Annotated in this window: 35 protein-coding genes and 1 tRNA gene; 12 read left to right on the top strand and 24 right to left on the bottom strand. The window is 72.0% G+C overall.

All coding sequences use genetic code 11. The annotated features are described in order from the left end of the window. Positions 1-340: 340 nt before the first annotated feature. A complete protein-coding gene (locus tag ACFW9D_RS19125; RefSeq protein ID WP_384623305.1) occupies positions 341-1645 on the top strand; it encodes an MFS transporter in 1305 nt (434 codons plus the stop codon). A gap of 81 nt (positions 1646-1726) precedes the next feature. Here the strand turns inward: ACFW9D_RS19125 and ACFW9D_RS19120 are convergent. Continuing rightward, a tRNA-Tyr gene (locus tag ACFW9D_RS19120) sits at positions 1727-1808 on the bottom strand. Positions 1809-2043: 235 nt separating this feature from the next. Here ACFW9D_RS19120 and ACFW9D_RS19115 point away from each other — a divergent pair. Further along, positions 2044-2532 carry a YajQ family cyclic di-GMP-binding protein gene (locus ACFW9D_RS19115; RefSeq protein WP_188337413.1) on the top strand — a complete coding sequence of 163 codons (489 nt, stop codon included), beginning with the start codon at positions 2044-2046 and terminating at the stop codon, positions 2530-2532. 91 nt (positions 2533-2623) lie between these two features. Here ACFW9D_RS19115 and ACFW9D_RS19110 read toward each other — a convergent pair whose 3' ends face one another. From ACFW9D_RS19110 to ACFW9D_RS19045, 14 genes are all read right to left on the bottom strand, one after another. Next, positions 2624-2896: a GlsB/YeaQ/YmgE family stress response membrane protein gene (locus ACFW9D_RS19110; RefSeq protein ID WP_188337414.1), complete on the bottom strand. Its 273-nt coding sequence runs from the start codon at positions 2894-2896 to the stop codon at positions 2624-2626. 88 nt (positions 2897-2984) lie between these two features. Then, the gene (locus ACFW9D_RS19105) at positions 2985-3377 is read right to left on the bottom strand and encodes a YccF domain-containing protein (RefSeq protein ID WP_188337415.1); all 393 of its coding nucleotides are present in this window, start codon (positions 3375-3377) and stop codon (positions 2985-2987) included. Then, on the bottom strand, positions 3374-4237 hold the full coding sequence (gene htpX, locus ACFW9D_RS19100; RefSeq protein ID WP_188337416.1) for a zinc metalloprotease HtpX: 864 nt from the start codon (positions 4235-4237) through the stop codon (positions 3374-3376). The genes ACFW9D_RS19105 and htpX overlap by 4 nt, the downstream gene beginning before the upstream one ends. A gap of 189 nt (positions 4238-4426) precedes the next feature. Beyond that, entirely contained in the window at positions 4427-4885 is a 459-nt protein-coding gene (locus ACFW9D_RS19095; protein ID WP_188337417.1) for an MscL family protein, read from the bottom strand. A gap of 63 nt (positions 4886-4948) precedes the next feature. Continuing rightward, positions 4949-6484, bottom strand: a complete 1536-nt coding sequence (locus tag ACFW9D_RS19090) for an NADH-quinone oxidoreductase subunit N (protein WP_384623303.1) — start codon at positions 6482-6484, stop codon at positions 4949-4951. Further along, a complete protein-coding gene (locus ACFW9D_RS19085) occupies positions 6481-8055 on the bottom strand; it encodes a NuoM family protein (protein WP_384623302.1) in 1575 nt (524 codons plus the stop codon). The genes ACFW9D_RS19090 and ACFW9D_RS19085 overlap by 4 nt, the downstream gene beginning before the upstream one ends. 6 nt (positions 8056-8061) lie before the next feature. Beyond that, complete coding sequence (locus ACFW9D_RS19080) at positions 8062-10077, bottom strand: NADH-quinone oxidoreductase subunit L (RefSeq protein WP_384623300.1); 2016 nt, start codon at positions 10075-10077, stop codon at positions 8062-8064. Then, on the bottom strand, positions 10074-10475 hold the full coding sequence (nuoK, locus tag ACFW9D_RS19075; protein WP_384623298.1) for an NADH-quinone oxidoreductase subunit NuoK: 402 nt from the start codon (positions 10473-10475) through the stop codon (positions 10074-10076). Before nuoK ends, ACFW9D_RS19080 begins: the two co-directional genes overlap by 4 nt. Continuing rightward, positions 10475-11077, bottom strand: coding sequence for an NADH-quinone oxidoreductase subunit J (locus ACFW9D_RS19070; protein WP_384623297.1), 603 nt, complete (start codon positions 11075-11077; stop codon positions 10475-10477). Before ACFW9D_RS19070 ends, nuoK begins: the two co-directional genes overlap by 1 nt. Further along, positions 11074-11682: a NuoI/complex I 23 kDa subunit family protein gene (locus ACFW9D_RS19065; RefSeq protein WP_384623295.1), complete on the bottom strand. Its 609-nt coding sequence runs from the start codon at positions 11680-11682 to the stop codon at positions 11074-11076. The genes ACFW9D_RS19070 and ACFW9D_RS19065 overlap by 4 nt, the downstream gene beginning before the upstream one ends. Next, positions 11682-12650 carry a complex I subunit 1 family protein gene (locus ACFW9D_RS19060; protein WP_188337423.1) on the bottom strand — a complete coding sequence of 323 codons (969 nt, stop codon included), beginning with the start codon at positions 12648-12650 and terminating at the stop codon, positions 11682-11684. The genes ACFW9D_RS19065 and ACFW9D_RS19060 overlap by 1 nt, the downstream gene beginning before the upstream one ends. Continuing rightward, a complete protein-coding gene (locus tag ACFW9D_RS19055; RefSeq protein WP_384623293.1) occupies positions 12647-13966 on the bottom strand; it encodes an NADH-quinone oxidoreductase subunit C in 1320 nt (439 codons plus the stop codon). The genes ACFW9D_RS19060 and ACFW9D_RS19055 overlap by 4 nt, the downstream gene beginning before the upstream one ends. Further along, on the bottom strand, positions 13963-14574 hold the full coding sequence (locus ACFW9D_RS19050) for an NADH-quinone oxidoreductase subunit B (RefSeq protein ID WP_188337425.1): 612 nt from the start codon (positions 14572-14574) through the stop codon (positions 13963-13965). Before ACFW9D_RS19050 ends, ACFW9D_RS19055 begins: the two co-directional genes overlap by 4 nt. Then, positions 14565-14948 carry an NADH-quinone oxidoreductase subunit A gene (locus ACFW9D_RS19045; protein ID WP_188337426.1) on the bottom strand — a complete coding sequence of 128 codons (384 nt, stop codon included), beginning with the start codon at positions 14946-14948 and terminating at the stop codon, positions 14565-14567. The genes ACFW9D_RS19050 and ACFW9D_RS19045 overlap by 10 nt, the downstream gene beginning before the upstream one ends. 246 nt (positions 14949-15194) lie before the next feature. Between ACFW9D_RS19045 and ACFW9D_RS19040 the strand changes: the two genes are divergently transcribed. The 6 genes from ACFW9D_RS19040 to rarD all read left to right on the top strand — a co-directional run bounded on the left by ACFW9D_RS19040 (position 15195) and on the right by rarD (position 24121). After that, positions 15195-16406 carry a sensor histidine kinase gene (locus ACFW9D_RS19040; protein ID WP_384623291.1) on the top strand — a complete coding sequence of 404 codons (1212 nt, stop codon included), beginning with the start codon at positions 15195-15197 and terminating at the stop codon, positions 16404-16406. A 135-nt stretch (positions 16407-16541) separates the two neighbouring features. Then, a complete protein-coding gene (locus ACFW9D_RS19035; RefSeq protein ID WP_384623289.1) occupies positions 16542-17927 on the top strand; it encodes a sensor histidine kinase in 1386 nt (461 codons plus the stop codon). A gap of 1011 nt (positions 17928-18938) precedes the next feature. Continuing rightward, positions 18939-19598 (top strand): response regulator transcription factor, encoded by a 660-nt coding sequence (locus ACFW9D_RS19030; RefSeq protein ID WP_317453317.1) that lies wholly within the window; start codon positions 18939-18941, stop codon positions 19596-19598. A 405-nt stretch (positions 19599-20003) separates the two neighbouring features. Further along, positions 20004-21950: a 2-oxoacid:acceptor oxidoreductase subunit alpha gene (locus ACFW9D_RS19025; protein ID WP_384623287.1), complete on the top strand. Its 1947-nt coding sequence runs from the start codon at positions 20004-20006 to the stop codon at positions 21948-21950. Then, on the top strand, positions 21943-22995 hold the full coding sequence (locus ACFW9D_RS19020) for a 2-oxoacid:ferredoxin oxidoreductase subunit beta (RefSeq protein WP_188337431.1): 1053 nt from the start codon (positions 21943-21945) through the stop codon (positions 22993-22995). Before ACFW9D_RS19025 ends, ACFW9D_RS19020 begins: the two co-directional genes overlap by 8 nt. A 202-nt stretch (positions 22996-23197) precedes the next feature. Continuing rightward, positions 23198-24121, top strand: coding sequence for an EamA family transporter RarD (gene rarD / locus ACFW9D_RS19015; RefSeq protein WP_384623306.1), 924 nt, complete (start codon positions 23198-23200; stop codon positions 24119-24121). Between the two features lie 28 nt (positions 24122-24149). Here rarD and ACFW9D_RS19010 read toward each other — a convergent pair whose 3' ends face one another. Further along, complete coding sequence (locus ACFW9D_RS19010; protein ID WP_384623285.1) at positions 24150-25520, bottom strand: PQQ-binding-like beta-propeller repeat protein; 1371 nt, start codon at positions 25518-25520, stop codon at positions 24150-24152. A gap of 195 nt (positions 25521-25715) precedes the next feature. On the opposite strand from ACFW9D_RS19010, the gene ACFW9D_RS19005 reads away from it, so the two are divergent. Next, entirely contained in the window at positions 25716-26165 is a 450-nt protein-coding gene (locus ACFW9D_RS19005) for a VOC family protein (protein ID WP_384623283.1), read from the top strand. A 156-nt stretch (positions 26166-26321) separates the two neighbouring features. Then, entirely contained in the window at positions 26322-26909 is a 588-nt protein-coding gene (locus ACFW9D_RS19000) for a flavodoxin family protein (protein WP_188337434.1), read from the top strand. Here the strand turns inward: ACFW9D_RS19000 and ACFW9D_RS18995 are convergent, their stop codons facing one another. From ACFW9D_RS18995 to ACFW9D_RS18980, 4 genes are all read right to left on the bottom strand, one after another. Continuing rightward, positions 26910-27800 (bottom strand): ABC transporter permease, encoded by an 891-nt coding sequence (locus ACFW9D_RS18995; RefSeq protein ID WP_384623281.1) that lies wholly within the window; start codon positions 27798-27800, stop codon positions 26910-26912. Further along, positions 27787-28746: an ABC transporter ATP-binding protein gene (locus ACFW9D_RS18990; RefSeq protein WP_384623279.1), complete on the bottom strand. Its 960-nt coding sequence runs from the start codon at positions 28744-28746 to the stop codon at positions 27787-27789. The genes ACFW9D_RS18995 and ACFW9D_RS18990 overlap by 14 nt, the downstream gene beginning before the upstream one ends. A gap of 87 nt (positions 28747-28833) precedes the next feature. Beyond that, a complete protein-coding gene (locus ACFW9D_RS18985) occupies positions 28834-30117 on the bottom strand; it encodes an outer membrane lipoprotein carrier protein LolA (protein ID WP_384623277.1) in 1284 nt (427 codons plus the stop codon). Positions 30118-30353: 236 nt separating this feature from the next. Then, positions 30354-31364: a polyprenyl synthetase family protein gene (locus ACFW9D_RS18980; protein WP_188337438.1), complete on the bottom strand. Its 1011-nt coding sequence runs from the start codon at positions 31362-31364 to the stop codon at positions 30354-30356. Between the two features lie 215 nt (positions 31365-31579). Between ACFW9D_RS18980 and ACFW9D_RS18975 the strand changes: the two genes are divergently transcribed. Beyond that, positions 31580-33619, top strand: coding sequence for a CocE/NonD family hydrolase (locus ACFW9D_RS18975; RefSeq protein ID WP_384623276.1), 2040 nt, complete (start codon positions 31580-31582; stop codon positions 33617-33619). A 236-nt stretch (positions 33620-33855) separates the two neighbouring features. On the opposite strand, the gene ACFW9D_RS18970 is transcribed toward ACFW9D_RS18975, so the two are convergent. The 4 genes from ACFW9D_RS18970 to ACFW9D_RS18955 form a co-directional block, all read right to left on the bottom strand. Further along, complete coding sequence (locus ACFW9D_RS18970) at positions 33856-34662, bottom strand: HAD family hydrolase (protein WP_384623274.1); 807 nt, start codon at positions 34660-34662, stop codon at positions 33856-33858. Between the two features lie 65 nt (positions 34663-34727). After that, entirely contained in the window at positions 34728-35180 is a 453-nt protein-coding gene (locus ACFW9D_RS18965) for a hypothetical protein (protein WP_384623272.1), read from the bottom strand. Between the two features lie 17 nt (positions 35181-35197). Beyond that, entirely contained in the window at positions 35198-35659 is a 462-nt protein-coding gene (locus ACFW9D_RS18960; RefSeq protein ID WP_188337442.1) for a hypothetical protein, read from the bottom strand. Positions 35660-35707: 48 nt separating this feature from the next. After that, positions 35708-40447, bottom strand: coding sequence for a DUF6531 domain-containing protein (locus ACFW9D_RS18955; RefSeq protein WP_384623270.1), 4740 nt, complete (start codon positions 40445-40447; stop codon positions 35708-35710). A 373-nt stretch (positions 40448-40820) separates the two neighbouring features. On the opposite strand from ACFW9D_RS18955, the gene fahA reads away from it, so the two are divergent. After that, positions 40821-42080: a fumarylacetoacetase gene (gene fahA, locus ACFW9D_RS18950; RefSeq protein WP_384623268.1), complete on the top strand. Its 1260-nt coding sequence runs from the start codon at positions 40821-40823 to the stop codon at positions 42078-42080. Positions 42081-42229: the final 149 nt, after the last annotated feature.

Below are 42229 nucleotides of genomic sequence, written 5' to 3'. Positions count from 1 at the left end.
CGCCCACCCCCTGGTCGCCGAGCGGCACCACGCGGAGCTCCTGACACCGGCGTGACGCGGCTCAGGCGCCGGCGCGGCCCGTCACCAGCCGCCCCGGGGGGGGGGCGCCGCGCCCCGGGCGCCGCGCGGGGCGCGCCGCGCCCCCCCCCCCCCGCGTCCCGCTCGGGCACCGACCTGACCATGACTCCCGCTCACCCTTCCTTCGTCCGTGACGCTCGCGTTCCGCTCGTCGGAACCATCTTGCGCCATGCGGTGAGTTCCCGATAGGAACTAACCCTAAGGAGTGAGTTCCCAAAAGGAACTCACACACGCGCAAGCCGACCCACGGGGGATGCACCACATGAGCGAGGCGAAGACCGAGCAGGCCACGGAGCCCGAGGGCAGAGCCGGGGCCGAGGCCCCGAGCCCGGCCCCGGCGACAACCCCGCCGGCTCCCCCGGCCTCCTCGTCGGGCGTCTTCTGGCGCTACTGGACCGCCGCCACCATCAGCAACGGCGGCACCGCCGTCACCGCGCTCGCCCTCCCCCTGGTCGCCCTCACCGTGCTGCACGTCTCGGCGTTCGAGGCGGCGCTCCTGGCCGCCGCCGGGCAGGTCTCGTGGCTGCTGCTGAGCCTGCCCGCGGGCGTGATCGCCCAGCGGGTCCCGCTGCGCCGCCTCCAGGTCGCCCTGGACCTCGTCCGGTTCACGGCGCTCGGATCGCTGCCGCTCGCCTGGTGGCTCGGCCATCTGACGTACGCGCACCTGCTGGGCGCGGCGCTGGTCACGGGCGCGGCGACGGTGCTGTTCGACATCGGCAACTCGACGTTCCTGCCCGCCGTCGTGCCGACCGAGCAGCTCGCCGCGCGCAACAGCCTGATGTCCGGCACCCACGCCGTCACGGACACCGGCGGCCCGTCCATCGGCGGCCTCCTCGTGCAGGCGACGGGCCCGGTGGGCGCGCTCGTCGTGGACGCGGGCAGCTACTTCGCCTCGGCCGTCCTGCTGCGCACCCTGCCCGAGCGCAGGCCCGTCGCCCCGCCGCCGGGCGCGAGCGCGCTGCGCCTGATGCGCGAGGGCCTGCGGTACGTGCTGCGGCACCCGGTGATGGGCCCCTGCATGTTCTGGGCGACGGCCGCGAACTTCCTCAACGCGGCCCTCCTCGCCCTCACCCCGCTCTACCTGGTGCGCGAGGCCGGGCTCAACTCCGCCCAGCTCGGCCTGGTCCTCGCCATGGACGGCGTCGGGGCGCTCGCCGGCTCCGCGGTCGCCGTACGGGTGACCCGGCGCCTGGGCACCGCGCGGGGCGTCATCGTGGCCGACCTGGCGGGCGGCGCGCTGCTGCTCCTCGCCCCGCTGACCACGTCGGCGTCCGACGCCTTCTGGTTCGGGCTCGCCATGGCGGGCTTCTCCTTCGGCAGCGCGATCGGCTCCATCACGACCCGCACCTACCGCCAGACCCAGTCGCCGCCCGAGCTGCTCTCCCGGGTCATGGCCACGGTCCGCTTCGTCTCCTGGGGCGCCCTGCCGCTCGGCGCCCTCACCGCGGGCCTGCTCGCCACGCTGGCGGGCACGCACGCGGCGCTGTGGGCGGTCTGCGCGGCGGCCCTGCTCCCCGGCCTCTACCTGCTCGCCTGCCCGGTGGGCCGGAACCGCGATCTGACCTGATCCGGCCGCGTCCGGGGCCCACCCGGGCCCCGGACATGAAGAAGCCCCCTCCGGAATCCGGAGGGGGCTTCACCCAACCTGTGGCGGCGCCAGGATTCGAACCTGGGAAGGCTGAGCCGGCAGATTTACAGTCTGCTCCCTTTGGCCGCTCGGGCACACCGCCTTGGGTTCGCTGCCACGGACCCCGCTTTTCGGCGGTGCTCCCTGGCAACGACGTAAACAATACCTGATGTACGGGGGTGCTTCGCCACCCGATTGATCGTCGGTCGCACCCGGCACGGTGGCTAGGCTTTGTACCGGCGCGGAGCCCCGGTGCGCGCCCCGACCGGAGCGCGGCCGGATCCCCGGTCCCGTCGCCGATCAGTTCCCCGATACCCCGATACAAGGAGCCACAGGACATGGCCGACTCCAGTTTCGACATCGTCTCGAAGGTCGAGCGGCAGGAGGTCGACAACGCCCTCAACCAGGCCGGCAAGGAAATCTCGCAGCGCTACGACTTCAAGAACGTGGGCGCGTCCATCTCCTGGTCCGGCGAGAAGATCCTGATGGAGGCCAACTCCGAGGAGCGGGTCAAGGCCATCCTCGACGTCTTCCAGTCCAAGCTGATCAAGCGCGGCATCTCCCTGAAGGCGCTCGACGCCGGTGAGCCGCAGCTGTCCGGCAAGGAGTACAAGATCTTCGCCTCCATCGAGGAGGGCATCTCCCAGGAGAACGCCAAGAAGGTCGCCAAGATCATCCGTGACGAGGGCCCCAAGGGCGTCAAGGCGCAGGTGCAGGGCGACGAGCTGCGGGTCAGCTCCAAGAGCCGTGACGACCTCCAGGCCGTGCAGGCGCTGCTCAAGGGCCAGGACTTCGACTTCGCCCTCCAGTTCGTGAACTACCGGTAGGCGACGCGTACCTGAGTACACATGTGCGGAGGCGGTGCCCCGGCCTCGGGGGCACCGCCTCCGCACGTGACGGGTGGCTCGCGGCGCTCGCTCAGCGGCGGGCGCGGGAGTCGCCGAAGAAGATGCGGTAGACGATCAGCAGGACCAGGGCGCCGCCGATCGCGGAGACCCAGGTCGCGGTGTCGAAGAACTCCGTGGTGATCGGCCGGTCGAGCCAACGGGCCGATATCCAGCCGCCGATGAAGGATCCCGCGACGCCGATCAGTGTCGTGCCGACGAGGCCGCCCGGGTCGCGGCCGGGGAGCAGGATCTTGGCCGCGAGACCCGCGAGCAGACCCAGAACGATCCAACCGATGATGCCCATGCCGTGTGACGCCCCTCTGGTGTGCGGTGTGAACTACCTGCTCACTCCTGCCCTGAAGGACGTGGAAAACTCCCTCCGCGGTTGCGGATCAGCGGGACGCGAACGGCATGTCCGTGCGGACGATCTCGCGGCCCAGGGGCATCAACGACACCGGGATCATCTTGAAGTTGGCGATGCCGAACGGGATGCCGATGATCGTCAGGCACAGGGCGAGGCCCGTGAAGATGTGGGCGAGCGCCAGCCACCAGCCCGCCAGAATCAGCCACAGCACGTTGCCGACGCACGAGGGTGCGCCCGCGTCGCGCCGCTCCACCGTCGTGTACCCGAAGGGCCACAGGGCGTAGATGCCGATTCTGAAGGCGGCCAGGCCGAAGGGGATGCCGATGATCGTGATGCACAGGAGGAGTCCGGCGCCCAGGTAGCCGAGGAACAGCCAGAAGCCGCTCAGGACCAGCCAGATCACGTTCAGGATCGTCTTCACCGCTGTGGACCTGCCATCTGCTCGAGTCGGGCGATGCGCTCCGCCATGGGCGGATGCGTGGAGAACATCTTCGACATTCCCTGCCCGGGGCGGAAGGGATTCGCGATCATCATGTGGCTCGCCGTCTCGATGCGCGGCTCGGGGGGCAGCGGCAGCTGCTTCGTACCGGCGTCGAGCTTGCGCAGCGCGCTGGCCAGGGCCAGCGGGTCGCCGGTCAGCTGGGCGCCCGAGGCGTCGGCCTCGTACTCGCGCGAACGGCTGATGGCGAGCTGGATGAGGGACGCGGCGATCGGGCCCAGGATCATGATCAGGAGCATCCCGAGGAGGCCGGGGCCGTCGTCGTCGTTCGAGCGGCCCACGGGGATGAGCCACGCGAAGTTCACCAGGAACATGATCACGGAGGCGAGGGCTCCGGCGACCGAGGAGATCAGGATGTCCCGGTTGTAGACGTGGCTGAGCTCGTGGCCGATGACGCCGCGCAGCTCGCGCTCGTCCAGGATGCGCAGGATCCCCTCCGTGCAGCACACCGCCGCGTTCCGCGGATTGCGGCCGGTCGCGAACGCGTTCGGCGCCTCGGTCGGTGAGATGTACAGGCGCGGCATCGGCTGGCGGGCCTGGGTGGAGAGCTCGCGGACCATCCGGTAGAGCCCGGGGGCCTCGAACTCGCTGACGGGGCGGGCCCGCATCGCGCGCAGGGCCAGCTTGTCGCTGTTCCAGTACGCGTACGCGTTCGTCCCGATCGCCACGACGAGTCCGACGATGAGTCCCGTCCGGCCGAAGAAGCTGCCGATGACGAGGATGAGGGCGGAGAGGCCCCCGAGGAGTACGGCGGTCCTCAGCCCGTTGTGCCGGCGGTGCACGGTACGTCCTCCTGAATGGTGCGGCAGGGGAACCCACTGCTTGCTTGTCTGCTGCTTCCACTGGGCCCGCGGGCCGGTGCGGCCCTGTCGTGCCTGTCACGGTCCAGTGGACCCTCCCGTACCGGTCAACGCCAGACGAGAGGGGTGAGTTCCCTTGTGCGCGCGGGGGACGCGTGTGGGCCGTACGGGTCAGCGCTGCTCGGGGACGAGGCCCGCGAGCTCGAGCGCCTCGGGGTCGGGCTTGATCTCGCTGGTGCAGTGCGCGCAGCGGGTGGCGACGCCGGGGATCTGGCTGTAGCAGCGCGGGCAGTCGCGCAGGGCGGCCTTGATGTCGACGGGCTTGCCGCGGTCCAGGCGGGCCTGGAGCTTCATCATCGGGACGACGACGAGGAAGTAGAGCACGGCCGCGGTGATGAAGAAGGCGATGGCGGCGCTCACGAACTTGCCGTACGGGAACTCGGTGCCGTCGACGACGAAGTGCGCCTTGCTGAAGTCGCCGGTCGAGCGGGTGGCGAGGCCGATGAGGGGCGCGATGAACGCCGTGCTGAAGCCGGTGACCACCGCGGTGAAGGCGGAACCGACGGCGAGGCCGATGGCCATCGACACGATGTTCCCGCGGAGGATGAAGTCCTTGAAGCCGGTCAGCACGGCGTCTCTCCTTGATGTGGCGTCTCGGGGTGTGCGGCACGGCGTGTGCCGCTACGAGGGTGCCTAGAACAGGCCCGTCGAAGCAAAACGCAGGACCAGCTGGGGCGCTCCGGAGAGGGCGACGCCGATGACGGCGGTGACGGCGATCGCGGCGGTCAGGGGGGCCGAGCCGCGGTGCGGGGCGGTCTCGCCCTCGGGGGCCCGGAAGAGGGCCGCAGTCCACTGGAGGTAGTAGTAGAGCGCCACGACGACGTTCACGGCCATGACGACGGCGAGCCAGCCGAGGCCGGCGTCGACGGCCGCCGAGAAGACGGTGACCTTCGCGAAGAGGCCGATGACCCCCGGCGGCAGTCCGGCCAGGCACAGCAGGAAGAAGCCCAGGACGAGCGCGGCGAGCGGGCGCGAGGCGTACAGGCCCCGGTAGTCCGAGAGACGGTTCAGGGGCCGTGTGCGGGCCACGAGGGCGGCCACGGCGAAGGCGCCGAGGTTCACGGCCGCGTACATGAGGGCGTAGGCGAGCGTGGAGCCGATCGACTTCTGGGGGTCGTCGGAGTAGGCGGCCGCGGCGATCGGCACCAGGAGGTAGCCGGCCTGACCGACGGACGACCAGGCGAGCAGGCGGACGGCGCTGTACGCGCGCGTGGCCTGCTGGCGCAGCGCGGCGACGTTGCCGACGGTCATGGTGAGGGCGGCGAGCGCGGCGAGGGCCGGGCCCCACACGTCGGCGTACGAGGGGAACGCGACGACGGTGACGAGGATGAGGCCGGTGAAGCCGACGGCCTTGCCGATGACCGACAGGTAGGCGGCGACCGGCAGCGGTGCGCCTACGTAGGTGTCGGGCACCCAGAAGTGGAACGGTACGGCGGCGGTCTTGAAGGCGAAGCCCACGAGGGTGAGCGCGACGCCCGCCTGGGCGAGGGTGTCGAGCTGACCGTCCACGTGGGTGAGCTGGGTGGCGATCCGCGTGAGGTGCAGGCTGCCGGTGCTCGCGTAGACGAAGCTCACGCCGAGGAGGGTGACGGCGGTCGCTGTGACCGAGGAGAGGAAGAACTTCAGGGCGGCGTCGGCCGAGCGCCGCTCGCCGCGCTTGAGGCCCACGAGGGCGAAGGCGGGCAGCGAGGCCACTTCCAGGGCGACGACGAGGGTGGCGAGGTCGCGGGAGGCGGGCAGGAGGGCGGCGCCGGCGGCGGAGGACAGCAGCAGGAACCAGAACTCGCCGTCGGGAAGCGGTTCGCCGGTCTTCCGCGCGTCCTTCAGGGTGTTGACGGACAGCAGGGCCGTGACCAGGGCGCCGGCGAGGACGAGGAACTGGACGACCAGGGTGAACTGGTCGGCCGTGTAACTACAGGCGTCGTAGCCCGCGTCCTTGAGGCAGAACGTGGAGCGGTCGTCGCCAAGAATCGGGATCAGCGTGAGCGCGGCAGCGGCGAGCCCGGCGACGGAAATCCAGCCGAGGAGCTGCTTGTGGCGTTCGGCGACGAACAGGTCGGCGACCAGCACGATCAGGCCGACGATCGCCGTGAGCGTGGGCGGCGCGATCGCGAGCCAGTCGACGGACTGGACGAGGGAGGCCACGGAGGGCGCGGCGACGGCGGTCACTTGAGGCCTCCAGCGAGGAGCTTCTGCACGGCCGGGTCGGTGAGGCCGAGCAGCGCGGCGGGCCACAGGCCCGCGAGGACGGTGAGGGCGGCGAGCGGGGTCCAGGCGGCGAACTCGTAGCCGTGCACGTCGGCGAGGGCCGGGGTCTCGTGGCCGCGCGGGCCCATGCAGACGCGGCGGACGACGATCAGCATGTAGGCGGCGGTGAGCAGGGTGCCGAACGCGGCGATCGACATGAACACGAGGAACGCGGGGCGGCTGAGCCCGTCGGCCGGTTCGAAGGCGCCGAACAGGGCGAGCATCTCGCCCCAGAATCCGGCGAGTCCGGGCAGTCCGAGCGAGGCGACGGCGGCGAACGCGAGGAGGCCGCCGAGGCGGGGAGCCCGGCCGTAGAGGGCCATGCCGCCCTGCTCGGCGAGGGTGTCGAGGTCGCTGGTGCCGGCCCGGTCCTTGAGCGCGCCGACGAGGAAGAAGAGGAGGCCGGTGATGAGGCCGTGGGCGATGTTGGCGAACAGGGCGCCGTTCACTCCGGTCGGGGTCATCGTCGCGATGCCGAGCAGCACGAAGCCCATGTGGCCGACGGAGGAGTACGCGATGAGGCGCTTGAGGTCGCCCTTCGCGCCCTGCCTGGCCAGGTTCAGGCAGGCCAGGGATCCGTAGACGATGCCGATGACGGCGAGCGCGGCGAGGTACGGCGCGAAGGTCCGCATTCCGTCGGGCGCGACGGGCAGCAGGATCCGGACGAACCCGTACGTGCCCATCTTGAGCAGGACGCCGGCGAGGAGCACCGAGCCGACGGTCGGGGCAGCGGTGTGGGCGTCCGGCAGCCAGCTGTGCAGCGGCCACATCGGGGTCTTCACTGCGAGCCCGATCCCGATCGCCAGAACGGCGATGACCTGCACGGACGTGGTCAGCCCCCGGCCGTTGTCAGTGGCGAGTGCCACCATGTCGAACGTGCCCGCCTTAACGCCGATAAGGAGGAGCCCGAGGAGCATCACGACCGAGCCGAGGAGCGTGAAGAGGATGAACTTCCAGGCGGCCGCCTGCCGTCCGGCACCGCCCCAGCGCGCGATGAGGAAGTACATCGGGATGAGGACCATCTCGAACGCGAGGAAGAACAGGATCAGGTCGAGCACGGCGAAGGTCGCCAGCGTGCCCGATTCCAGAACGAGGACGAGCGCGACGAAGGCCTTCGGGGACGGGCCCGAGGGCATCTTGAAGTAGGAGTACAGCGCGCACAGGAAGGTGAGCAGCGCCGTGAGCACGAGAAGGGGGAGGGAGATGCCGTCGACGCCGAGGTGGATCCGGATGCCGAGCGCCGGGATCCAGCTGATGTCCGTCGTGGCCTGCATCTTCGACGGATGGTCGTGGTCGAAGCCGAGCGCGAGGACGATCGCGGCGAGAAGGATCACGCCGGTCACGGTCACGCCGTGGCGGAGCACGGCCTGGTCGGGGGTCTTCCCCTTCAGCCCGGGCGGGGCCGGGAGGAGAGCGGCGGCCGCGCCGAGGAGCGGGCCGACGACGATCAGTGCGAGAAGAAGCTGCATCACGGATTCGCTGATATCGATCACGGCTGCTCACGCTCCGGCGGTGGCGACGAGGACGACGGCGACCACCAGGACGACGGTGCCTGCGAGCAGGGCGCTGAGGTAGGTCTGCACGTTGCCGGTCTGGGCGCGGCGCACGGCCCAGCCGAGTGCCTTGGGGGTCTCGGCCGCTCCGCGTACGTACGTGTCGACGACGGCCCGGTCGAGGAACGCGACCAGGGAGGCGGCGGCCCGGACGGGACGGACGAAGAGGGCGGTGTACACGGCGTCGAGGTGGAAGCCGGTGGCCGCGTGGCGGTGCAGCGGGCCCAGCAGGAGCCGTCCGGGGTCGGCCGGGTCGGGGGCCGCGGCGATGTCGCCGTAGGCCGCGGCGTGGCTCGCGATGGCCTCCGCCTCGACGAGGCCGCCGTCGCCGGTCTCGGTGTCGATCGCGACGGCGCCGAGCGGCGGGCGGGCGGCCATTGCGGTGGTGTGCCGCCAGGCCGCGTACGTGACCAGGCCGCCGACGAGGGCGACTCCGGTGCCGAGCACCGAGGTCGTCAGGGTCGGGGCGAGCGAGCGGCCGTCGAACCAGTCGGGCAGCACTGCCGTGGCCAGACCGAAAGCGAGGGAGGGGATGGCGAGGACCCACAGCACGAGGTTCATGACGACCGGCTGGCGTCCGTGGTCGGGGGCCGGGGCGCCGCGCCCGTTGAAGGCCAGCAGCCACAGACGGGTCGCGTAGGCGGCGGTGAGCAGCGCGGTGACCAGGCCGGCGATCAGGACGATCCAGCCGGCGGCGGCCGGGACGCCGTGCTCGTGTCCGGTGGCGGTGTGCTCGGCGGCGCCGAGGACGGCCTCCTTGGAGAAGAAGCCGCTGAACGGCGGGATCGCGGCGAGCGCGAGCAGCGCCACGGTCATCGTCCAGAAGGCGTCGGGCACGCGGTCGCGCAGGCCGCCCATGCGGGACATGGCGGCCAGGGAGTTGGTGCCGGCGGCGTGGATGATCACGCCCGCCGCGAGGAACAGCAGCGCCTTGAAGGCGCCGTGGGACAGGAGGTGGAAGACGGCGGCGCCGCGGTCGCCGACGGCGAGGGCGCCGGTCATGTAGCCGAGCTGACCGACCGTCGAGTACGCGAGGACGCGCTTGATGTCGTCCTGGGCGAGCGCGGCGAGGGCGGAGCCGGCCATGGTCACGGCGGCCATGACGGCCAGCACGATCAGCGCGGCCTGTGAGGCGGCGAAGACCGGGAGGAGACGGGCGACGAAGTAGACACCGGCGGCGACCATCGTCGCGGCGTGGATGAGCGCGGAGACGGGCGTGGGGCCCGCCATCGCGTCGGGCAGCCAGGTGTGCAGCGGGAACTGCGCGGACTTGCCCGCCACACCGGCGAGGAGCAGCAGCGCGATCAGGGTCGGGTGGTCGAGGCCGCCCGCGGTCGTGACCTGGCCCAGGACCGTCGTGATGCGGAACGAGCCGGCGTCCGCGGCGAGCGCGAACAGGCCGATCAGGAAGGGGACGTCACCGAGCTTCGTGACGAGGAAGGCTTTCAGGGAGGCGGCGCGCGCCTCGGGGGTCTCCCAGTAGTGGCCGACGAGGAAGTACGAGCAGATGCCCATGACTTCCCAGCCGACGAGCAGCACGATCAGGTCGCCCGTGTAGACGACGAGGAGCATCGCGGAGGTGAAGAGGGAGACGAGCGCGGCGTACGAGGGGTAGCGCGGGTCGTCGCGCAGGTATCCGGTCGAGTAGAGCTGGACGCAGGTCGCGACGAGTCCGACGAGGACGGCGACGAGGGCGGCGAAGCCGTCGATGTGCAGGGCGAGTTCGATCGGCACGGAGCCGGTCGGGGTGAGCTCGGTGTGCGCGTCGAGGGCCGCGGTGTGGTTGCCGGTGCCGCCGCCCTGCCGGACGGCGACGAGCACGGCCAGGACCAGGGCGGTCACGGTCGGCAGCACGGCCAGGGGGCGGACGAAGCCGGGGGCGGTGCGGCCGAGGAGCAGGCCGGCGGCGGCGCCGAGGAACGGCAGGAGGGGGACGAGGACGGCGAGGGTCGTGGTGGTCACGCGGTGGCCTCGGCCTTCTCGTCGGCGGCGCCGCTCGCGCCCGCGGCGGATTCGGGGGCGGCGGGGGCGTCGGGTTCGTCGTCCGGGTCGCGCGGCTCGGCGGAGTCGCGGAGCCGGTCGATGTCCGAGGTGCCGCGGGCCCGGTACACGGCCAGGACGATCGCGAGGCCGATGCCGATCTCGGCGGCGGCCACGGCGATGGTGAACAGGGTGAGCGCCTGGCCGGCGTGCAGGGTGTCGCGGAGCCAGACGTCGAAGGCGACGAGGTTGAGGTTGACGGCGTTGAGCATCAGCTCGACGGACATCAGGACCAGGATCGCGTTGCGGCGGGCCAGTACGCCGTACAGGCCCGTGCAGAAGAGGAGGGACGCCAGGACGGCGGGATAGGCGAGGTGCATCAGCGGTTGCCCTCCCGTGCGGCGGGGGTGGTGGCCCGCTCGGCCGCGTTCTTCCTGCGGGACAGGACGATCGCGCCGACGAGGGCGGCGAGGAGCAGGACGGAGAGCGCCTCGAAGGGCAGCACCCAGTGCCGGAACAGGACGGACCCGGTCACCGCCGTGTCGCCCTGCACGGTGTCGAGGTCGATCCACGTCGTGCGGAAGGCGTCGACGACGACCCAGACCAGGGCGGCGGCGGAGACGAGCGCGACGCCCAGGGCGACCGGGCGGTTCGGGCCGTCCGCGTCCGGCGAGCGGCCGATGGGCGCCCGCGTCAGCATCAGTCCGAACAGGAGGAGGACGACGACGGAACCGACGTAGATGAGGACCTGCACCCACGCGATGAACTCGGCGGTGAGCAGGAGGTACTCGACGGCGAGGCCGCCCAGGGTGACGATCAGCCACAGGGCCGCGTGCACGAGCTGCTTCGTGGTGACGGTGACGATCGCGGCGCCGAAGGTGACCAGGCCGACGAGCAGGAACGCGATCTCGACGCCGGTCGGGGACAGGAACCCGGTCGCGCTCGCGGTCGCGGCTGCGGAGTGCGCGGCTGCGGTGATCATGCGGGCTCCTTTCCGGGTCCGTCGGTGGGCTGGTCGGGGGCGGCCTGTTCGGTGGCTGCCTGTTCGGCGGCCGCCTGCTGGGCCGCGGCGAGTTTCTCGGCCGTCTTGCGGGCCGCCGCGATCTCCTTGGGCTCCTCGGCGGCCGGGTCGAGCGCGGGCGGGGCCGGCACCGTCCACATCCACTCGCGGAGCTTGTCCCGCTCGTGGGTGAGCTCGCGGATGTCCGTCTCGGCGTACTCGAACTCCGGCGACCAGAACAGCGCGTCGAAGGGACACACCTCGATGCAGATGCCGCAGTACATGCAGAGGGAGAAGTCGATGGCGAACCGGTCGAGGACGTTGCGGCTGCGTTCGCGGCCGCCCGGGGCGGCCGGCGGCACCGTCTCCTTGTGGGAGTCGATGTAGATGCACCAGTCGGGGCACTCACGGGCGCAGAGCATGCAGACCGTGCAGTTCTCCTCGAACAGGCCGATCACGCCGCGCGTGCGGGGCGGGAGTTCGGGCTGGACGTCCGGGTACTGCGCGGTGACGGTCTTGCGCGTCATCGTGCGCAGGGTGACGGCGAGGCCCTTGGCCAGGCCGGCTCCCGGGAACTTCGCGGACATCAGCTGATCGCCACCTTCACGATTCCGGTGAGCGCGATCTGCGCCAGGGCGAGCGGGACGAGGAGCGTCCAGGACAGCTTCTGGAGCTGGTCCTCACGCAGGCGGGGGTAGGTGACGCGCAGCCAGATCACGACGAAGGCCAGGATCGCGGTCTTGAGCAGGGTCCAGACCCAGCCGAGCCCGTCCGCGCCCCAGGGACCGTGCCAGCCGCCCAGGAAGAGGACGGTGGTCAGGCCGCACAGGACGACGATGCCCGCGTACTCGGCGAGCAGGAACAGGGCGAAGCGCAGGCCCGTGTACTCGGTGTACGCGCCGAAGATGATCTCGGAGTCGGCGACCGGCATGTCGAAGGGCGGGCGCTGCAGTTCGGCGAGGCCCGCGACGAAGAAGACGAGCGCGCCGACGATCTGCCAGGGCAGCCACCACCACTCGAACGCGTCGAGGATGCCGGGCAGCGACACCGTGCCCGCCGCCATCGCGACCGACGCGGCGGCGAGCAGCATCGGGAGTTCGTACGCGAGGAGCTGGGCGGCGGTGCGCAGACCGCCGAGGAGGGAGAACTTGTTGGCGCTGGCCCAGCCCGCCATCAGCGAGCCGAGCACGCCGACGCCCATCACCGCGAGCACGAAGAAGATGCCCGCGTCGACGACCTGGCCGACCGCGCCGTCGGCGGGGCCGACCGGGATCGCGAGCAGGACGAGGAGGTACGGGAGCAGGGCGACGGCGGGGGCGAGCTGGAAGACGCGGCGGTCGGCCTCGGCCGGGACCACGTCCTCCTTCTGCGCGAACTTGACGCCGTCGGCGACCAGCTGGGCCCAGCCGTGGAAGCCGCCCGCGTACATCGGGCCCAGGCGGCCCTGCATGTGGGCCATGACCTTGTGCTCGGTCTGGCCCACGACCAGGGGGAGCACGAGGAAGGCCACGAAGACGACGACGAGCCGCAGGGCTACGTCGAGCGCGTCGTTCACCGTGTACCTCCTTCGGGGCGCTCGGGATTCTCGGGGCTGTCGGGGGTCCCGGGGCCTTCGGGGGCGCCGGGGCCTTCAGGGCCTTCGGGGGTGCCGGGGCCTTCAGGGCCTTCGGGGGTGCCGGGGCCTTCAGAACCTTCCGGGCTGTCGGCCCGGGTCCGATCGGGCTCGGGCTCAGCCACGGGGGCGGGCTCGGCCTCGGCCTCAGGCTCGGGCGCGGGCCCGGACTCGGCCTCAGGCGCGGACACGGGCCCGGACGCGGACTCGGCCTCAGGCGCGGGCTCGGCCTCAGGCTCGCCGGGCGTTTTCGGCGCGGCCGGGGGCGCCGGGGGCGTCGGTTCGTCGAAGGCCGGGCGGGCGTGGTGCCAGGGGGCGTCGCTCGGGCGGGACTTGGCGGGGGCAGGTGCCGGTGTCCCGGACTCGGCGGCGCCGGGCGTGCCGTCCGATGAAGGGGCCTCCGGCGCCGGAGTGCCGCCTTGCCCACCCTCCCCCGAGCTCTCGGCACCCTCGGTGCTCCGGGCCGGAGCCGGGCGCTGCGAAGCCGAGCCCTCGCTCGCCGAGCGCGTACGCCGCGCAGGGCGAGGGGCCGCCTCGGCACCCTCCGCACCGGCACCCACGGCGCCCGGAGCCGCCGTCTGGCTCGCCGAGCCCTCGCTCGCGGAGCGGGCGCGGCGGGCCGGGCGTTCTCCGGCGGCACCCGCGCCGGCGGCGCGGCCCGCGCCCCGGGCCGGGCGGGCCGGCGCGGGCGGGAGCTGGCCCTTCATGGGGCCCCAGTCGTTGGGGTCGGGCACGCCGGGCGGGAGCATCTGACGGCGCTTGGGGCCCCCGTGCTCGGACTCCCCCGGCTCCTTCGCTCCCGGCCACGCCTTCGCGACGCGCGCCGCGAGCACGAAGTCCTTGCGCAGCGGGTGCCCCTCGAAACCGTCGGGCAGCAGCAGCGGGACGAGGTGCGGGTGGCCGGTGAAGTCGACGCCGAACATCTCGTGCGTCTCGCGCTCGTGCCAGGCGGCCCCGGCGTACACGCCGACGGCGGACGGCAGCACCGGCGCCGCGTGCGGCACGGTCGTGCGCAGCAGCAGACGCCGTACGGAACCGGGGGCGACGGCCGCGACGTGGGCGCAGACGCGGAAGCCGGTCTCCGGTTCGTCGACCGCGCTCAGCCAGTCGAAATAGGTGCAGCCCAGGGTCGTGCGGGCCGTCTCCAGGGCGGTGAGCCAGGTGTCGGCGGGGACGTCGACCGTGAGCAGGTCGTACGCCTCCTCGACGGTGGCGTCGGCGCCGAAGAGCTCCTCGACGGGGCTCGGCAGCCAGCTCATCGGTCACCCCCGGACGGCGCGGGCGGCTGGACGAGACCGCTGCTCAGCGCGGCGGCGGAGGGCCGCCCGGCCGCGGCGTCGGCGGACGCGTAGCGCTCGCCGAGCGACTCCCGGGCGATCTTCTCCTGGAGCTTGAGGATGCCCTGGAGCAGCGCCTCGGGCCGGGGCGGGCAGCCGGGCACGTACACGTCGACGGGGATGATCTGGTCGACGCCCTTGGTCACCGAGTACGAGTCCCAGTACGGGCCGCCGCAGTTGGAGCAGGCGCCGAAGGAGATGACGTACTTCGGCTCGGGCATCTGCTCGTACAGGCGCTTCACGGCCGGGGCCATCTTGTCGGTCACGGTCCCCGAGACGACCATCAGGTCGGCCTGGCGCGGGCCCGGGGCGAACGGGATGACGCCGAGCCGGATGAAGTCGTGCCGGGCCATGGACGCGGCGATGAACTCGATGGCGCAGCAGGCGAGTCCGAAGTTGAAGACCCAGAGCGAGTAGCGGCGGCCCCAGTTGAGGACCACCTTCATCGGTTCGGGGGCGAGCCGCGACAGCACGCCGAGACGCTTCGGCTCCGGAAGGTCCACGGGTTCGGATGCGGGGGTCACGTCCACGTCAGGACGCCCTTCTTGTATGCGTACAGCAGGCCCACGGCCAGGAAGCCGAGGAAGATGAACATCTCGACGAGGGTCGTCGCGCCGTATCCCGGTGCGGCGAAGACGGTCGCCCAGGGGAACAGGAAGATCGAGTCGACCGCGAAGATCACGTACAGGAACGCGTACACGTAGTACCGGACCTGGGTGTGGGCCCAGCCGTCGCCGACCGGGTCGACGCCGCACTCGTAGGTGAGGAGTTTCTCCGGGGTCGGCGCCACCGGCCGCAGCAGGCGGCCCGCGCCGAAGGCGACGGCGACGAACAGCACGCCGACGACGGCGAGCAGTCCGACCACCGAGTACGACCGGAAGTAGTCCACCGCGATGACGGTCACGTCTCAGCGCCCCTCGCGTGTTCGTTGTGTTGGCTTCGCTGTGCTGGTTTCGTCGTGTTCGTCGTGTTCGACGATCTGTACGGACGATCTGTACGCACGGGAGTCTAGGGCCTGTTAAAGGGAGGGTAAGCAGCCTGGTCCGAGGCGCGGACACGGGTCCACCGCGCGAGGTGGGGTTATCCCCCGTTCGTCCCGGGCGGTCCGCCTCATGGCGTCCGGTCACGCGCGCAGGGCACCCTTTCGGCTATGACCGAGCCACTTGTCCCCCCAGTCGACACCCCCGGCGCCCCGCCGGCGCTGCCCCCGGCGCGCTTCGCGTACGACGGGCACACGTGGAAAGAGATCGCGTTCCTGCTGAGCAGCTTCCCGCTGGCCGTGTTCGGCTTCGTGTACGCGGTGACGATGCTGGCGCTCGGCGCCGGTCTCACCGTCACCGTGATCGGGCTGCCGCTGATCGCGGCCGGGCTGCGGGGCGCGCGGATGCTGGGGCGGGCGGAGCGGGCGCGGGCCCGGGCGCTGCTCGGGGTGCGGGTGGAGGAGCCGAGTCCGCTCCCGGTGCGGCGCGCGGGCGGCTTCTTCGGCTGGCTGTGGAACGGCCTGAAGGACCCGGTGGGCTGGCGCAGCGTCCTGTACGAGGTGATCCGGCTGCCCTGGGGCGTGCTGACGTTCGCGGTGACGCTGGTGGGACTGTTCGTGCTGTGGCCAGTGCTGCCGTTCATCGCGCGGGGCCTGACCAACGCGGACCGGGCGATGGTGCGTGCTCTGCTCTCCCCCTCGGACGAGCTGGAGCGGCGCATCGCCGAACTGGAGTCCGACCGCGGGGTCGTCGTGGACACCGCCGCCGCCGACCTGCGGCGCATCGAACGGGACCTGCACGACGGGGCGCAGGCGCGGCTCGTCAACCTGGCGATGGGGCTCGGCCTGGCCAAGGAGAAGCTGGCGGAGGGGCAGGTCGACGACACCGTCGCCGCGATGGTCGACGAGGCGCACGGCGAGGTGAAACTGGCGCTCCAGGAGCTGCGCGACCTGGCCCGCGGGATCCATCCGGCGGTGCTGACCGACCGGGGCCTCGACGCCGCCCTCTCCTCCGTGGCCTCGCGCTGCACGGTGCCGGTGAAGGTGACCGTCGAACTGCCGGCCCGGCCCGCCGAGGCGATCGAGGGCATCGCGTACTTCACCGTCTCCGAGCTGCTCCAGAACATCAGCAAGCACAGCGGGGCGGCCCAGGCCTCGGTCGACGTGTGGCGGACCGAGGAGCGGCTGCTCATCCAGGTACGCGACGACGGGCGCGGCGGCGCGTCCGTCGACAAGGGCACGGGGATGGCCGGGCTCGCGGAGCGGCTCGGGGCGGTCGACGGGCTGTTCGTCGTGGACTCGCCGGAGGGCGCGGGCACGACGGTGACGGCGGAGCTGCCGTGGCGGGACCGGGAACCGGGCCCGGTCGCGCGCCAGAGGTAGGGAAAACCCCCGGCCGCAGACGCCGACCCGCCGGATGGTCCGGGACGCGGCCGGCCGGGAGGCTGGAGCACAGGGCAGAACGGGAGCCGAGCGGGTTCGCCGAACGCGACGGAACGACAGAAACGGATGACGTCCATGGCCACGCAGCAGTACGGACACCGGGGCGAGTACTCGTACGCGTACGACGAGCGCGACGACCACGAGCGCCGGGGCGGCGGGGGCGGGCCGCGGCGCGGGCTCGGGCGGCTGCCGGCCGGGCTGCGGGCGCCGATCGAGGGGCGGGCCTGGCGCGAGTTCGCCTACGTGCTGCTCAGCCTGCCGATCGCGATCGCCGGGTTCGTGTGGGCCGTGACCATGGTGTCGCTGGGCGCGGGCCTGCTCATCACGTTCATCGGGGTGCCGGTCCTCGCGGGCGCGCTCGCCGGGGCGCGCGGGTTCGGAGCGCTCGAACGGGTCCGGGCCCGGACCCTGCTCGGGGTCACGGTCGGCTCGCCCGAGCCGGTGCGGCCCCGCAAGAACGGGCCGATGGGGTGGATCGGGGCCGTCCTCAAGAGCGGGGTCTCCTGGCGGAGCCTGCTGTACGGGGTGCTGCACCTGCCGTGGGCGGTCTTCTCCTTCGGGGTGGCCGTGGCGTTCTGGACGACCGGCTGGACCCTGCTCACGTACCCCCTGTGGCAGTGGGTCTTCCCCATGTACGGCGGCCAGGGCGGCATCCAGCTCTACGGCGACGAGGCCCACTCCGTCTACCTGGACAACCCCTTCGAGATCACCGTCACCGCGCTGATCGGACTCGCCGTGACCCTCGTGACGCCCTGGGTGATCCGGGCGCTGACGACGGTCGACCGGCTGGCGGTCGTCGGGCTGCTCGGCCCGTCGCGGCTCCAGAACCGCGTCGTGGAACTGGAGTCCGACCGTGGAGTCGTCGTCGACACCGCCGCCGCCGACCTGCGGCGCATCGAACGGGACCTGCACGACGGGGCGCAGGCGCGGCTCGTCGGGCTCGCCATGGATCTCGGGCTCGCGAAGGAGAAGCTCGCGGAGGACCCGGAGGCGGCGGCGCGGATGGTCTCCGACGCGCACGGCGAGGTGAAGACGGCGCTCCAGGAACTCCGTGACCTGGCCCGCGGCATCCACCCGGCGGTGCTCACCGACCGGGGCCTCGACGCCGCCCTCTCCTCCGTCGCCTCGCGCTGCACCGTGCCGGTGACGGTCGAGGTCGACCTCGCGGAGCGGCCCGCGCCGGCGATCGAGGGCATCGCGTACTTCACCGTCTCCGAGCTGCTCCAGAACATCAGCAAGCACAGCCGGGCCACGCGGGCGTCGGTGGACGTGTGGCGGGCCGGGGGGCGGCTCATGCTCCAGGTGTACGACAACGGGGTCGGCGGGGCGGAGGCCTCCGGCGGGAGCGGGCTGGCCGGGCTCCGTGACCGCATCGAGGCGGTCGACGGAATCCTCCTGGTGAACTCGGCCCCCGGCGGTCCGACCCGTGTCACGGCGGAGCTGCCTTGGCGCCGAGCGTGAGCCTTGCGGCGGCGGGGGGGACGTCTGCGTGTGGCCACCCCATCGCCGCCCGGCGCCCGCTCGATTTTGGGCGGGTTTGGGGGCGGGCGGTGGTGCTTGGGGGTGCCGGGCCGGGCAGGGCAGGGGTGCTTGCGGGTGGGAGTGCCGGGCCGGGGGCGTCTTAGGACGGCACCCCGGCTCCGGGGATGTACCAGGTCGCGTCGACCTAGCCTTGGGCAGTCTGCCGCCTGGGGCGGCACGGGTGGGCAAGGCGGCACCCAGGTGCCGGGTGCGCGAATCGGTCGGCTTCAGCTACGGGCGTCAGCGCCGTAGGGGCTGAGCATCGTCGCCGACTGCTGCGCCGTCGTGGCTGGTCGCGCAGTTCCCCGCGCCCCTGAAGACACGCTCCGCGTGCCCCAGGGGCCGTCGGTCGCACCCCGCGACGGAGCGTGCCCGCGGCGAAGCCGTACGTCGATACAGCCCCGCCCCGCGATGGACCCGTACCGCGTAACCGGGGGACGTACTGCCTGAGGCCCGGCGCGGGCCGACGTCCCCGGAGGGGGCGGGAGGGTGGGAGAAGGGGGCGGGCAATAGGGCCGCGTGGACGGGCAGGGCGGCGGGGTCCCGTAGAAGCGGCGAAGGGCCCGGGACCCGTCAGCCGGCTCGGAGCGGCGCCGGCCCCGTCAGCCGACTCACCCCAGCCCGGGACCCGTCAGCCGGTTCACCCCAGCACGGAACCCTCGGCGCCGGCCCCGTCAGCCGGCTCACCCCAGCCCGGGACCCGTCAGCCGGTACACCCCAGCGCGGGAGCCTCGGCGCGGGCCCCGTCAGTCGGCTCGGATCGGCGGCGGACCGGGGGGCCGGCTCGCATCCGTACCGGCCCGGTCGGGTCGCCCCCCGCTCCCAGGAAGCCGGGTCACCCCACCCGCCCCGGGCCAAATGTCGCGGTGGGCCACGCCGGGGCGTAGGGGCTGTAATGCTGGACCCCGTCAGGGACGACAGGCGGGGGGACAGAGAATCGTGGAGGTCAGGGTGCGAGTGGTCATCGCCGAGGATTCAGTGCTGCTCAGGGAGGGCCTGACCCGGCTGCTGACCGACCGCGGGCACGAGGTCGTCGCGGGCGTCGGCGACGGTGAGGCCCTGGTCAAGACGATCACCGAGCTGGGTGACCAGGACCAGCTCCCCGACGTGGTGGTCGCGGACGTCCGGATGCCCCCGACGCACACGGACGAGGGCGTCCGCGCCGCCGTCCAGCTGCGCGGCCGCTTCCCGGGCCTGGGCGTCCTGGTCCTCTCCCAGTACGTGGAGGAGCAGTACGCGACGGAGCTGCTGGCGGGTTCCAGCCACGGTGTGGGCTACCTGCTCAAGGACCGGGTGGCCGAGGTCAGGGAGTTCGTGGACGCGGTGGTGCGGGTGGCGCAGGGCGGCACGGCCCTGGACCCCGAGGTGGTCGCGCAGCTGCTGGGCCGCAGCCGCAAGCAGGACGTCCTCGCGAACCTCACCCCGCGTGAGCGCGAGGTCCTGGGCCTGATGGCGGAGGGCCGGACGAACTCGGCGATCGCCCGCCAGCTCGTCGTGAGCGACGGCGCGGTCGAGAAGCACGTGAGCAACATCTTCCTGAAGCTGGGGCTGTCGCCGAGTGACGGGGATCACCGTCGCGTTCTGGCCGTCCTCACCTACCTGAACTCGTAAGCACCTGACACTCTGTCAGATAGCGGCACGACGACGAGATTCACCCGTGCGCCGGTCGGACACACCGGTACGCCGACCCGGCGCACCGGTGCGCCGCCGGTGCACCGACCCGTGCCGCACGGCACAAAAGCGACACCGCGTGACACCGCACGGCACCGCACACAGCACACCGCACGACACCGGAACCAGAACCAAAGGACGCGCGGCCTGCGTCTTCCAGTAGGGCGCGAGCGGGACCCCAGGGGGCGGACGGACCATGGCGAACCGGGACGAGACGACGTCTCAATATGCGGTCCATGCGGCGATCGCTCAGAGGAAGGTGACCCTTACAGACGTAGGGTGGACCTTGGGAAGGCCGGTGGGACGGCCCAGCCCGCACAGCCGCCTCGAGGGAGGTCCAGTTCAGTGACCAGCCAGGTCAGTAGCACCGCCGAGCAGGCCGACGGGGCCGACAGCGCGGTCGTCGGAGAACAGCGCACACACGCGGGGGCACCGGGCAAGGACGTGCGGCGCGTGGACCGGGTCATCATCCGGTTCGCGGGCGACTCCGGTGACGGCATGCAGCTCACCGGCGACCGTTTCACATCGGAGACGGCGTCGTTCGGCAATGATCTTTCGACTCTGCCGAACTTCCCGGCGGAGATCAGGGCGCCCGCAGGCACGCTGCCGGGCGTTTCGTCGTTCCAGCTGCATTTCGCTGACCACGACATCCTGACGCCGGGTGATGCGCCGAACGTTCTGGTGGCGATGAACCCGGCGGCGCTGAAGGCGAACATCGCCGATGTGCCGCGGGGCGCGGAACTCATCGTGAACACGGACGAGTTCACCAAGCGGGCGATGGCGAAGGTCGGTTACGAGGCCAGTCCGCTGGAGGACGGTTCACTGGACGCGTATCACGTGCATCCGGTGCCGCTCACGACGCTCACCGTGGAGGCCCTGAAGGAGTTCGACCTCTCGCGCAAGGAGGCCGAGCGCTCCAAGAACATGTTCGCGCTGGGCCTGCTGTCGTGGATGTACCACCGGCCCACCGAGGGCACGGAGAAGTTCCTCAAGGCCAAGTTCGGCCGCAAGCCCGAGATCATGAAGGCGAACCTGGCCGCGTTCCACGCCGGCTGGAACTTCGGTGAGACCACCGAGGACTTCGCGGTCTCCTACGAGGTCGCGCCGGCCTCCACCGCGTTCCCGACGGGCACGTACCGCAACATCTCCGGGAACCTGGCCCTTTCGTACGGCCTGATCGCAGCCTCGACCCAGGCCGATCTGCCGCTCTACCTGGGCTCGTACCCGATCACGCCGGCCTCGGACATCCTGCACGAGCTGTCCAGGCACAAGAACTTCGGCGTGCGCACCTTCCAGGCCGAGGACGAGATCGCCGGCATCGGCGCCGCACTCGGCGCGGCCTTCGGCGGCAGCCTCGCCGTCACCACCACCTCCGGCCCCGGCGTGGCACTCAAGTCCGAGACCATCGGCCTGGCCGTGTCGCTCGAACTGCCCCTGATCGTCGTCGACATCCAGCGCGGCGGCCCCTCCACCGGCCTGCCCACCAAGACCGAACAGGCCGACCTCCTCCAGGCCATGTACGGCCGCAACGGCGAAGCACCCGTACCGATCGTCGCTCCCCGCACACCCGCCGACTGCTTCGACGCGGCCCTGGAAGCGGCCCGGATCGCCGTCACCTACCGCACCCCCGTCTTCCTCCTGTCCGACGGCTACCTCGCCAACGGCTCGGAACCCTGGCGGATCCCCGAGGTCGACGAACTCCCCGATCTGCGCACCCGGTTCGCCCAGGGCCCCAACCACACCCTGGACGACGGCACCGAGGTCTTCTGGCCCTACAAGCGCGACCCCCAGACCCTCGCCCGCCCCTGGGCCGTCCCCGGCACCCCCGGCCTCGAACACCGCATCGGCGGCATCGAGAAGCAGGACGGCACCGGCAACATCTCCTACGACCCGGCCAACCACGACCTCATGGTCCGCACCCGCCAGGCCAAGATCGACGGAATCCAGGTGCCCGACCTCGAGGTCGACGACCCCACCGGCGACGCCGACACCCTCGTCCTCGGCTGGGGCTCCACCTACGGCCCCATCACCGCCGCCGTCCGCCGCCTGCGCACCGCCGGCGACACCATCGCCCAGGCCCACCTGCGCCACCTCAACCCCTTCCCCGCCAACCTCGGCGAGGTGCTGAAGCGCTACGACAAGGTGGTGATCCCGGAGATGAACCTGGGACAGCTCGCCACCCTCGTCCGGGCGAAGTACCTGGTCGACGCCCACAGCTACAACCAGGTCAACGGCATGCCGTTCAAGGCGGAGCAGCTCGCCACGGCTCTCAAGGAGACCATCGATGACTGAGTCACTCCTGAACCTGGTGCCCAAGGCCGAGGCCAAGCAGTCCATGAAGGACTTCAAGTCCGACCAGGAGGTGCGCTGGTGCCCGGGATGCGGTGACTACGCGATCCTCGCGGCCGTCCAGGGCTTCATGCCCGAACTCGGCCTCGCCAAGGAGAACATCGTCTTCGTCTCCGGCATCGGCTGCTCCTCCCGCTTCCCGTACTACATGAACACGTACGGCATGCACTCCATCCACGGCCGCGCCCCCGCCATCGCCACCGGCCTCGCCTCCTCACGGCGTGACCTCAGCGTCTGGGTCGTCACCGGCGACGGCGACGCCCTCTCCATCGGCGGCAACCACCTCATCCACGCCCTGCGCCGCAACGTCAACCTCAAGATCCTCCTCTTCAACAACCGGATCTACGGACTCACCAAGGGCCAGTACTCCCCCACCTCCGAGGTCGGGAAGATCACGAAGTCGACGCCGATGGGCTCGCTCGACGCGCCCTTCAACCCGGTGTCCCTCGCCATCGGCGCGGAGGCCTCGTTCGTGGCCCGGACCGTGGACTCGGACCGCAAGCACCTCACGTCGGTGCTGCGCGAGGCGGCCGAGCACCCCGGCACGGCGCTGGTGGAGATCTACCAGAACTGCAACATCTTCAACGACGGCGCCTTCGAGGTCCTCAAGGACAAGGAGCAGGCCGAGGAGGCCGTGATCCGGCTGGAGCACGGGCAGCCGATCACCTTCGGGGCCGACGGGGCGAAGGGCGTCGTGCGCGACCAGGCCACCGGCGACCTGAAGGTCGTGCCGGTCACCGACGCGAACCGGGCGGACATCCTGGTCCACGACGCGCAGGCCGCGTCGCCGACCACCGCCTTCGCCCTGTCCCGGCTGGCCGACCCGGACACCCTGCACCACACGCCGATCGGCGTGTTCCGCAACGTCCGCCGGCCCGTCTACGACGTCCAGATGTCCGAGCAGCTGGACACCGCCGTCGAGAGAGACGGCAAGGGCGACCTGGCCGCGCTCCTCGCGGGCGGCGACACCTGGACCGTCGTCGGCTGACCTCCGAGAACGTCCGTCAGGACCGTATGGCGATACGGGCATGACATGGACCGCCCCGCGGCGCTACCTTGCTTGATGGCCGCCGCGGGGCTGCCGTGTGTCTTGAGGAGGGTCCGTGGAGGACGGGGCGGCAGGGGCTGCGGCGCAGCAGGCGAGGAACGAGAGCCGCATCGGCCTCGTCAACGGATTCGCGGCGTACGGGATGTGGGGCCTCGTGCCCCTGTTCTGGCCGCTGCTCAAGCCCGCCGGGGCGATCGAGATCCTGGCCCACCGGATGGTGTGGTCGCTGGTCGTCGTCGCCGTCGCGCTGCTCTTCGTGCGCAAGTGGGGCTGGCTGCGGGAGCTGCTGCGGCAGCCGAAGCGGCTCGGGCTCGTCACGATCGCCGCGGCCGTGATCACCGTGAACTGGGGCTTCTACATCTGGGCCGTCAACGCGGGCCATGTCGTCGAGGCCTCGCTCGGCTACTTCATCAACCCGCTGGTCTCGATCGCGCTCGGAGTCCTGCTCCTCAAGGAGCGGCTGCGGCCCGCGCAGTGGGCGGCCGTCGGCACGGGCGTCCTCGCGGTGCTCGTCCTGGCGATCGGCTACGGGCGGCCGCCGTGGATCTCGCTGATCCTCGCGTTCTCGTTCGGCACGTACGGACTCGTGAAGAAGAAGGTGAACCTGGGCGGTCTGGAGTCGCTGGCCGCCGAGACCGCCGTGCAGTTCCTGCCCGCGCTCGGCTATCTGCTCTGGCTGACCGCCCAGGGCGGCTCCACGTTCACCGCGGAGGGCCCGGGGCACGCGGCGCTGCTCGCGTCGACCGGCCTGGTGACGGCGATCCCGCTGGTGTGCTTCGGCGCGGCCGCGATCCGCGTCCCGCTGTCCACCCTCGGCCTGCTCCAGTACCTGGCCCCGGTCTTCCAGTTCCTGCTCGGCATCGCCTACTTCCACGAGGAGATGCCGGTCGAGCGCTGGGCCGGGTTCGGCCTGGTCTGGGTCGCCCTGATCGTGCTGACCTGGGACGCCCTGCGCACCGCCCGCGCGGGCCGCACGGAGCTGGCCCGCGCGGCCCGGGCCGCCGCGGCCGCCGCGCCCTCCGGTTCCGGGAAGAGCGCGGCCGACGAGGCGGTCGGGACGGTCTAGGCACCCGGCGCCGGTCAGGTGCCGGTGGTCACCAGCGCTCGTAGGCGGTGAACGGGGCGCCGCCGCCCTGGCTCGCCGTGATGAGCCGACCGTCGTGCGCGTACATCCCGCCCACGGGACCCGGCACCTCGTCCCGGAAGTGGCGTTCGTCGAGCTCTTCGCCGTCGTCGGGGTCGAGCTCGACCACAGTGGTGATCGCCTCCGCCTGGGTGGACCACTCGTTCAGGACCGTCACCCGTCCGTCGAGCACCGCCAGTGCCGGGGCCGGGTTGTCCATCTCCTCCGACCAGACCTGTTCGCCGGTCTTGAGGTCGAAGGCGACGACGATGTCGTGGTTGCCCTTCTGCCAGTAGCCGGACAGCGCGTAGAGCCGGTCGCCGGCGACCGCCGTCTGCATCCGGTCGCCCGCGTTGATCACGCCCTTGTCGCGCGAGGCGTCGATGACGGGGCCCGGGCGTCCGTTCGCGTCGAACGGGACGAACACACCGGCCTCGCTCGCCGACGGGTTGCTGGTCGCCGGATTGTCCGGGGCCGCGCCGACCGAGAGCACCAGCGGGTCGACCGATTCGATGCCGACCGCCGTCTTCGGGTCGAGCGGACGCCGGTCGTCGATCGGCGCGTTCCACGCCAGAGCGCCGGTCGCGCGGTCGAACGCCGCCACGGTCAGCTCGGACACCTCCCGCTTGTCCCGTCCGCCCGCGTCGCAGGAGAGGACCGCGAAGACGCGCTTCTCGCCCAAGGAGACGCTCTGCGGCCCGCACCGGTCGGGCAGCTCGGCCGTCCAGCGGAGCTCGCCGGTGCGCAGGTCCAGGCCGCGGAGCGTCACGTCGTCGCTCTTGCCGTTCTGCCGCACCGGGTTGCCCTGCGCGTCGGGCTCCGGGCGGCGCCGGTCCTGGGCGACCACGGCGAGGTCACCGCGCGCGTCCAGGGTCGGGGCGCTCCCCGGAACCGCGTCGCCGAACGCGTCCTTCGCGGGCTTCGCCTCTTCCTTCCACAGCTCCCGGCCGTCCTTGGCGTCCAGCGCCAGGATCGTCGTACAGCCGGCTCCGGGCAGCCCGGCGACGTCGCCGCCGGCCGCGCCCCGGGCGACCAGGACGGCCCCCGTGCCCGCGTGCTCCGCGGTGCCGCAGATCTCGCCCCGGCCCGGCGGCACGTACTCCCAGAGCTTCTTGCCGTCCTGGCCCGCGGCGATCCCGTACCCGGTGACCGCGTCGTCCTTGCTGCGGACGGCGACGTCACCGACGACCCAGTTGTCGTCCGCCGTGCCGGCCTCCCCCGCCCGGTCCTTCTGCGCCGACCAGGACCGCACCATGGCGTCCCCCGGCAGATAGCCCTCGTTCGACATGAACCAGGCGGCGATCGATCCGATCCCGCCCAGAACGACGGCCAGTGTCACCACTGGCCCTATCCATCGTCTTCCCGACATCACGCGCCCCCCAAGGCTGTACATGTCCCAAGCCCCCGTGCGGCGTCACCCCCCTGGCGTCCGCCGCCGCCCGCCGGCCCCCCGGCCGTTCGAGCGAAGATCATCGTAAGTGAGCCGATGCTCCGACGCGTCCTGGTTCTGTCCTAATGCCGCTCTATAACTGGTCACATGACCTATGACTGGAAGCTCGTCGTCGACGCCGCCGACCCGCACGCCCAGGCCGAGTTCTGGGCCGCCGCCCTCGGCTACGAGATCGAGGACAACGCGGCGCTGATCGGAAAGCTGCTCGGGTTCGGGGCGCTCGACGAGGGCGACACGGTGGAGCGCTGGGGGCGCCGCGCGTTCCGCGACCTGGTGGCCGTACGGCACCCGGAGGACCGGGTGGACGAGGAGAGCGGCACCGGGCTCGGGCGGCGGATCCTCTTCCAGCGCGTCCCGGAGGCGAAGTCCGGCAAGAACCGGCTGCACATCGACCTGCACGTGGGCGCCGAGCGGAGGGCCGCCGAGGTCGAGCGGCTGACCGGGCTCGGGGCGCGCACCGTCGGCGAGTTCAAGGAGAAGGGCGGCTCGTGGGTGGCGATGACCGACCCGGAGGGGAACGAGTTCGACGTGCAGTGAGGCGGCCGCCCCTGGCCTCGGCTCGGGCTCGGGCTCGGGATCGGCTCGACATCGACTCGGGATCGACTCGCGCTCGGGCTCGGACTCCCCAAAGTTTCATGCATCTGCATATACTGCGTATGCATGTACTGACCGTTCCGCGTCCCAGGGGGAGCCATGTCCGACCGCAATTTCCTGTTCGTGCTCGGCAGCAGCCGTTCCGGCGGCAACTCCGAGATCCTCGCCCGCAAGGCGGCCGAGCAGCTGCCGCCGAGCACCGGACAGACCTGGATCGACCTCTCCGAGCACCGGCTGCCCGAGTTCGAGGACCTGCGGCACGACAGCGACCATGTGCGGCCGCGCGACGGCGCGGCCGCCCTGCTGCTCGACGCCACGCTCGCCGCGACCGACCTCGTGATCGTCTCGCCGCTGTACTGGTACTCGGTCTCCACGCTCACCAAGCGCTACCTCGACCACTGGTCGGGCTGGCTGCGCACTCCCGGCGTCGACTTCAAGGACACGCTCGGCGGGCGCACCCTGTGGGGCGTGACCGCGCTCGCCCACACCGAGGAGGTCGTCGCCGACCCGCTCGTCGGCACGCTGAACCACTCGGCGGCCTACCTCGGCATGCGCTTCGGCGGCGTCCTGCTCGGCAACGGCAGCAAGCCCGGCGACGTCCTCACCGACACCGCCGCGCTCACCCGCGCCAAGACCTTCTTCGCCCAGGACGCTCCGCTCGCGCGGTACCCGTACGACACGGAGTGATCAGGCGGTGATGTCCTTCGCCGTGAAACGGGCCCAGGCCGCCGAGCCGAAGACCGCCGCGTACAGAGCCTGCAGTTCGAGGTTCTTGACCAGCTCGGTCCAGTAGACCGGCTCGCGCATCAGGTCGGCGAAGGACAGCCAGTAGTGGGAGAAGAAGTACGGCTGGATCGCGTGCAGCTGCGGGATCTGGTCGAGGATCTGGACCGTGATCAGCAGGCCGACGGTGGTGGCCATCGCCGCGATCCCGCTGTTCGTCAGCGTCGAGACGAACAGGCCGAGCGCGGCGATGCCGACCAGGGAAAGCGCCACCACGACGGCGATCAGGAAGGCGCGGCCGAGGCCCTCGCCGAAGCCGATCGTGGTCCCCGAGATGGTCGTCAGATCGCCGAGCGGGAACAGGATCGCCCCGGTGACCAGTGCCGACACCGCCACCACGAGCGTCGCCACGAGGCAGAACGTCATCGTCGTCGCGTACTTGCTGAGCAGCAGGCGGGTGCGTCCCGCCGGGGCCACCAGGAGGTAGCGCAGCGTGCCCGCGTTGGCCTCGCCCGCCACCGCGTCGCCCGCGATCACCCCGACCGACATCGGCAGGAAGAACGGCAGCGTCGCGGCCAGCGCCGTGAACACCAGGAACAGCCCGTTGTTCGTGATCTGCGCGATGAACGCGGGGCCGCCGCCCTCGGGCCCTCCCCCGCCGACCCCCGAGCCGCCGCTCGTCTCGATCTTCACCGCGACGCCGATCAGGACGGGCACCCCCGCCAGGACGGCGAGCAGCGCGAGCGTGCGCCAGCGCCGGAACGTCGTGCCCAGCTCGCTGCGGAACAGGCCGAACGTCCACCAGAAGCGGCTCGCCCGCACCACCGGCGCCGTCGCCGTCTCAGCCCGCGACATCGAAGCCCTCCCCGGTCAGCGCCACGAAGGCGTCCTCCAGCGAGGCCCGCTCCACACCGAAGCCCCGTACGCGTACTCCCGCGGCGACCAGCGCCGCGTTCAGGTCCGCCAGGTCCGTCTCCGGGGGCGGCGGGTCGGCGGTGACCCGGTCCTCCGCGCTCTCCAGGACCGTGATCCCGTGCTCCTTCAGGACGCGGGCCGCGTCCGCCGGGTCGGGCGTCGTCACTCTGAGCGTGCCGCGGGCGCCCCCCGCGAGCTCGGCGACCGGGCCCTGGGTGATCAGCCGGCCGCGCGTCATCACGGCCGCGTGCGTGCAGACCTGCTCGATCTCGTCGAGCAGGTGCGAGGACAGGAAGACGGTCGTGCCGTCGGAGGCCAGCTCCCGCACCAGGGTGCGGATCTCGCGCATGCCCTGCGGGTCCAGGCCGTTCGTCGGCTCGTCCAGGACCAGCAGCCGGCGCGGCTGGAGCAGCGCGGCCGCCAGCCCGAGCCGCTGCTTCATGCCCAGCGAGTACGCCTTCGCCTTCTTGCCCGCGGCGGCCGCCAGGCCCACCCGGTCCAGGGCCGCGCCCACCCGGGCCCGGCGGGTGCGGGGGTCGGCCGTCGGGTCCGCCGCGTCGTAGCGCAGCAGGTTGTCCCGGCCGGAGAGGAACCCGTACAGGGCGGGGCCCTCGATCAGCGCGCCGACCTGCGGGAGCACCGTCCGGGTCGCCTTCGGCATCGGCCGGCCGAGCACGTGCGCGGCGCCGGAGGTCGGCTCGATCAGGCCCATCAGCATGCGGATGGTGGTCGTCTTGCCCGACCCGTTCGGCCCGAGGAAGCCGAAGACGGCGCCCTCCGGGACGGTCAGACTCAGCCCGTCGACCGCGAGCTGTCCGCCGCGGTACCGCTTGCTGAGCTCGTGCGTCTCGATGACCGGCTGGGTCCCGCTGACCGGCGTGGCCACTGCCCCTCCCTCGGATCGGCTCGGATGGACGCAGTGCGGGGGCGGGGCATGACGCCCCACCCCCGCACCGCTTCGGTTCGCTCCGGATCAGCGCGCCTCGGCGGCCTTCACCAGCGCTTCCTTGGTGACGGCTCCGGCGTAGGCCTTGCCGTCCTCGGTGATCAGCACGTTGATCAGGCGGGTCGAGTAGACCGTGCCCGTGCCGAAGTCGCCCTTGACCTTGTCGCCGAGCGAGTCCAGGAACGTCTGGGCGTCGGCCGGCATGCCCTCCGGGGCCGCGCCGCCTCCCGCGAGGCCCGCGCCCTCCGGCAGCTTCAGCTCCGCGATCGAGGTCCAGCCCTCGCCGATGATCTTCGGGCCCTGGGCCCCGTCGACACCCTCGGCGCCCTTCGGCGCGCGCTGCGGGTGGTCGCCGGGCTGCTCGCCCCTGCCCTTGAGCTCGTGGTCCTTGAGCTCCTCGCCCTTCAGCTCGTCGGCCTCGGTGACCTTGGTGCCCTTGGCCGGCTTGAACTCGAAGGTGGACGCGGCCGGCTTGCCGAAGTCGACGCTGGTGAAGCCGGCGTCGACGACGGCCGCGCCGCCGCTCGCCGGGGTCAGCGTGAACTTCAGCGGCGTACCGGTCTTCGCGTCGACGGCGATCGTGACCGCGCCGACCGTCGAACCGGACTGCTTGGGCTTGATCTGCAGCCGGTACGCGTCCCGGCCCGCGACCTGCGACGTGCCGTCCACGCTGTACGAGGTGGTGTCACCGGACGCCTTGATGATCTCGTCCGCGAGCTCCTTCGGGGTGGCGGGCAGCTCGTCCCCGCGCTCCTTCGCCCGGTCGCCGGAGCCGTCGTGCTTCCCGGTGTCCTTCGCGTGGTACGCCTCGTTCGACTTGCTGTCGTAGGCCCACACGTCGGCACCGTTGTGGATCACGCTGTACTCGGCGGCGTCGTCGAGGATCGACAGCTTCTGCCGGTCCGGGCCGTCCGCCGCGACGCGCAGCGTGTGGGTGCCGGTGGCCAGCTCGGTGAGCTTGGCCTTGGGGTCGGCCGAGGAGCCGTCGCCGCCGCCCTCGTCACCACCGCCGCCGCCGAGCATGCCGGCCGCGCCGCCGCCCAGCGCGGGCAGCCCCAGATCGGTGTGGATCTTCACGGTGCCGGACAGCTGCTCGGTGTCCGAGGCCGCGATCTTCTCCAGGAGTTCCTGAGCCGTGATCTTCGGCAGGTCGGGGTCGCCCGAGTCGGCGAGCGCCGGGACCAGCCCGATCGTCGCCGCGGCCACCCCGATCACCGCCACGGGAACCGCGTACCGGGCCGCCCTGCGCCGCCCGGCGCCGGTGCCGGCGACCCCGCCGTCCTGGCTGTCTTCGGATGCGTACGGTGCCATGTCTGTTGCCCTACCTCCGTGATCGGCGGCGGCCTACCGTCCTGTGCACTCGTCGGTCTGTGTCCCACTCCGAGCCGCCATTCTCACCCGAATCGGTCCTGAATCGGTAAGGAGTGGATGACTCAATCTGACCAAACCGGCACCGCGAAGGCGTCAGACCCCGGGATCAACTCCGCGTACGCCTACGGGATGACACGGGGCGTCACATCCCCTCCGGGTGGCGCAGCGGAGGCGGCTCAGCCGGCCCGGTGCACCACGGCGTCGCACAGCTCGACCAGCGCGGACTTGGCCTCGCACTCGGGCAGCGGGGCGAGCGCGGAGCGCGCCTCCTCCGCGTAGCGCACCGTGTCGCGGCGGGCCTGTTCGAGTGCCGGGTGGGCGCGCAGCCGGGTGAGGGCCTCGGCGTGGCGCGCGTCGTCGGTGAGGTCGGAGTCCAGGAGCTCGACGAGCGCCAGGTCCTCGGCCAGGCCGAGCTTCTCGGCGCGCTCGCGCAGCCGCAGCACGGGCAGCGTCGGGATGCCCTCGCGCAGGTCGGTGCCCGGGGTCTTGCCGGACTCGTGCGAGTCGGAGGCGATGTCGAGCACGTCGTCGGCGAGCTGGAAGGCGACGCCGAGCCGCTCGCCGTACTGGGTGAGGACGTCGACGACGGTCTCGTCGGCGCCGGACATCATGGCGCCGAAACGACACGCCACGGCGATCAGCGAGCCGGTCTTGCCGCCGAGCACGTCCAGGTAGTGGTCGACCGGGTCGCGGCCGTCGGCCGGGCCCGCGGTCTCCAGGATCTGGCCGGTGACGAGGCGCTCGAACGCCTCCGCCTGGATGCGGACGGCGTCCGGGCCGAGGTCGGCGAGGATGTGCGAGGCGCGGGCGAAGAGGAAGTCGCCGGTGAGGACGGCCACCGAGTTGCCCCAGCGCTGGTTGGCGCTGGGCACGCCGCGGCGCACGTCCGCCTCGTCCATCACGTCGTCGTGGTAGAGCGTGGCGAGGTGGGTGAGCTCGACGACGACGGCCGAGGGCACGACGCCCGGCGCGTACGGGTCGCCGAACTGCGCGGCGAGCGTCACGAGCAGCGGCCGGAAGCGCTTGCCCCCGGCGCGCACCAGATGCTGGGCCGCCTCCGTGATGAAGGGAACCTCGCTCTTGGTGGCTTCGAGGAGTCCCTCCTCGACAGCCGCCAATCCGGCCTGGACATCGGCTTCGAGAGCCTGGTCCCGAACGCTAAGACCGAAAGTCCCGACGACGGTCACGAGTGGGTCTCCTGTCTGCTGACGATCACGACGATCACATGGCGAACTCGGTCGATCATTCGGTCGATGACACGGTTTGTCGATGTGTCGCTGCCATCACTCAAGTCAGCGTATCCGGTCGCGTTTCGATCACAGGGGGCGCCTTCCCGGACTGTCCCGCCCAGGCGCCTTTCGGACGCCCCCGGTATGTTCCTGATCAGCCGATACGACCAGGGGTGACCATCTTGTCCCGCACCGCCACGGATACCGCGCCGGAACCGCCGACACCCCGCATCCGCACCGACCTGCCGTTCGACGTGACCCACGAGGACGTCCGGATCCCGCTGCCGGACGGCACGACGCTGTTCGCCCGCGTGTGGCGCCCCGCGACCGACGAGCCCGTCCCCGTCCTCCTGGAGTATCTCCCCGACCGTCTCTCCGACCGGACGGCCGCCCGCGACCACCAGCGGCATCCCTACTACGCGGGACACGGCTACGCCTCCGTACGGGTCGATGTGCGCGGGTACGGCAACTCGGAGGGCCTTCCGGGCGAGGCGCACGGCGAACAGGAGCTCGCCGACGGGGTCGAGGTCGTGAACTGGCTGGCCGGGCAGCCCTGGTCCACCGGCGGCGTCGGCATGTCCGGCATCGGCCCGGGCGGCCTGGCCTGCCTCCGGATCGCGGCCCTCGCGCCCGAGCCGCTCAAGGCGGTCGTCACCGTCTGCGCCCCGGACGGTCACGAGGACAACGACCGGCACCGCACGGGTGGTTCCGTGCTCGCCGCCGACCTGCACGCGCGGTCCGCGGCGCTGCTCGCCGCCGCGTCCCTGCCGCCGGACCCCGAATGCGTCGGCGACCGCTGGAAGGACATCTGGGCCGAGCGCCTGGAGGCGGTCGAACCGCCCGTCCACACCTGGCTGTCCCACCGCGGCGGCGGCTCCGTCCGCGAGGACCACGCGGCGATCGAGGCCGGCGTCCTCGCGGTCGGCGGCTGGCACGACCCGTACCGCGACTCGGTCCTGCGGCTCGTCGCCGCGCTCCCCGACGACCGGGTACGGGGCATCGTCGGCCCCTGGTCGCACCAGTACCCCGACCGCTGCCGGCCGCCGGGCCCCGGCATCGGCTTCCTCCAGGAGACCCTGCGCTGGTGGGACCACTGGCTCAAGGACCGGGACAGCGGCGTGATGAAGGAACCGAAGCTCCGCGCCTGGATCAGCGACTCCCACCCGCCCGCCACCGTCTACGCCGAGCTCCCCGGCCGCTGGGTCGGCGAGCCCTCCTGGCCCTCCCCGCACCTCACCCCGACCTCGTACGAGCTCCAGGGCGCGCCCGTGCTCGTGCGCTCGCCGCAGCAGACCGGCGTGGACGCGGGCCGTTACGTGCCGCTCGGCGGCGACGCGGACCTGCCGCCGGACCAGCGGGACGAGGACGCGAAGTCGGCGTGCTTCGAGTTCGTGGTGCCGGCCGGCGGCCTCACGGTGCTCGGGCGGCCCCGGGTCCGTCTCCGCGTCACCTCGCCCGTGCCGCGCGGGCAGGCGATCGCCCGGCTGTGCGACGTCGCGCCCGACGGCTCCTCCACGCTCGTGACGCGCGGCGTGCTCAACTTCACGGCGCGGCACGGGCGTTCGGTGAACGTGCCGATGGTTCCGGGCATGACGGAGGACGTGACCTTCGAGCTGACCGGCATCGGGCACGTGTTCCCCGCGGGGCACCGGATCCGGCTCGCGGTGTCCTCCGCGTACTGGCCCTGGATCTGGCCCCAGCCCGGCTCCGAGCGCGGCTTCACCCTCGACCCGGCGGGCAGCGCCCTCGAACTCCCCGTCCGCTCGGAGGACCCCGAGACCGCCCCGCCCTCCGCCTTCGCCGGGCCCGAACAGTCCGAACCCCTCGGCGTCGTCCGCCCCGTCGCCCTCGACGAGGAGGAGCGGCCCGAGCGGCTCGTCGTACGGGACGTTGCCGCGGGCGAGTGGACGCTGGAAGCGGTCGCCGGGTGCGGGGGTGTGCGGGTCCATCCCGACGGGCTCGAGTACGCCGAGGACGGGCGGGACACGTATGCCGTGCGGGAGGACGACCCGCTGTCGGCCCGGGCCCGCTCGGAGTGGTCGGTGCGGCTGCACCGGGCCGAGCGGGGGTGGGAGGCGCGGGTCTCCAGCCGGTCGGAGGTCTCCTGCACGGCTCGGGAGTTCGTGACGTTCGACGAGGTCGTGTGCCGGGACGGGGACGAGGTCGTCTTCCACCGGACCTGGGAGCGGAGGGTTCCCCGGGTGGCGGGTTAGGCGCCCGTTCGTCTGCCGGGTTCTGTGTCGTGGGCGGCCGCGGCTCTCGTCGTGGCTGGTCGCGCAGTTCCCCGCGCCCCTGAAGGGCACACTCCGTGCGCCCCCAGGGCCCCATCGGTCGCGCCCCGCGACGAAGTCGCTGATCGGGGAAATGCGACGCGAAGCGTCTGCATTTCAGGGGCGCGGGGAACTGCGCGACCAGCCCCCACCGGAGCGGCACCCGGCTACGAGACGGATCACGCCCCGAACAGGCGCTCCAAGGTCACCGCCACACCATCGTCCTCGTTCGACGAAGTCACCTCGTCGGCGACGGCCAGCAGCTCGGGGTGCGCGGCGGCCATCGCCACCCCCCACCCCGCCCAGCGGAACATCGGCACGTCGTTCGGCATGTCACCGAAGGCGACCGTCTCCGCGGCCCCGGCGCCCAGCCGCTCCGCGGCGCGTTCGAGTCCCGTCGCCTTGGTGACCCCGAGCGGCTGGAGCTCCACCGTGCCGGGCCCGGACATCGTGACCGTCGCGAGCGACCCGACCGCCCCCCGCGCGACCGCCGCCAGCGCGTCGTCCCCGAGCTCGGAGTGGCGCAGCAGCACCTTGCTGATCGGCCGCTCCCACAGCTCGGACCGGTGCCACACGGGCTGTGCCGGGAGCGTGGGGTGCGGCATCCGGTACTCCGGCTCGATCAGTGTCAGGCCGTCGACGCCGTCCTGGTCGACGGCCGCGTGGACCTGGCCGACCTCCGCCTCGATCTTCCCGAGCGCCTGCTCGGCCAGCTCCCTGTCCAGCGTGCGGGACCAGAGCAGCCGGTCCGTCGCGGCGTCGTAGAGCTGCGCCCCCTGCGCGCACACCGCGAGCCCGCCGCCGCCGAGGCTGTCGAGGAGGTCCTTGACGCGGGGTGCGGGCCGGCCCGTCACGACGATGTGCCGGGCCCCCGTCGCGGTGGCCAGGGCGAGCGCGCGGCGGGTCCGGTCGGAGACCGTGTCGTCGCCGCGCAGCAGCGTTCCGTCCAGGTCCGTGGCGATGAGGGCATATGCGTTGGCGGCCATGGGCCGAAGAATACGGATCGCGCAACGGGCGTGTGGGCGCCCTGGAAAGGGGTCGTTCGAAGGGGTCAGGCCGAGGCCGCGCGGCACTCGAAGAAGTACTCCGCCTCCGTGACGATGACGAGCCGGCCGGGCGAGCGGGACAGGAACATCCAGGGCTCCTCGACCGCGCCCCGCACCCGCTGAGCCCAGCCCATCGCGGGCAGCCGGCACTCCAGCCAGGGGCGCGGGCGCACATGGCTCGCCACGTGGACGACTCCGCCGACGCCGTGCTCGGCGAGCCGGGCCTCGATCCAGGAGTCGAGCACGCCGGGCGGACAGTCGTCGGGGAGCAGGGCGTCCGGCTCGGTGTGGATCGACCAGGCGCGCTCGATCGCGGCCCGGGTCCAGGCCGGCTCCGCGTCCGGGGTCAGGCCGCGCCCGGTCCACAGGTCCCCGAGTCCCGTCTCGACGGCCGCCAGGGCCGCCCGCTCCCGGCGCTCGCGGAGCCTGCGCCGGGCGGGACTCTCCTGGGGGTTCACCGCCGGTCCACGCCGCGTCAGATCCGGTCCGCCAGGCGCACGTAGTCGTAGTAGAGCGGGTCGCCGTCCTCGTCCACCGGGTACTCGTAGCTGCTCTGGTTGGCGAGGATCACCTTCAGGGCGGGCAGTTCGTCGAAGCCGAGGTCGTTCTCGGTGATCTCGTGGCCGCGCTCCGCGAGCTGCTCGAAGAGGTCCACGCTCGGGGTGCGGAAGACGTCGAGGCCGTCGAGGAGCACCCGGACGTCGGAGTCCTCCTCCAGGAAGCGGAACAGCTCCACGCCGCTCAGCGCGCCCTTGGTGAACCCGAGCATCACGTTCAGGCCGGACGCGTCGTGCTTGAGCAGGATCTGGCCCGGTTCCGGGTCGCCGGAGGCCACGCGCAGCAGGCCCCACTCCTGGACCGCGTCACGCGCCTCCTGCGGCGACATGCCGAGCCGCAGCGGCCCCGCACCGACCAGCGGCAGCAGTTCCAGTTCCATGTTCCGTCCCTCGTCTTCCTCGGTGTCCTGGACGACGTGCCGCGGGCCTCACGCGAGGAGGGCGGCCTCGTCGATCTTCCATCCTCGCTTCTTCAGCATGTCCTGGAGGGGCTTGTTGTCCTTCAGGCTGTCGACCATGTCCTTGATGTGCTGATCGTAGGTGCCGGGGAAGCGCCGCTTGATGTCGTCGATGTCCATGCGCATCGCCTCGGTGATCCGCCCGGAGTTGATCAGCTCGCGCTGGTACTGCTGCCACGCCTGGGACTCCAGCGAGTAGCCGGTGCTGTAGAGCTTCTCGTGGTGGTCGCGCTCCATGCGGATGGCCGGGCCGTTGTTGACCTTCTGCTTCTTGTGCGGCCTGTTCGCGATGTAGAAGCCGGGCTCGATGACGTCCTTGTAGGCCGACTTGGCCGGGATGTGGTTGACCTCCATCGCCTGCGGATACTTCGTCCCGTCCGCCTTCTTGTTGGCCGGGAGGAGACCGCCGTACCAGCCGCTCTCCTGTGTGCAGCCCTTCGCGATCAGGCCCTCGGGGTCCATGAACGTGTACGGGTTGACGACGTACGCGGCCGGGTTGGGCGCGGGCACCAGGCCTAGCGGGTCGGACGACACGTAGCGGGCCGTCTCGGGGTCGTAGTGGCGGTTCAGGTTGTAGTGCAGGCCCGTCTCCGGGTCGGCGTACTGGCCGGGGAAGCGCAGCGGGGTGTGGGCCTGGGCGTCGCGGTTGCGCGTGGTGATGCCCCAGACCGTGGACCGCTTGTGCCAGGCGATGTCGCCCTGCTCGCCGACGAGTTCGGTCGGGGTGCCGATGATGTCGGTGACGATGGCGAAGAAGCGGCTGTCCACCTCCTGCTGATCCTGCTGCACCTGCTGTCCGGCGTCCCGCTGCCCGGCGTCCGCGGGAATCCGCCGCTCCAGCTGCGACATCGGCTGGAGGCCCTCGTACTCCCAGGTCAGGGTGACTCCGGTGGTGGAGTCGGTCTCCTCGGCCAGCTGGGTGCCCTCCCAGGCGTAGCGGACCGTGGCGACCACGCCGCTGCCGTCCGCCGCCATGCGGTGCTTGGCGGTGCGGCGGCCGAGGGCGTCGTAGCTGTAGCGCCACTCGGTGCCGTCCGGGGTCGTGCACGCGACGAGACGGTCCTCCGCGTCCCAGACGTAGCGCCAGGTGTCGGGCTTGCGCGACAGCCGCCGCTTCTGGCGCAGGACGACGCGTCCGGCGTCGTCGTACTCGTAGCGCAGTCCGTCCGCGCCCCGCAGCCGGGTGCCCTCGTAGGCGCGTTCGCCACGGCTCCCGGTGGACCGGGCGGCGTCGGGCCACTGGGCGTCGGTCTGGTTCCCGGTGTCGTCGTAGGCGTAGCGCTCGGTCCACTCGCCCGCGGTGACGGCGACGGGCCGCCCGACCGGGTCGAGCTCGATCCGCTGGTCGGTGCCGTCGTGCCGGTCCGTGATCCGGTTCAGGAAGCCGTCGGCGCGATAGCCGTAGGAGCGGTCGCGCAGGGTGCCGCGGGACGTGGTCAGGGAGCGGGTCGAGAGCCGGCCGAGCGCGTCCCACCCGGAGGCGAGCGTGACCGGCGCGTCCGCCGGGCCGAGGGTGCGGGCGGTCTCGCGGCCCAGGACGTCGTGGGTGAAGTCGAGGGCGTGCCCGGCGAGATCCACCCGGGTCCGGTGGCCCGCGCTGTCGTAGCGGTAGGACGTGACGGCGCCGGTGGGGGTGGTGCGCGAGACGAGTTCGCCGTGCGCGTCGTAGCCGAAGCGCATGCGGTGCCCGTCGACCGTCTCGGTGAGCAGCCGGCCCATGACGTCGCGTTCCAGGGACAGCTTGGAGGTCGGCGACACGGCGCCGACCAGCTGGTCGGCGGCGTCGTAGGCGTAGCGGGTGACCACGCCGGCGGCGTCCTTCTCCAGCACGTTGCCCACCGCGTCGAAGGTGAAGGCGATGCGCTGCCCGAGCGGGGTCGTCCGGGCGACGAGCCGGCTCGCCGCGTCGTACTCGTACGTCGTCGTACGGCCGTCGAAGTCGGTCTGGGACTCCGTCAGACCCGAGGGCCCGTACCGGTAGTTCCACGTCCGGCCCCGCGGGTCGGACACCTCGGTGAGGCGCAGCTCGGTGTCGTACGCGAACGTGTAGCGCGCGCCGTCGCGGCCCGTGCGGGCGGCGACGAGGTCGAACCACGTGTACTCGAACGAGGTCACGCCGCCCGCGGGGCCGGTGTGGGTGAGGCAGTTGCCCTCCTCGTCGTACGTCCACGCCTCGCTCGTCCCGTCGGCGGCGGTGCGCCGGGTGAGCAGGCCGTCGGCGGTCCACTCCATGCGCGTGACGGAGCCCGCCGGGTCGACGCTCTCCAGCGGCCGCCCGAAGGCGTCACGGCGCACGGTGTACGTGGCGCCGTGCCCGTCGGACACCGAGAGGACCAGGCCCGCCGGGTCGTTGGTGCGGGTCTCCGTCGCCCCGTCCGGGAACGTGACGGTGGCGAGCGCGCCGGAGGCGTCGTACGTGAACGTCGTCGCGGTGCCGTCGGGCGCGGTCATCGCGGTGCGGTTGCCGCGGTCGTCGAAGTGCTGCCGCCACACCGCGCCGTCGGGCCCGGTGACCGTCTCCGGCAGGTGCAGGGCGGTGTACGTGGTCGTGGTGGTGCGCCCGTCGGGGAGGGAGATCGTGCGCAGGTTGCCGGACTCGTCGTACGTGAAGCGGGACGTGTGGCCCAGCTCGTCGGTGCGGGACAGCAGGTTGTCGTAGCGGTCCCACTCGAAGTGGACCGTGTTGCCGAGCGGGTCGGTCTCGCTGACCGTCTGGCCGAGCGTGTTGAGGCGGCTGACGGTGACCGCGCCGGCCGAGTCCGTGAACCGGGTCTCGCGGGCCGCGGTGTCGTACGCGAAGGTCGAGGACAGCGCGCCGTCGGGGCCGACGGTCTCCACGACGCGGCCCGCGGCGTCGTACACGTAGCCGTAGGTGTGACCGTTCCGGTCGGTCCACGACGTGACGCGGTTCTCGTCGTCGTAGGTGAACCGCAGCGGCACGTCGCGCGCGCCCGACACCCCGGTCAGCCGGTGGTGCTCGTCGTAGCCGAACGAGGCGACGCGGACCTGCCCTTCGGGCGTCTCGACGTGGAGGGCGGTGACGCGGCCGAGCTCCGGGTCGCGGGTGACGCGGACCCGGTAGCCGCCCTCGTGCAGCACGGTGGAGGGCAGGCCCTGCGCGTCGCGCGAGAACTGGACGCCGTTGCCGTTGCGGTCCTCCAGGTCGCTGAGCCAGTACAGGCTGCCCGAGGAGTACGGGTTGCCGACGAAGCGGCGGGTGAGGCCCGAGCGCACGTCGGCCGTCATGTACGTGATGTCGCCGAGGGCCGACCGGCCGGCGTAGGACAGCGGGATCCGCGCGCCCTCCAGCGGCAGCACCTCCTCGCCCTCCTCGCGCGGCAGCCGGGGGTAGGTGAGGAGCGAGCCGTCGGGGCGGGCCCAGACGGCGCCGCTGCCGGACAGTTCGAGCCGCTCGTCGAGGGTCGAGGCCCAGCTCGGACCGAAGGCGTGGCCGTAGTGGTAGCCGGATATGTGGGTGCGTTCGAGGACCAGGGGCAGGACGCCCGGCAGGGTCAGGTCGATCTGGTGGAGCACCATCTCGCCGCTGGCGACGTCCACCGGGTCGGTCTTGCAGCGGCGCTGCCCGAGACCGATCGCCTTGTCGCGGGCCTTGTCCCAGGCGTCCTTCGTGGAGTCGGGCAGGCGCTTGACGAAGTCGTTGATCCGGGTGCGGACGCCGCCCTTGCCGTCGCCGTCCTTCTTGCCGCCGGTGATGGCGTCGACCTTGTCGCGGACGTCGTGGTCCTTGCCCTTGTGGGTGCGGGACGCGCCCTTGACCCGCTCGGGGACGGTCTCGGTGATGTGCTTGGTGATCTTCTTCAGGGCCTTCTCGGAGCCCTTGAGGGCGCCGTGCAGCACGCTGTCGAAGGCCTGGGTGAACGGGTCGCGGCCCTTGCTGCGGCCGAACGCGCCGCGGGCCCGGCCCAGCGGGTCGGAGGACGCGAGGTGCAGCTCGCTGCCGTGCCGGGAGACCTTGCCCGCGCCGTCCTCGAACTCGGTGTGGTCGATCCTCGTGCGCTTGCCCGCACCACCACCGCCGGACGAGCCGCCGTCGCCGGCCGAGGCGATGTGCACACCGCCCTTGCCGCCGCCGTGCGAACCGCCACCGCCGCCGGGGCCTTCGGCGGGCGGCATCGTGAACGCGCCCTCGGCCAGGTCCAGAACCATGTCCTCGACCATCGCCTCCAGCTTCGCGTTGACCGGCTCGGTCAGCTTCGCGATCACCTCGTCGACGATCCGCTCGACCGCCTCGTCGATGATCCGCTTCACGCACTGCCGCATCGCCTGGATCTCGACCGCGCCCAGGATCGCCGACAGACCGCCCGTCACCCACGCGAGACCGATCGACAGGCCCACCGACCCGGCCATGATGGCGAGTTCGGCCTCGGCCTTGTGCTTCATCCACTCGATGATCTCGGCGAGCGTGTCGCACGCGTCCGCGAACAGCCGGGCCAGCTCGGGGAGTTTCTCCAGGTGACTGGCCTTGATCTTGTTCCAGTGCTTCTCCATGGAGTCGACGGCCCAGCCCTCGGAGGAGGACAGGATCCGGGAGAACGCCAGGTGCGCGTCGCCGCCGTGCCCCTCGAACTTCTCCGCGAACTCCCGCATGGCGTCGGCCATTTCGCGGTAGTCGTCCTCGTCCACGTTCGGGAAGTTGATCCCGATGAAGTCCAGGATCTCGTCCAGCCAGCCCGGAATCGTGTAACCCATGTCTCCGCGACCCCCGTCGTCTCGGCCGTGCCACCATCACCGCTCGGATTGACGCGAGCATGCGAAGGATAGTTCCTCGGCGAAGAGCGACGGTGATCGACTTCACGCCTGGTGGGCGAGCACGCGCGGGCGCCGGACCACGTCGTTCTCCGGCCGCGGGATTCCGCCGGCGGCGGGCCCGGGCCCGGGGTCTGCCCGGGGTCTGCCCGGGGTCTGCCCCGTGATCGGCACCATGATCGGCCCCGCGATCGCCCCCACGATCGACCCCGAGGGACCTTCCGGACATGACGAACTCTTCAGGCACTGCCCGAACGGCGTTCTCCCACGTAACGTGTGGCTCGCCCGCCCCGAATGGAAAGTGAGGCCCGTAGGCATGGCACCCGCAGCCACGTCCGAGCACACCCCGCTCGACCCGTTCGACCTCCCCGAAGGCCACCCCTTCGGCGCCCACAACCTGCCGTACGGCGTCTTCTCGCCCGCGGGACAGGAGCCCCGCGTCGGCGTCCGCCTCGGCGACCACGTCCTGGACGCGGGCGCCGTCGCCGCCGCGCTCGGCTCCCCCTACGGCACCCTGCTGGCCCGGCCGAACCTCAACCCCCTGCTGGCGGCGGGCCGCACGGCCTGGTCGGACGTGCGGCGCGCGCTGACCGGCTGGGTGACCGTCCCGGCCCACCGCGAGACCGTCCGCGCGCATCTGCACCCGCTCGATTCGGTCGCCCTGCACCTCCCGTTCGAGGTCGCGGACTACGTCGACTTCTACGCGTCGGAGAACCACGCCTCCAACCTGGGCCGGCTGTTCCGCCCGGACGAGGAGCCGCTGAAGCCCAACTGGAAGCACCTTCCCGTCGGGTACCACGGCCGCGCCGGCACCGTCGTGGTCTCCGGCACCGATGTCGTCCGCCCCTCCGGGCAGCGCAAGGCCCCCTCGGACCCGGCGCCGGTCTTCGGCCCGTCCGTCCGCCTCGACATCGAGACCGAGGTCGGCTACGTCGTCGGCACCCCGTCCGCGCAGGGCACGTCGGTGCCGCTGGCCGGGTACCGGGACCACGTCTTCGGCATCTGCCTGCTCAACGACTGGTCGGCGCGCGACATCCAGAACTGGGAGACCGTGCCGCTCGGCCCGCACCTCGGCAAGTCCTTCGCCACGTCCGTCTCGGCGTGGATCACGCCGCTCGACGCGCTGGACGCGGCGCGGGTGGCGGCGCCCGAGCGGACCGTTCCGCTGCTGCCGTACCTGGACGACTCGGCGCCGGACGCCGAGCCCGCCGGATACGACCTGCGCATCACGGTGTCCCTCAACGGCGAGGTCGTCTCCGAGCCGCCCTTCTCCGGCATGTACTGGACCGGGGCGCAGATGCTGGCCCACATGACGGTCAACGGGGCGTCGCTGCGCACCGGTGACCTGTACGGCTCCGGCACGATCTCGGGGACCGAGGAGAACGAGCGCGGGTCGCTCATCGAGATGACCTGGAACGGGACGCGGCCGCTGAAGCTCGGTGACGGGGTGGAGCGGGGGTTCCTGGAGGACGGGGATGTCGTCACCCTGAGCGCGTGGGCCCCCGGGCCTGGGGGGACCCGGGTGGGCCTGGGCGAGGTCACGGGCCGCATCGTCCCGGCTCCGGTCGCGCCGTAGGTCAGTGGGTTTCGTCGCCGGGTGACGGCCCGGTGGGGGCCGGTCGCGCAGTTCCCCGCGCCCCTGAGATGCACACCCTTCGGGTGGCATCTCCCCGATCAAGGCGTCCGGCGCCTTTGATCGGGGGAAGGCGCGGCGAAGCCGCAGCC

The organism is Streptomyces sp. NPDC059524 (assembly GCF_042749255.1).
GTDB lineage: Bacteria > Actinomycetota > Actinomycetes > Streptomycetales > Streptomycetaceae > Streptomyces > Streptomyces xanthii.
Note: the sequence above shows the minus strand (reverse complement) of the source record. Positions and strands in the feature narration are given on the sequence as shown.

Excerpts from the sequence above, each read along its gene's own strand:
- ACFW9D_RS19125 (WP_384623305.1), top strand. The coding sequence starts at position 341 with ATGAGCGAGGCGAAGACCGAGCAGGCCACGGAGCCCGAGGGCAGAGCC.
- ACFW9D_RS19115 (WP_188337413.1), top strand. The coding sequence starts at position 2,044 with ATGGCCGACTCCAGTTTCGACATCGTCTCGAAGGTCGAGCGGCAGGAG.
- ACFW9D_RS19110 (WP_188337414.1), bottom strand. The coding sequence starts at position 2,896 with ATGGGCATCATCGGTTGGATCGTTCTGGGTCTGCTCGCGGGTCTCGCG.
- nuoK (WP_384623298.1), bottom strand. The coding sequence starts at position 10,475 with ATGCACCTCGCCTATCCCGCCGTCCTGGCGTCCCTCCTCTTCTGCACG.
- ACFW9D_RS19070 (WP_384623297.1), bottom strand. The coding sequence starts at position 11,077 with ATGATCACCGCAGCCGCGCACTCCGCAGCCGCGACCGCGAGCGCGACC.
- ACFW9D_RS19065 (WP_384623295.1), bottom strand. The coding sequence starts at position 11,682 with ATGTCCGCGAAGTTCCCGGGAGCCGGCCTGGCCAAGGGCCTCGCCGTC.
- ACFW9D_RS19055 (WP_384623293.1), bottom strand. The coding sequence starts at position 13,966 with ATGAGCTGGCTGCCGAGCCCCGTCGAGGAGCTCTTCGGCGCCGACGCC.
- ACFW9D_RS19040 (WP_384623291.1), top strand. The coding sequence starts at position 15,195 with ATGACCGAGCCACTTGTCCCCCCAGTCGACACCCCCGGCGCCCCGCCG.
- ACFW9D_RS19035 (WP_384623289.1), top strand. The coding sequence starts at position 16,542 with ATGGCCACGCAGCAGTACGGACACCGGGGCGAGTACTCGTACGCGTAC.
- ACFW9D_RS19020 (WP_188337431.1), top strand. The coding sequence starts at position 21,943 with ATGACTGAGTCACTCCTGAACCTGGTGCCCAAGGCCGAGGCCAAGCAG.
- rarD (WP_384623306.1), top strand. The coding sequence starts at position 23,198 with ATGTGGGGCCTCGTGCCCCTGTTCTGGCCGCTGCTCAAGCCCGCCGGG.
- ACFW9D_RS19005 (WP_384623283.1), top strand. The coding sequence starts at position 25,716 with ATGACCTATGACTGGAAGCTCGTCGTCGACGCCGCCGACCCGCACGCC.
- ACFW9D_RS19000 (WP_188337434.1), top strand. The coding sequence starts at position 26,322 with ATGTCCGACCGCAATTTCCTGTTCGTGCTCGGCAGCAGCCGTTCCGGC.
- ACFW9D_RS18995 (WP_384623281.1), bottom strand. The coding sequence starts at position 27,800 with ATGTCGCGGGCTGAGACGGCGACGGCGCCGGTGGTGCGGGCGAGCCGC.
- ACFW9D_RS18985 (WP_384623277.1), bottom strand. The coding sequence starts at position 30,117 with ATGGCACCGTACGCATCCGAAGACAGCCAGGACGGCGGGGTCGCCGGC.
- ACFW9D_RS18970 (WP_384623274.1), bottom strand. The coding sequence starts at position 34,662 with ATGGCCGCCAACGCATATGCCCTCATCGCCACGGACCTGGACGGAACG.
- ACFW9D_RS18960 (WP_188337442.1), bottom strand. The coding sequence starts at position 35,659 with ATGGAACTGGAACTGCTGCCGCTGGTCGGTGCGGGGCCGCTGCGGCTC.
- ACFW9D_RS18955 (WP_384623270.1), bottom strand. The coding sequence starts at position 40,447 with ATGGGTTACACGATTCCGGGCTGGCTGGACGAGATCCTGGACTTCATC.
- fahA (WP_384623268.1), top strand. The coding sequence starts at position 40,821 with ATGGCACCCGCAGCCACGTCCGAGCACACCCCGCTCGACCCGTTCGAC.